The 57,119-nt window shown below is 69.4% G+C and carries 51 protein-coding genes and 1 riboswitch; of the genes, 29 read left to right on the forward strand and 22 right to left on the reverse strand.

The genetic code is table 11. The features are described 5' to 3' along the window. Positions 1–480 precede the first annotated feature (480 nt). The gene (locus tag DFR74_RS14340) at positions 481–2,430 is read right to left on the reverse strand and encodes an acyl-CoA dehydrogenase family protein (RefSeq protein WP_067503006.1); all 1,950 of its coding nucleotides are present in this window, start codon (positions 2,428–2,430) and stop codon (positions 481–483) included. A gap of 131 nt (positions 2,431–2,561) precedes the next feature. Then, positions 2,562–3,743, reverse strand: a complete 1,182-nt coding sequence (locus DFR74_RS14345; protein WP_067503003.1) for an ATP-binding protein — start codon at positions 3,741–3,743, stop codon at positions 2,562–2,564. Between the two features lie 137 nt (positions 3,744–3,880). Between DFR74_RS14345 and DFR74_RS14350 the strand changes: the two genes are divergently transcribed. From DFR74_RS14350 to DFR74_RS14370, 5 genes are all read left to right on the forward strand, one after another. Further along, positions 3,881–4,156: a hypothetical protein gene (locus DFR74_RS14350; protein ID WP_067503002.1), complete on the forward strand. Its 276-nt coding sequence runs from the start codon at positions 3,881–3,883 to the stop codon at positions 4,154–4,156. Positions 4,157–4,353: 197 nt separating this feature from the next. Beyond that, positions 4,354–4,523: riboswitch (cyclic di-AMP (ydaO/yuaA leader) on the forward strand. Between the two features lie 78 nt (positions 4,524–4,601). Then, positions 4,602–5,174 (forward strand): C40 family peptidase, encoded by a 573-nt coding sequence (locus DFR74_RS14355; RefSeq protein WP_084537311.1) that lies wholly within the window; start codon positions 4,602–4,604, stop codon positions 5,172–5,174. Between the two features lie 9 nt (positions 5,175–5,183). Next, the gene (locus DFR74_RS14360) at positions 5,184–5,579 is read left to right on the forward strand and encodes an RNA-binding S4 domain-containing protein (RefSeq protein WP_067503000.1); all 396 of its coding nucleotides are present in this window, start codon (positions 5,184–5,186) and stop codon (positions 5,577–5,579) included. Between the two features lie 460 nt (positions 5,580–6,039). Next, positions 6,040–7,005 carry an alpha/beta fold hydrolase gene (locus tag DFR74_RS14365; RefSeq protein WP_067502997.1) on the forward strand — a complete coding sequence of 322 codons (966 nt, stop codon included), beginning with the start codon at positions 6,040–6,042 and terminating at the stop codon, positions 7,003–7,005. Between the two features lie 192 nt (positions 7,006–7,197). Beyond that, positions 7,198–7,485: a hypothetical protein gene (locus tag DFR74_RS14370; RefSeq protein WP_067502995.1), complete on the forward strand. Its 288-nt coding sequence runs from the start codon at positions 7,198–7,200 to the stop codon at positions 7,483–7,485. An 89-nt stretch (positions 7,486–7,574) separates the two neighbouring features. Here DFR74_RS14370 and DFR74_RS14375 read toward each other — a convergent pair whose 3' ends face one another. Continuing rightward, positions 7,575–8,774 carry a thiolase family protein gene (locus DFR74_RS14375; protein WP_084537283.1) on the reverse strand — a complete coding sequence of 400 codons (1,200 nt, stop codon included), beginning with the start codon at positions 8,772–8,774 and terminating at the stop codon, positions 7,575–7,577. Positions 8,775–9,169: 395 nt separating this feature from the next. Here DFR74_RS14375 and DFR74_RS14380 point away from each other — a divergent pair, with 395 nt between their 5' ends. Genes DFR74_RS14380 through DFR74_RS14390 form a run of 3 tightly spaced genes read left to right on the forward strand, consistent with a single transcriptional unit; the run spans position 9,170 to position 12,718 of the window. Continuing rightward, the gene (locus DFR74_RS14380; RefSeq protein WP_067502992.1) at positions 9,170–9,997 is read left to right on the forward strand and encodes a hypothetical protein; all 828 of its coding nucleotides are present in this window, start codon (positions 9,170–9,172) and stop codon (positions 9,995–9,997) included. 31 nt (positions 9,998–10,028) lie between these two features. Further along, entirely contained in the window at positions 10,029–11,969 is a 1,941-nt protein-coding gene (locus DFR74_RS14385; RefSeq protein ID WP_067502986.1) for a fumarate reductase/succinate dehydrogenase flavoprotein subunit, read from the forward strand. 2 nt (positions 11,970–11,971) lie between these two features. After that, positions 11,972–12,718, forward strand: coding sequence for a succinate dehydrogenase/fumarate reductase iron-sulfur subunit (locus DFR74_RS14390; RefSeq protein WP_067502982.1), 747 nt, complete (start codon positions 11,972–11,974; stop codon positions 12,716–12,718). A 59-nt stretch (positions 12,719–12,777) separates the two neighbouring features. Here DFR74_RS14390 and DFR74_RS14395 read toward each other — a convergent pair whose 3' ends face one another. The 3 genes from DFR74_RS14395 to DFR74_RS14405 all read right to left on the reverse strand — a co-directional run bounded on the left by DFR74_RS14395 (position 12,778) and on the right by DFR74_RS14405 (position 14,260). After that, positions 12,778–12,975, reverse strand: coding sequence for a hypothetical protein (locus DFR74_RS14395; RefSeq protein WP_067502978.1), 198 nt, complete (start codon positions 12,973–12,975; stop codon positions 12,778–12,780). Positions 12,976–13,101: 126 nt separating this feature from the next. After that, positions 13,102–13,323 (reverse strand): DUF397 domain-containing protein, encoded by a 222-nt coding sequence (locus DFR74_RS14400; RefSeq protein WP_067502975.1) that lies wholly within the window; start codon positions 13,321–13,323, stop codon positions 13,102–13,104. Positions 13,324–13,372: 49 nt separating this feature from the next. Then, positions 13,373–14,260, reverse strand: a complete 888-nt coding sequence (locus DFR74_RS14405; RefSeq protein WP_067502972.1) for a helix-turn-helix domain-containing protein — start codon at positions 14,258–14,260, stop codon at positions 13,373–13,375. A 421-nt stretch (positions 14,261–14,681) separates the two neighbouring features. On the opposite strand from DFR74_RS14405, the gene DFR74_RS14410 reads away from it, so the two are divergent. Continuing rightward, positions 14,682–14,960: a hypothetical protein gene (locus tag DFR74_RS14410; RefSeq protein WP_324192166.1), complete on the forward strand. Its 279-nt coding sequence runs from the start codon at positions 14,682–14,684 to the stop codon at positions 14,958–14,960. Next, positions 14,960–15,166 carry a hypothetical protein gene (locus DFR74_RS14415; RefSeq protein ID WP_067502966.1) on the forward strand — a complete coding sequence of 69 codons (207 nt, stop codon included), beginning with the start codon at positions 14,960–14,962 and terminating at the stop codon, positions 15,164–15,166. Before DFR74_RS14410 ends, DFR74_RS14415 begins: the two co-directional genes overlap by 1 nt. Positions 15,167–15,336: 170 nt before the next feature. Here DFR74_RS14415 and DFR74_RS14420 read toward each other — a convergent pair whose 3' ends face one another. Further along, on the reverse strand, positions 15,337–16,269 hold the full coding sequence (locus tag DFR74_RS14420) for a DNA-3-methyladenine glycosylase family protein (protein WP_067502963.1): 933 nt from the start codon (positions 16,267–16,269) through the stop codon (positions 15,337–15,339). Positions 16,270–16,291: 22 nt separating this feature from the next. Beyond that, on the reverse strand, positions 16,292–16,945 hold the full coding sequence (locus DFR74_RS14425) for a TetR/AcrR family transcriptional regulator (RefSeq protein ID WP_067502958.1): 654 nt from the start codon (positions 16,943–16,945) through the stop codon (positions 16,292–16,294). A gap of 123 nt (positions 16,946–17,068) precedes the next feature. Between DFR74_RS14425 and DFR74_RS14430 the strand changes: the two genes are divergently transcribed. Then, positions 17,069–17,827, forward strand: coding sequence for a maleylpyruvate isomerase family mycothiol-dependent enzyme (locus DFR74_RS14430; RefSeq protein WP_113975108.1), 759 nt, complete (start codon positions 17,069–17,071; stop codon positions 17,825–17,827). Between the two features lie 322 nt (positions 17,828–18,149). On the opposite strand, the gene DFR74_RS14435 is transcribed toward DFR74_RS14430, so the two are convergent. Continuing rightward, a complete protein-coding gene (locus tag DFR74_RS14435) occupies positions 18,150–21,005 on the reverse strand; it encodes an FAD-binding and (Fe-S)-binding domain-containing protein (protein ID WP_067503364.1) in 2,856 nt (951 codons plus the stop codon). Between the two features lie 176 nt (positions 21,006–21,181). On the opposite strand from DFR74_RS14435, the gene DFR74_RS14440 reads away from it, so the two are divergent. Both DFR74_RS14440 and DFR74_RS14445 read left to right on the forward strand, forming a co-directional pair. Then, complete coding sequence (locus tag DFR74_RS14440; RefSeq protein ID WP_067502951.1) at positions 21,182–22,249, forward strand: DNA polymerase IV; 1,068 nt, start codon at positions 21,182–21,184, stop codon at positions 22,247–22,249. 224 nt (positions 22,250–22,473) lie between these two features. Beyond that, complete coding sequence (locus tag DFR74_RS14445) at positions 22,474–23,469, forward strand: oxidoreductase (RefSeq protein ID WP_067503361.1); 996 nt, start codon at positions 22,474–22,476, stop codon at positions 23,467–23,469. Between the two features lie 13 nt (positions 23,470–23,482). On the opposite strand, the gene DFR74_RS14450 is transcribed toward DFR74_RS14445, so the two are convergent. After that, positions 23,483–25,363 carry an ABC transporter ATP-binding protein gene (locus DFR74_RS14450; RefSeq protein ID WP_067502948.1) on the reverse strand — a complete coding sequence of 627 codons (1,881 nt, stop codon included), beginning with the start codon at positions 25,361–25,363 and terminating at the stop codon, positions 23,483–23,485. 260 nt (positions 25,364–25,623) lie between these two features. Here DFR74_RS14450 and DFR74_RS14455 point away from each other — a divergent pair, with 260 nt between their 5' ends. The 4 genes from DFR74_RS14455 to DFR74_RS14470 all read left to right on the forward strand — a co-directional run bounded on the left by DFR74_RS14455 (position 25,624) and on the right by DFR74_RS14470 (position 28,368). Further along, on the forward strand, positions 25,624–26,295 hold the full coding sequence (locus DFR74_RS14455) for a DUF1707 SHOCT-like domain-containing protein (protein WP_084537281.1): 672 nt from the start codon (positions 25,624–25,626) through the stop codon (positions 26,293–26,295). Between the two features lie 247 nt (positions 26,296–26,542). Continuing rightward, entirely contained in the window at positions 26,543–27,103 is a 561-nt protein-coding gene (locus tag DFR74_RS14460) for a TetR/AcrR family transcriptional regulator (protein WP_067502946.1), read from the forward strand. Further along, a complete protein-coding gene (locus DFR74_RS14465) occupies positions 27,100–27,531 on the forward strand; it encodes a PaaI family thioesterase (protein ID WP_067502943.1) in 432 nt (143 codons plus the stop codon). The genes DFR74_RS14460 and DFR74_RS14465 overlap by 4 nt, the downstream gene beginning before the upstream one ends. 54 nt (positions 27,532–27,585) lie before the next feature. Next, on the forward strand, positions 27,586–28,368 hold the full coding sequence (locus DFR74_RS14470) for an alpha/beta fold hydrolase (protein ID WP_198161661.1): 783 nt from the start codon (positions 27,586–27,588) through the stop codon (positions 28,366–28,368). Positions 28,369–28,484: 116 nt separating this feature from the next. On the opposite strand, the gene lon is transcribed toward DFR74_RS14470, so the two are convergent. Then, positions 28,485–30,851 carry an endopeptidase La gene (gene lon / locus DFR74_RS14475; protein ID WP_067503351.1) on the reverse strand — a complete coding sequence of 789 codons (2,367 nt, stop codon included), beginning with the start codon at positions 30,849–30,851 and terminating at the stop codon, positions 28,485–28,487. Positions 30,852–31,240: 389 nt separating this feature from the next. Here lon and DFR74_RS14480 point away from each other — a divergent pair, with 389 nt between their 5' ends. The 8 genes from DFR74_RS14480 to DFR74_RS14515 all read left to right on the forward strand — a co-directional run bounded on the left by DFR74_RS14480 (position 31,241) and on the right by DFR74_RS14515 (position 40,579). Next, positions 31,241–32,869 carry a peptide ABC transporter substrate-binding protein gene (locus tag DFR74_RS14480; protein WP_198161660.1) on the forward strand — a complete coding sequence of 543 codons (1,629 nt, stop codon included), beginning with the start codon at positions 31,241–31,243 and terminating at the stop codon, positions 32,867–32,869. Between the two features lie 114 nt (positions 32,870–32,983). After that, the gene (locus tag DFR74_RS14485; RefSeq protein ID WP_067502940.1) at positions 32,984–34,597 is read left to right on the forward strand and encodes an FAD-binding oxidoreductase; all 1,614 of its coding nucleotides are present in this window, start codon (positions 32,984–32,986) and stop codon (positions 34,595–34,597) included. Between the two features lie 134 nt (positions 34,598–34,731). Next, positions 34,732–36,087 carry a hypothetical protein gene (locus DFR74_RS14490; protein WP_067502937.1) on the forward strand — a complete coding sequence of 452 codons (1,356 nt, stop codon included), beginning with the start codon at positions 34,732–34,734 and terminating at the stop codon, positions 36,085–36,087. A 159-nt stretch (positions 36,088–36,246) separates the two neighbouring features. Next, the gene (locus DFR74_RS14495) at positions 36,247–37,038 is read left to right on the forward strand and encodes a TIGR03084 family metal-binding protein (protein WP_067502934.1); all 792 of its coding nucleotides are present in this window, start codon (positions 36,247–36,249) and stop codon (positions 37,036–37,038) included. 416 nt (positions 37,039–37,454) lie between these two features. Beyond that, on the forward strand, positions 37,455–38,174 hold the full coding sequence (locus DFR74_RS14500) for a hypothetical protein (protein WP_147265834.1): 720 nt from the start codon (positions 37,455–37,457) through the stop codon (positions 38,172–38,174). A gap of 32 nt (positions 38,175–38,206) precedes the next feature. Continuing rightward, positions 38,207–39,385, forward strand: a complete 1,179-nt coding sequence (lhgO, locus tag DFR74_RS14505) for an L-2-hydroxyglutarate oxidase (RefSeq protein ID WP_084537279.1) — start codon at positions 38,207–38,209, stop codon at positions 39,383–39,385. 134 nt (positions 39,386–39,519) lie between these two features. Continuing rightward, entirely contained in the window at positions 39,520–39,990 is a 471-nt protein-coding gene (locus DFR74_RS14510; protein WP_067502923.1) for an SRPBCC family protein, read from the forward strand. A gap of 10 nt (positions 39,991–40,000) precedes the next feature. Next, complete coding sequence (locus DFR74_RS14515; protein WP_067503344.1) at positions 40,001–40,579, forward strand: ribonuclease H family protein; 579 nt, start codon at positions 40,001–40,003, stop codon at positions 40,577–40,579. Between the two features lie 91 nt (positions 40,580–40,670). Here the strand turns inward: DFR74_RS14515 and DFR74_RS14520 are convergent, their stop codons facing one another. The 9 genes from DFR74_RS14520 to DFR74_RS14560 all read right to left on the reverse strand — a co-directional run bounded on the left by DFR74_RS14520 (position 40,671) and on the right by DFR74_RS14560 (position 50,178). Next, the gene (locus tag DFR74_RS14520; protein WP_067502919.1) at positions 40,671–41,462 is read right to left on the reverse strand and encodes a hypothetical protein; all 792 of its coding nucleotides are present in this window, start codon (positions 41,460–41,462) and stop codon (positions 40,671–40,673) included. Between the two features lie 128 nt (positions 41,463–41,590). After that, positions 41,591–42,757 carry an MlaD family protein gene (locus tag DFR74_RS14525; RefSeq protein ID WP_067502915.1) on the reverse strand — a complete coding sequence of 389 codons (1,167 nt, stop codon included), beginning with the start codon at positions 42,755–42,757 and terminating at the stop codon, positions 41,591–41,593. Continuing rightward, complete coding sequence (locus tag DFR74_RS14530; protein WP_084537309.1) at positions 42,754–43,845, reverse strand: MlaD family protein; 1,092 nt, start codon at positions 43,843–43,845, stop codon at positions 42,754–42,756. Before DFR74_RS14530 ends, DFR74_RS14525 begins: the two co-directional genes overlap by 4 nt. Positions 43,846–43,853: 8 nt before the next feature. Further along, positions 43,854–44,963: an MCE family protein gene (locus DFR74_RS14535; protein WP_067502908.1), complete on the reverse strand. Its 1,110-nt coding sequence runs from the start codon at positions 44,961–44,963 to the stop codon at positions 43,854–43,856. Next, positions 44,960–45,955 carry an MCE family protein gene (locus DFR74_RS14540; RefSeq protein WP_067502904.1) on the reverse strand — a complete coding sequence of 332 codons (996 nt, stop codon included), beginning with the start codon at positions 45,953–45,955 and terminating at the stop codon, positions 44,960–44,962. Before DFR74_RS14540 ends, DFR74_RS14535 begins: the two co-directional genes overlap by 4 nt. Continuing rightward, positions 45,955–46,998 (reverse strand): MCE family protein, encoded by a 1,044-nt coding sequence (locus DFR74_RS14545; protein WP_067502901.1) that lies wholly within the window; start codon positions 46,996–46,998, stop codon positions 45,955–45,957. The genes DFR74_RS14540 and DFR74_RS14545 overlap by 1 nt, the downstream gene beginning before the upstream one ends. Then, positions 46,995–48,485 (reverse strand): MCE family protein, encoded by a 1,491-nt coding sequence (locus DFR74_RS14550; RefSeq protein ID WP_067502899.1) that lies wholly within the window; start codon positions 48,483–48,485, stop codon positions 46,995–46,997. The genes DFR74_RS14545 and DFR74_RS14550 overlap by 4 nt, the downstream gene beginning before the upstream one ends. Positions 48,486–48,491: 6 nt before the next feature. After that, on the reverse strand, positions 48,492–49,355 hold the full coding sequence (locus DFR74_RS14555) for an ABC transporter permease (protein WP_067502895.1): 864 nt from the start codon (positions 49,353–49,355) through the stop codon (positions 48,492–48,494). Between the two features lie 4 nt (positions 49,356–49,359). After that, positions 49,360–50,178 (reverse strand): MlaE family ABC transporter permease, encoded by an 819-nt coding sequence (locus DFR74_RS14560; RefSeq protein WP_084537308.1) that lies wholly within the window; start codon positions 50,176–50,178, stop codon positions 49,360–49,362. A gap of 552 nt (positions 50,179–50,730) precedes the next feature. On the opposite strand from DFR74_RS14560, the gene DFR74_RS14565 reads away from it, so the two are divergent. After that, positions 50,731–51,405 (forward strand): S1 family peptidase, encoded by a 675-nt coding sequence (locus tag DFR74_RS14565; RefSeq protein WP_067502888.1) that lies wholly within the window; start codon positions 50,731–50,733, stop codon positions 51,403–51,405. A 265-nt stretch (positions 51,406–51,670) separates the two neighbouring features. Here DFR74_RS14565 and DFR74_RS14570 read toward each other — a convergent pair whose 3' ends face one another. After that, positions 51,671–53,119: an MFS transporter gene (locus tag DFR74_RS14570; protein WP_067502885.1), complete on the reverse strand. Its 1,449-nt coding sequence runs from the start codon at positions 53,117–53,119 to the stop codon at positions 51,671–51,673. 48 nt (positions 53,120–53,167) lie between these two features. Then, positions 53,168–53,776 carry an LppU family putative lipoprotein gene (lppU, locus tag DFR74_RS14575; protein WP_067503341.1) on the reverse strand — a complete coding sequence of 203 codons (609 nt, stop codon included), beginning with the start codon at positions 53,774–53,776 and terminating at the stop codon, positions 53,168–53,170. A gap of 208 nt (positions 53,777–53,984) precedes the next feature. Here lppU and DFR74_RS14580 point away from each other — a divergent pair, with 208 nt between their 5' ends. The 3 genes from DFR74_RS14580 (at position 53,985) to DFR74_RS14590 (ending at position 57,020) form a co-directional block, all read left to right on the forward strand. Then, the gene (locus DFR74_RS14580; protein WP_067502882.1) at positions 53,985–54,497 is read left to right on the forward strand and encodes a DUF6764 family protein; all 513 of its coding nucleotides are present in this window, start codon (positions 53,985–53,987) and stop codon (positions 54,495–54,497) included. Between the two features lie 40 nt (positions 54,498–54,537). Continuing rightward, entirely contained in the window at positions 54,538–55,866 is a 1,329-nt protein-coding gene (locus DFR74_RS14585) for a cytochrome P450 (protein ID WP_067502879.1), read from the forward strand. 251 nt (positions 55,867–56,117) lie between these two features. Then, the gene (locus DFR74_RS14590) at positions 56,118–57,020 is read left to right on the forward strand and encodes a L,D-transpeptidase (protein ID WP_232331612.1); all 903 of its coding nucleotides are present in this window, start codon (positions 56,118–56,120) and stop codon (positions 57,018–57,020) included. The last annotated feature ends 99 nt before the right edge of the window (positions 57,021–57,119 follow it).

The following is a 57,119-nucleotide window of genomic DNA, read 5'->3' on the forward strand; positions in this document are numbered from 1 at the left end:
CACCACTCCTCGCTACAGCATGAGCTAATTGCCATATCCTGCATCTGGGTTGTTCTTGGACAACGCATGAATCCCCCTACACACATAGACTTTTCGTGATCGTCTACCAGATCCCGCGCTGTGTCAACAACGAGTGGAACGGGCCGGGCCCGAGTAGTCGGTCGACACCACGTCCCGTACTTCGTAGGCAGACATGGGCACGTTGGCTCATAGGTCGCCGGGGATCAGGGCCATCTCCGGCGACGACACCTGTAGCGCGCCTCAACTCGAGCAAGCTACTTGAACGGCGAGTCCATGGCGTCCCCAGCAGTTCACAAGCTAAACCGGCGACGCGGTAATCAGCACGCCCACACGCCCACACGCCCACACGCCCACACGCCCACACGCCCAGGCTACTGCTCCCAGCGAAGTTCGTATGCTGCGATCGCGTCGATTCTCGCGTTGCTCGGGGCCGCCGGACGCTCCGGCGGCCCCGATCGTTCAGGCGTGCGTCCGCGTCGACGGGAGGAACGGCCGCAGCAGGTTCTCCTCGGTGGACGGCCCGATCTGCCACTCGGCGATCCACGGCCCGGTGCCCTCGCTGGGGTCGAAGACGCCGTCCTCCAGCCAGGTGTAGCGCCCGTCGAGGACGTTGCGGGTGACGGTGCGGTCCTCGTCGTCGGTGTTCTCCCACAGCGCGTCGAACAACTGCCGCACCCGGATGCGGGACTGCCGGCAGAACGTGTCGGCCAGCTCGGCCGCCGCGCGCCCTTCCGGCGCGCCGGCGTCCAGCAGCGCCTTCGCGCGCACGCAGGAGGCCGACATGGCGAACAGCTCCGCGCCGATGTCGACGATGCGGCCCAGGAAGTTCTGCCGGTACTCCAACCCGGCCTGCCACCGCGCCATGCCGTACATGAGCGAGCGGGCCTGCTTGCGCGACGTGCGCTCGACGAACCGCAGATGCCGTGCCAGCGTGCCGAATTCGCTGTAGGAGCCGGTCACCGTGCCCGCCCCGACGGCCAGTTGCGGGAACCATTTGGCGTAGAAACCCGTCGCGCCCACGGCGGCCTTGGCCTTGTCCTTCAACTCCGCCTTGCGGTCCACCAGTGCACCCGCCGCCGCCATGTGCGCGTCGGCCATCTCGCGCGCGATCAGCAGGCGCATGATCTCGCTCGACCCCTCGAAGATGCGGTTGATCCGCAGATCGCGCAGCAGTTGTTCGGCGGCGACCGCGCGTTCCCCGCGCGCCGCGAGCGAGGCGGCGGTCTCGTAGCCGCGCCCACCGCGGATCTGCACCAGCTCGTCGGCGATCTCGCAGCTCATCTCGCTGGCCCACAGTTTGGCCAGCGCGGCCTCGATGCGGATGTCGTTGCGGTCCTCGTCGCACATGGCCGCGGAGAGGTCCAGAGCCGCTTCCAGCGCGTAGGTGGTGGCGGCGATGAAGGAGATCTTCTCGCCCACCGCGGCGTGCTCGCCGACCGGCCTGCCCCACTGCACGCGCGCCGCGCACCATTCCCTGGCGATCTTCAGCGACCATTTCGCGGCCGCCGTGCACATCGCCGGGATCGCGAGGCGCCCCGCGTTCAGCGTGGTCAGCGCGATCTTGAGGCCGTCGCCTTCGCGGCCGATGAGGTTGCGTTTGGGCACCCGCACGTCGTGCAGCCGGGTCACGCCGTTCTCGATGCCGCGCAGTCCCATGAACGCGTTGCGCCGCTCCACGGTGATGCCCGGCGAATCGGCCTCCACCACGAACGCGGAGATGCCGCCCCGATGGCCCTCGCTCTTGGGCACCCGCGCCATCACGACCAGCAGTTCGGCCACCACGCCGTTGGTCGTCCACAGTTTCACGCCGTTGAGCAGGTACGCCTCGCCGTCCTCGGTCGGGGTGGCGGTGCTGGCCATCCGCGCCGGATCGGAGCCGACATCGGGTTCGGTGAGCAGGAACGCGCTCACCGCGCCCGCCGCGCAGCGCGGCAGGAACTCCGCCTTCTGTTCGGCGGTGCCCGCCAGCTTCAACGGTTCGGGCACGCCGATGGACTGGTGCGCCGAGAGCAGCACACCCAAGCTGGGGTGCGCCGAACCGACGAGCATCAGCGCGCGGTTGTAGCCGAACTGGGAGAGTCCCTGCCCCCCATGGGATTCGGGGATCTTCAAGCCGAAGCAGCCGAGTTCGGCCAGGCCCTTGACGTACTCGTCGGGAATGCGCCCCTGCTCCTCGATCACGCCGCCGTCGATGCTCTCGCAGAACGGGCGCAGCCTGGCGAGGAAGGCCTCGGTGCGCGCGGCGTCCTCGGGTCCGGGCGTCGGATAGGGGTGGATGAGGTCGAGCCGGAAGCGTCCGAGGAACATCTCTTTGGCGAACGACGGCTTGGCCCAGGTGGTTTCGCGGGACTCCTCGACCAGTGCCCTGGACTGTTCTTCGGTGGCGTCGACTTTCGCTGTGGTCGCCATAGCATGTCCTCCTCGGAGGTGATCGGCATCACATTCGAGTGTAGGAAAGATGGTTACCCGCCGGTAGGAGTTCGGCTGAGGGATTTCTATCGATTTCTAATGATCTTGATAGACAGGAGAATATCGAGCAATCACACGCTGCGCAGATAGCGCCCGAAATGCGGGACCGTGAACCCGATGGTGCCGCGCTCGGCCGAATAGATCAGCCCCTTCTTGATCAACCCGTCGCGCGCGGGCGAGAGCGAGGCGGGCTTACGCCCGAGCTCAGCCGCCACGGCGGCGGTGGCGACCGGGCCGTCATCGCCCGCGAGGTCGGCCATGGCGCGCATATACTCCCGCTCGGCGGGAGTTGCCCGCTCGTAACGAGATCCGAAGAATCCCACCGCCAGCTCCTCCTCGGCGGTGGGTGAGGCCACCTCGACGTCTTCGGCGGAGATCGGTGTTTCCGGCGCCTGATCCCACGCGGCTTTCCCGTAGGCCTGCACGAAATAGGGGTAACCGTCTGCCTTTTGGTAGAGCACGTCGAGCGCGTCTTCGGTGAATTTCACTCCTTCGCGCTCGGCGGGCGCGATCAGCGCCTGATCGGCCGACTCCCGATCCAGCCGGTCGATGCGGTGATAGCTGAAAAGGCGCTCCGAATAGCTCTTCGAGGCCGAGAGCACCGCGGGCAGGTGCGGCAGGCCCGCGCCGACCACGATCAGCGGCGCGGCGTCCTGGCTCAGCTCGTGGCACGCCCCGCAGATGGCCGAGACGTCGGCGGGCCCCAGATCCTGCATCTCATCGATGAAGATCGCCATGCCCACTCCGATGTCGCCGGCCAGGGCGGCCGCCTCCTTCAGCAACTCCACCAGGTCGATCTCGATATCGCCGGAATCGGCGCGGCCCGAGACCGCGGGCACGTCGATGCCCGGTTGCCAGCGCTCGCGCATGCCCTTGTCGGCGGTCGCGCGCAACGCGAAAGCCTTGAGGATGCCGAGGAAGTCGTCCACGCGCTCGGGATTGCGGTGCGCCATCGCGATCGCGCGGGTGGCCATATGCAGCGCGGAGGACAGCGGGCGGCGCAGATCCTGGTCGGGGCGCGCCTCGATCTTGCCGGTCCCCCAGCCGCGCGAGACCGCCGCCGAGCGAAGTTGGTTGAGCAGCACGGTCTTTCCGACGCCGCGCAGGCCCGTCAGCATCACGCTGCGCTCCGGCCTGCCCCGCGCGATCCGCTCCAGCACGATGTCGAAGGCGGTGAGTTGTTTGTCGCGCCCGGCGAGTTCGGGCGGGCGCTGGCCCGCTCCGGGTGCATACGGGTTGCGCACGGGGTCCATGCCCCGAAACCGTAGCGCGTTCCGGTAGAAGAATCTTGCTTTGTCTAGACGATGTCGTAGACATGTGTAGTCGGGCCTTGTCTTCCGGAGGGAAATCTCTACGCTGAGGGCGTCCGGGGGCGGCGGAGCGGAGGGTCATGTCGGAGGAGTTCATGGAACCGGAGGAGCCGGACGTGCCCGGCGGTGTCGCCGAAGTCGTCGAGTCCTGGACCGTTCCGGAGCGGGCCGTGCAGGCCAAGCTGATCCGGGCCAATATCCTCGCCGCCATCGAACAGGGCTTCGACGATCCCCAGCTGGTGGCCGACCTCGCGGTGGGCCCGCTGGTGATGGCGCTCGGCAAGCTCGAGGTGGGGCTGGCCGACGCGAACCGCCGCATCGCCGAGCTCGAGCGGGCGCTGCGCGAGCGATCTTGACGTGCCCGGTTCGTGACGCGCCCGCGGCGCCGAGACCCGGCCGTGACACTCGCGTGTCGCCGGTATTCGCCCTGCTTGTCCAGTGAGTTTTCACAAGCCCCCGAAATCCCTGGTCTGTGCGCTGGACAACACCGCTCCGGCGTCGTAATCTTCTCGTGACTTCGTGGAGGATGTCGTTTCGGCGGAGAAGCGGCGCCATGGAGTCACCGCCTAAACGGCTGTCGGGGCCAACGGATCTCGGCTGTCGTGCCGGGGACCCACAGGTTCGTCTGGGGTGAATCCGCGAAGGCCCCGTGTCTTCGTGGTAGGGCCGATCTTCCCGGCCCGAACCCGTCAGCTAACCCGGTCGGCGGGAGAGCAGGAAGATCGGAGACTCAGCTCGGTGGGTAAACACAGCTTGCAGCGGGAATCGCGACTGCCGAATTCCGTGAAGGGTGCACTCGTCATGGGTGCGGTGGCCGCGACGACGGGCGCGATGCCCGCGGTACCCGCGATGGCCGCCACGCTCAGCATCCCCGGTGTCGGTGATTTCGACGTCCCCGTGCCGCAGGAGTTCGAGCAGCCCGTGCAGCAGCTCAACGAACAGCTTCAGCAGGCGCTGAACTCGCCGCAGGCTCCGCTGGCCGCGCCGCAGCTGCCCAGCATCCAGTTCCAGAACCCCGTGCAGCAGGGTCCGGCCGAGATCGCCCTGGACGCCGCCAAGACCAAGGTCGGCGCGATGTACTCCTGGGGCGCCGCGGGCCCGTCGAGCTTCGACTGCTCCGGCCTGGTGAAGTGGGCCTACAAGCAGGCCGGAATCGAGCTGCCCCGCACCAGCTTCGAGCAGTCCCACGTCGGCGCGCCCGTCGCGTTCCGCGACCTGCGGCCCGGCGATATCGTCGTCACCAACGGCGGCGGCCACGTCGGCCTGTACGCCGGCGACGGCAAGCTGCTGAACGCGGTCCAGTCGGGTCAGCCGGTGTCCTACACCCCGCTGCGCCCCGACATGGTGGTGACCGCCCGCCGCATCGCGGCCTAATCTGGACGGGTGCCACCCGCAGGTTCCGCCACCCCCGGCCAAGCCAGGGTCGATTCCTGGACTTGGTCGGTTCGGCTGTTCAAGACCCGCTCCGCCGCCGCGGAAGCGTGTCGCGGTGGCCACGTCCGCGTCAACGGCAGCACCGCCAAACCCGCCCAGCCGGTCCGTCCCGGCGACGAGATCCGCATCCGGGTGGGCGGTGTCGAGCGCATCGTGATCGTCGAGCGTATCGTCACCAAACGCGTCGGCGCCCCCATCGCCGCCCAGTGCCTCATCGACCGCAGCCCGCAGCCGCCCCCGCGCGAACTCCTGGCCGCCATGCCCCGCCGAGACCGAGGCAGCGGACGGCCCACGAAACGTGAACGGCGCGAAACGGATCGACTGCTGGGGCGCACTGTCGACTGATCGCGTGACCCGGCTCGCGGCTGGTGACGCCTCCTCCGCCTACCGCACCGCCTGGTGGAACAGTCCGCCTGCGGCCGCGTTCGACCGACCTACACCTGAGGCACCGGATCGCCGTTCGAAGATATACATCAGTATTTGATTTCTCATATACAGGTATAGATACTCGCAGCGCCCCAACGAGGCGCATTGGTTGCCGAATCTAGCGGCGTCTAGCAGCTTTTACAGAATCGACGATACTCAGCCATCCACACCCGGTCAGTGAAATATTACTATGTGTATGAAATTTACTAGATATAAGTAGACATACCCAGACCTCGGGGCGACCCCCCCACCGGCACCTCGCCGGACTCGGTTGGACAACATGTGGATAACGCCCGGTATGGGCCGCTAACGGCGCGGAAATGGATATCGACACGCGGAGACAAGTACTCCGCACCCGGTGTCCCCGCCAGGAGGGCTCATGTCGACGACGATCGCCCGCCGCGCCGCCGATTTCGACGGCCATCGCGTCACCGTGTCGGCCGACGACGGCGTCCCGATCTCGGTCCGCACCTTCGGCGCCGACGACGCACCGCTGACCGTCGTGTTCGTGCACGGACACTGCCTACGCGTCGAATCGTGGTCGGACCTGCGCGACCAACTGCTGCGGCAGTGGGGACACGACACCAGGATGGTGTTCTACGACCACCGCGGCCACGGTGAATCCGGCGCGGCCGACCCGGCCACCTACACCATCGACCAGCTCGGCCGCGATCTCGACACCGTGCTGCGCACCATGGCCCCCGCCGGGCCGGTCGTGCTCGTCGGACACTCCATGGGCGCGATGGTGCTGCTGGCCTACGCCCGGATGTTCCCCGAGTCCATCGGCACCCGCGTGGTGGGCCTCGGCCTGATCGCGGGCGCGGCCAACGGCCTCACCGAAGTGGGTCTCGGCCGGTTCCTGCACCGGTACGCGGTGAACTCGCTGCGGGTGGCGGTATTGCGCGCGCCGCGGGTGATGCAGGCGTCGAAACGGTTCTCGCGCCGCCTCTTCGAACCGATCCTGCGCGAGGCGATGTTCGGGGCGCGCAAGATCAACCCGCGCGTGGTCGCGGTGGCCACCGCCATGCTGAACGAGACTCCACTGCCGACCATGGCGGGCTTCCTCGGCTCGCTCATCAGCTTCGACGAGACGGCCTCGCTGCACCGCCTCGGCGGCATCCCGGCGCTGGTGCTCGCCGGCTCGGCCGACATCGTGGTGCCGTTCGCGCATTCGGTGGTGCTGGCCTCGCAGTTGACCGGCTCCGAGCTGGTGCGGGTGGAGGGCGCGGGTCACAGCGTCATCCTGGAGCGGGCCGAGGAGGTGGCGTCCTCGATCGTCGCGCTGGTGAATCGCGCCGTCGCCGCCATGACCGACACCGGGCCCGGCTACGCCGCCGCCGGCTGACCTCGCAACCACCGGGCAAACCTGAGAATCCGCTCGCCGACGAGCCGAACTCCGTAACTTTCTGTACTGTGTTGTAGATCACGTTGTGTGGTGGGTCACACGACTCGGTGGCTCGCGGTCACGGACGGAGTCCGGCGCCGCGATCCGCGTAGCCGGGGTCGCAGAGTCCACCGAGGAACCCAGGAGGTCACGATGACACGCAGCGATATCGAGCAGCTCCGCTACGCGGTCAACCAGCTCCGGCAGTCCATCGGCGCACTGCGGTCCCACTACGGCGACGCGGGCGTGGTGCGCCGCCTGGAGAACGATCTGGAACGGCTCCTGATCGACACCGAGGAGTTCGAGAGCGCACCGCCACCCGAAGTGGTGCGCGGCAGGCAGGACAAGATCTACGTCCCGGACAGTAAATCCGACGAAGCCGCGTGGATGGGGGCCCAGGACGAAGGCCTGGGGTTCCACTCCCGCCCGCGCACCAAGTAGACCCGCCCCGGCGCGGTGCTCGTCCGTCGCAGGGCGAGCACCGCCACGGCGCCGAGCGCACCGCATCCGGCGCGGCGCCCGAATCGACCTCAGGCGGCGCGGTGCCGCCCGGCCCGGCGCGATTTGCGCGCGCCGTGGAAGCGCGCGCCCCTGGGGACTTCCACCTCCGGCTCCAGCCCCGCCGATTCGAACAGCGCGGCGATGCCGTGATCGCGGCCCAGCGCGATCGCCTCGAGCCCGAAGCGCCCGCCGGAGCGGCCCAGTTCGTGCAGCATCGTGGTCATGATCCGCAGTCCGGTCGCGCCGACGGGGTGGCCGAGCGCGATGGACGAGCCGTTCACGTTGAGCCGCTCACCCGGGTCGAGGTCCCACTCCCTGGCCAGCGCCAGCACCTCCACGGCAAACCCTTCGTCGACCTCGAGCAGATCGATGTCGTCGAGACCGAAACCGGTGCGCCCGAGCAGTTTCGAGACCGCGGGCGCCGCGCCCAGGGTGACCGCGCCCGCGTCGCAGCCCGCCGCCGCCCAGCCCACCAGATAGGCCAGCGGGGTGAGGCCGAACTCGTCGAGCCGGTCCTCAGCCACCACCAGGCAGGCCGAGGCGCCGTGCCGGTGGGCGCTCATATTGCCCGCGGTCACGACGCCGTCGGAGATCAGCGGACGCAGGGTGGCCAGCGTGCGGGCGGTGACGTCGTCGCGCACGCCCTCGTCGCGCAGGATGCGGTGGCCGCCGGTGTCCTCGTCGGGCATCTCGTCGGCGAGCACGCCGACCGGGATGACCTCGGCGCCGAAGGTGCCCTGCCGCCACGCCCGCGCGGCCTTGCGGTGACTGGCGACGGCGAACTCGTCGGCCTCCGCGCGCCGGATGCCGTAATACCTGGCCAGTTCCTCGGCGTTGGCTACATCGCCCGGCCTGGGTCGCAGCGGTTCGGCGGCGGCCTCGACACCGCCGGCGACCACCACGTCGACGGCGCCGGTCTGCACCATCATCGCGGCGGTGATGACGGCTTGCAGTCCGCTGCCGCCACTGCGGTCGGTGAGGAAACCCGGCACCGCGAACGGCAGTCCGGCCCCGCGCGCGGCGAGCCTGCTCAGGTCCGGCGCGGCGGTCAGTCCGCCGTCGGCACAGGCCATCGCGACGTCCTCGATCCGCCACGGGTCGATGCCGGACCGTGCGATGACGGCGTCGAGCACCGTCGCGGCCAGCCAGTGCGGCGACATTCCCGACAGCGCGCCGCCCTCGACCCCACTCGGGGTTCGGACTGGCGCGACGATCGCGGCACGTCTCATCTCGGTGGCTCCTTCCCCCGGCCGAGTCCGGGCGCGCGACGGCGCAAACGCGCACGTCAGCGGGTGAATCTCTGAGGAAAGGGGAACACAGGATTGTTGCCTGCGTGTGACGCCCCGGGGGAGTTATGCGCACCCCATTTCGCGGCCTCCGGAGATCGATCGCGAATGTCGTTCTGTATCTCCGCAGTTCGCCCGGCGGGGGCGTTTACGCGAGGGCGCGGCGGGAACGCGCGCGCGAGGCGAGTGTGGCGCAAATCATAGTCTGAGCAGGTGTCCGGAATTGGCGGGACCCCGCTCGCGCCATAGCTACGGTGCCGTATGGTGGCCAGCATCACACCGGATCGCGAACGGTATCGATGCCGTCCGCCGAAGCGAACCAAGCGAGGCGTCCTCCTGTGAGTGCCGCACCGACCGCCACACCCGCCACGGGCACCGGCGTTTTCAGCAAGACCAGGGCCAGGATCTCCGACCGCACACTGCGCACCGACCGCTGGTGGTTACCGCCGCTGCTCACGGTGCTCGGCCTGGGCACCTTCGTGGTGTACGCGACCGTCAGATCGTTTGCGCGAAAGGCGTATTGGGTCCCGGACTACCACTACCTCACCCCCTTCTACTCCCCGTGCCTGAGCGCGTCCTGCGTTCCGGGCTCCAGCCATTTCGGGCAGCCGTTCGGCGAACTGCCGATGTGGATTCCGCTCGGCTTCGTGGTGCTGCCGCTGCTGCTCGGCTTCCGCCTGACCTGCTACTACTACCGCAAGGCCTACTACCGCGCGGTGTGGTTCTCCCCGCCGGCCTGCGCGGTCGCCGAACCGCACGCGAAGTACACCGGCGAGACCCGGCTGCCGCTGATCATCCAGAACGCGCACCGCTACTTCTTCTACGCGGCCGCGCTCATCTCCGTGATCAACACCTACGACGCGCTGGCCGCGTTCAACACCGCCGACGGGTTCGGCATCGGGCTGGGCAATCTGATCCTGCTGGGCAACGTCACGCTGCTGTGGGCCTACACGCTGTCGTGCCATTCGTGCAGGCACATCGCGGGCGGCAGGCTCAAGCACTTCTCCGCGCACCCGGTCCGGTACTGGTTCTGGACCCAGGTGTCCAAGCTCAACACCCGGCACATGCAGCTGGCCTGGGTGACGCTGGGCACCCTCATGCTCACCGACTTCTACGTGATGTTGGTGGCCAGCGACACCATCTCGGACCTGCGGTTCGTCAACTGATCCGCCTCGACTTCAGGAGTATTCGCTCACCATGCCAGAAGTGGAACGGCACAACTACGACGTCGTCGTCATCGGTGCCGGGGGCGCCGGGCTCCGCGCGGTCATCGAGGCGCGCGAACACGGACTCTCGGTCGCGGTGGTGTGCAAATCGCTGTTCGGCAAGGCACATACGGTCATGGCCGAGGGCGGTTGCGCCGCGTCCATGGGCAACGCCAACGAAAAGGACAGCTGGCAAACACATTTCAAGGACACCATGCGCGGGGGGAAATTCCTCAACAACTGGCGCATGGCCGAATTGCACGCCCAGGAAGCACCGGAACGCGTCTGGGAACTGGAAAGCTATGGGGCACTGTTCGATCGGACGCCCGACGGCCGAATCAGCCAGCGCAACTTCGGCGGTCACACCTATCCGCGCCTGGCGCACGTGGGCGACCGCACCGGACTCGAGATCATCCGCACCATGCAGCAGAAGATCGTCTCGCTGCAACAGGAGGATTTCGCCGAGACGGGCGATTACGAGTCGCGCATCAAGGTTTTCGCCGAATGCACCATCACCGAACTGCTCAAGGACGGCGACCGCATCGCGGGCGCGTTCGGCTACTGGCGCGAATCGGGCAAGTTCATCCTGTTCGACACACCCGCGGTGGTGCTCGCGACCGGCGGCATCGGCAAGTCCTACAAGGTGACCTCGAATTCCTGGGAGTACACCGGCGACGGACACGCGCTGGCCCTGCGCGCGGGCGCCACGCTGATCAATATGGAGTTCCTGCAATTCCATCCGACCGGCATGGTGTGGCCGCCGAGTGTGAAGGGCATCCTGGTCACCGAGGGCGTGCGCGGCGACGGCGGCGTGCTGAAGAACACCGACGGCAAGCGGTTCATGTTCGACTACATCCCCTCGGTGTTCAAGGGCCAGTACGCCGAGAGCGAGGCCGAGGCCGATCAGTGGCTGAAGGACAACGACTCCGCCCGCCGCACCCCCGACCTGCTGCCCCGCGACGAGGTGGCGCGCGCCATCAACGCCGAGGTCAAGGAGGGGCGCGGCACCGAGCACGGCGGGGTGTACCTCGACATCGCCTCGCGCCTGCCCGCCGAGGAGATCCGGCGGCGGCTGCCCTCGATGTACCACCAGTTCAAGGAACTCGCCGACGTCGACATCACCGCCGAGCCCATGGAGGTGGGTCCCACCTGCCACTACGTGATGGGCGGCATCGAGGTCGACCCCGACACGGGCGCGGCCGTGGTGCCCGGCTTGTTCGCGGCGGGCGAGTGTTCCGGCGGTATGCACGGCTCCAACCGGCTCGGCGGCAATTCGCTCTCGGACCTGCTGGTCTTCGGCCGCCGTGCCGGGCTGGGCGCCTCGACCTACGTGCTGCACATCGGCGAGCGGCCCCGGGTGTCCGACGCCGACGTGGCCGCGGCGGCGCGGGCGGCGCTCGCGCCGTTCGACCCGCCGGCCGACGGCGCGGGCGAGAACCCCTACACCCTGCACACCGATCTCCAGCAGGCGATGAACGACCTGGTGGGCATCATCCGCCGGGAGCGCGAACTCGAGCAGGCCATCGAGCGGCTCGACGCGCTGCGGGCGCGTTTCGCGCACGTGGTGGTGGAGGGGCACCGGCAGTTCAACCCCGGCTGGCACCTGGCGCTGGATCTGCGCAACATGCTGCTGGTCAGCGAATGCGTGGCGCAGGCCGCGCTGCTGCGCACCGAGAGCCGCGGCGGGCACACCCGCGACGACCACCCGGCCATGGATCCGGTGTGGCGCGGCACGCTGCTGGTGTGCTCGGCCGACCCCGCCGACGCGGGCGCGGCGGTGCCGGGGGTGCGCGTCACGCGGGCGCCGCAGAAACCGATGCGCGAGGACCTGCTGGCGCTGTTCGACATCTCCGAACTCGAGAAGTACTACAAGCCGGCCGAACTCGCCGCCCATCCGGCGAGCTCGGTATCGGCCACGGAAGGTGAGGCGTAGCAATGGGTTACGACGCCGAATTCCGCGTGTGGCGCGGCGATCAGGACGGTGGGGCGCTGGAGGACTTCACCGTCGAGGTGAACGAGGGCGAGGTGGTGCTCGACATCATCCACCGCCTCCAGGCCACCCAGGCGCCCGATCTGGCGGTGCGCTGGAACTGCAAGGCGGGCAAGTGCGGCTCGTGCTCGGCGGAGGTGAACGGACGGCCGCGGCTGCTGTGCATGACCCGCATGTCGACGTTCCGGCCCGACGAAGTGGTGACCGTGACGCCGATGCGCACCTTCCCGGTGATCCGGGACCTGGTGACCGACGTCTCGTTCAACTACGAGAAGGCCAGGCAGATCCCGTCGTTCACCCCGCCCGCCGACCTCAAGCCCGGTGACTACCGGATGCGGCAGGTGGACGTGGAGCGCTCGCAGGAGTTCCGCAAGTGCATCGAGTGCTTCCTGTGTCAGAACACCTGTCACGTGGTGCGCGACCACGAGGAGAACAAGGAAGCCTTCGCCGGGCCGCGCTTCCTGATGCGGATCGCGGAACTGGAGATGCACCCGCTCGACACCGCCGACCGGCGGGAGCTGGCCCAGGACGAACAGGGCCTGGGATTCTGCAATATCACCAAATGCTGCACCGAGGTGTGCCCGGAGCACATCAAGATCACCGACAATGCCCTGATCCCGCTGAAGGAACGGGTGGCGGATCGGAAATACGATCCGCTGGTCTGGCTCGGAAACAAACTGTTCCGGCGCTGAATCCGCGCCGGGCGCGAATCGTCCGCCGGTCGGGTATCACCCGGCCGGCGAGACGCCGATCACAGCATCGCGACGACGCCCACGGCGACCAGCCACACCAGCACGCCGACGAACAGCGCCGACAGCAATGAGCCGGTCAATACGAATACCCCCACCGAGGACACCGCGAAGAGCAAACCGACGATCAGCCATTCGACCCAATCGCCGGGGCGCAACTTCCTGTACCGGGGTGGGGCGTTCTTCAACCCTCGGTCCACAAGAAGTGGGCTACCCGGCGCCGGGAATCGTAAACACGATTCCGTTGTCGAATGTGCGTCGTTTCGTGATCTTCCCCGGCGCGATTCGACGCGGGTCCGATGCGTCACACCGGACCCGCGGGCCGGTCACCGAGGCCGGTCGAATTCGCCGTCGTCGACGCCGGCGGTGAAAGCGGTCCACTCGCCGGGGGTGAACACGAGCACCGTGCCCTCCGGATCGGCGGCGTTGCGCAGCGCGACGTGTCCCTCGGCCAGCAGGGCCACCTCGACCGCGCCCTCGCCCGCGTCGGGCGCCCGGCGCCACTGCGCGCCCGCCAGATCGACGTCCACGCCCTCGTTGATGCTCATGCCTCGATATCCTTTCTCGTGAATCGGGCCCCGGCCACACCGGCGGGGGTCAGGCGGCGCACTCTTTGGCCAGCTGCCGCAGCAGCAGCCTGCTCTGCTGGGGTTCCAGGGCGGCGGCCCGCAATCTCTCGTGTGCCAGGTGGTAGCGGTGGATGTCGTCGGCGCTCTCCAGGTACAGGTCGCCGGTCAGCGCGGGCACGTACACGATGGGCGGGTCCAGCTGTCGTCCGCGGCCGTCGGTGCCGAAGTCGAGCATGGTGTAGGACCCCGGCGGATGGCCCAGCGGGACACCCGCCGAGTGCGGCAGAACGCGCAGCGCCACAGTGGGTCTGGTGCTCCAGTCGGCCAGTTGGCGCAGCTGGGCGGCCATCGCCTTGGGCCCGATCACCAAGTGGCGCAACGCCGATTCGTGCAGCACCGCGTCGAGAGTGGCGGGCTGGACCTTGCGCAGGATCAGCGCCTGCCGCTGCACCCGCGCCTGCACCCGCTGCTCGACCGCGTCGTCGGTGTCACCGGGGTGGCGTAGTCGCAGCAGGGCGCGCGTGTAGTCGGGGGTCTGCAACAGGCTCGGCACGATCTCGCCGTGGTAGAGGTGCACCTCGCGGGCCGCGGCCTCCAAACCCGTGTACACGTCGAAGGATTCGGGGATCGGATTGCCGTGCGCGTGCCACCAGCCCTGCGTCGCGACCTGCTGCGCCAGGCCGACGAGCGCATCGCGCAGCTCGTCGGGAATGCCGTAGAGGCGGCACAGCGCCCGGACGTCGACGGTGCGGATGCGGTCGGCCTGGCCCTTCTCCAGCCGTTGCAGGGTGGTGGCGCCCCATTCCATCAGGCGGGCCGCCTCGGCGATGGTGAGACCGGCCTGGGTGCGCCAGTCCCGCAGGTACCGGCCCAACTGGCGGCGCGGGAGGGTGGAGGACGCTGAATTAGCTGACACGCCTACGCTCCGTTCTGTTCTCGGACTCCCACCCGAGACGATCACGCGGGCATACCCTCCAGCTCGGTTTCCCCACGACTTCGCTTGGGTAGTAAGGGCAATGGGCTCGGCGACCCCGACTTCGGCCACCACTGCCGTCATCCAGTATGGAGAATCTCGCGCTCCGTCGTGGATGTATTGCTGGGAAATCGCGCGAAATCTTCCGGATATCGGAAAAGGTCCCGTCACGCGGGGGTTGCGGATGGTGTGCTGGGAGTCTGCCCGGGGCGTATCGGACCGGACCCCTCCCCGGCCGAGAGGCCCCGGGCACCCAGTGTTCACGTCGGCGCTCGCTCGACTGCGGAACCACCCGAGCGCCGCACCCGGGATTCGCACGCAGGAACGAGGAGTCATGGCTGTACACGTCATAGGGTCGTCGTTGATGACCAGCGATCTGACCCCGCACCGCGCGCGCAGCGTCGGGCAGAACGGGTGGGTGGTCTCCTACCTACCCGGCCGCACACTCACCTGCGCTCAAGCGGTGGCGGCGCTGCGGGTTGCCGAAGTGGTGCCGAGTTTGCTGGACACCGTCGCGGAGCTGGCCGACGAAGTGGGCCTCACCGCACTCGAGGCCGTCGGGATGGCGGTGCACCAGGCGCCGTGGGACGAGGTCCCCGCGCCCGGCCGGCCCCGCCTGCGCGAGCGGGTCGGGGTGGCCTGATGCAACTCACCAATCTGCACATGCACGTCGCGGGGCTGCTGGTCTGCGGATCCGATCCGGGGGTGATGACCGACGAACAAGCCCACGCCGCAATGCAATTGCACATCGACTGCACGGTGGACCGGTGTCTGGTGCGCCGTCGGGCCCGCACCACGCTGGTGGAATCCGGCAAGTGCGTGCTCGACCAGCGGGCCCAGCGCATTTGAGGCAGCGCCGCGCGCGACGACCGATATCTGCTGACCGTGAGGTGGGCGAGGCGCGGGCGACCGAGTCGCCGCCCCTCCATACCCGGCAACTGCGCCGCTGCCGACAGCGAGGTGGGCGTTGCGCTCAGCGACCGTGTCGCGCTGCCGACAGTGGAGGAGGCGCCGCGCGGTCAGTGCCAGGTGTGATCGACCAGCGGGGTGCGGGGGCCGAACTTGGGGCGGTGCGCGAGGCCGCTTATCTCGAGCAGGCGGATGGCCCGATAGCGGTGTGGGCGAAGGGGTTCCAGGTACTCGACCATCGCGTCGTCGTCCATCGGCTCGCCCAGCAGGGTCCAGCCGACCGTGGCGGCGAGGTGGTAGTCGCCCACCGAGAGGGCGTCGGCGTCGCCGTACGCGCGCTGGGCGATCTCGGCGGCCGTCCACACGCCGATACCGAGCATCGACTGGAGGCGGCGCGAAGCCTCGGCGGGGTCCACACCGGCCGTGCGTTCCAGCGCGTCGGCGACCCGGGCCGCGCGCACGATGGTGCGTGACCGTTGCGGATCGACGTTGGCCCGGTGGTAGACCCACGACGGGATGCGCCGCCAGGTCTCCGCGTCGGGCGGCAGCGTCAAGCCGTCCGGCGCCGGGCCGGGTGCGGGTTCGCCGAAGCGCCGCACCAGCTTTCGCCACGACGCGGTGGCGGAGACGGTGTGCACACGCTGCTCCAGCACGGCGGGGACCAGCGCCTCGAACACCAACCCGGTGCGCAGCATGCGCAGGCCGGGGAAGCGGCGGTGCGCCTCGCGGACCTTCGGATGGGCGGGGGCGAAATCGTCCACGTCCTCGTCCAGGCACAGCATGTGGTCGAGGCGGTCCAGGAACTCCTCGGCGCCCGGACCCCACGCGCGGGCGTGCACCGTGCGCGGGTCACCCTGGGCGAGCCGGTAGGTGACGGGCCCGCTCGACATCCGGGACGCGCGCCAGTGCGCGCCGTCGGGGGTCACGCGGTGGCAGGGATCGCCGACGCCGCGGCGCAGGGGCGAGAGGGTGTGCGCGAGATCGATGGGGCGCGCCGACGTCACCGTCCGGGACGAGGCGTCTGTAGCTGAAGGTTCGCGCACCGGTCCATTGTGCTCGCCTCGGCTAGCCGCGATCCCGGCGGCCGGGCTCCGCGGGCGGCATTCGCTGCGCGGGGCGCCCGAAATCGGCCGCACTCGCGAGCACCGTCATCACAAGATCGGGGATCTCGGCGCCCGCGGGCGCGTCGCCCCTGGCGACGTAGGACTGGACCATCAACCCGTCGACCAACGCGATCACCAGTGAGGAGATTCCGCGTACGGAGTCGACCGGGGTCTGCGCGGGCAGCAGGTCTCGGACCGACTCGGCGACGCGATCACGTTGGCGGTTGTAGTGCTCGGCCAGCTGCCGCTCGAGCTCCGGCGAGTGCGCGCTACGCGCCAGCGCCGCAATGAAGGCCTGGTAGAAGGGCCGCACACCGTCCTGGTTGTCGAGAATCCGCCGCACGGCGTTGATCAGGGCCGTCGGCCCGTCGTCGGCGGTGTCGCGACCCGCGTCGATCGCCGCTTCGCTCCACTCCTCCAGCGCGAGCCCGATCGCGGCGTTGAGCAGCGCCTCCTTGGACCCGAAGTGATATCCGATCGAGCCGAGATTGGTTCGGGACGCGCTCACCAGGTCCCTGGCGGTGATCGTTCCGTAGTCCCGCTCCCGCAGCAGTGCGCGTGCCGCGCTCAACAGCCGTTCCCGGTGCGAATCCCTGGCTTCGGTAGACGCGTCCATCTCGGCAGCATATCGTTATACAACGTCTTAGACATTGTATAAGTCACTTGATGGGAGACGAGAATGCAGACGTCCGGACGAACGCGGGATTCGACAGACGCCCGGATCGATGCGCTGTCGATCATGGCCGCGCGATTCGCCGAGTTGACCGCCGACGCATCCGACCTCGATCGCGAAGTCACGGCTACCCCGGGGTGGTCGGTCTCCGATGTGCTCGGCCACGTGGCGATGGAGCCATCGCGCTACAACCAGCTGGCTCTCGGCGGAGGCACCTGGCCTCGACGGGTGACCGACCTGCCCGCGTTCAACGCCGAGCAGATCCGCACCCTACCGACCCGCGATCCCGCCGCGCTGGCGGCCAAGCTCCGCGCGGATACCGACGAACTCGGCCGCACCGTACGCGGTTTCGGCGGCGCCGTGCCGCTGATGAACTTCGACGGCGATCAGCGGATCCGACCGGACCGGGCGCTGGGCACTCTGCTCGGCGAGTTCACCGTCCACGGATACGACATAGCCCGCACCCTGCGCAGGCCCTGGCCGATCGACCCAGCCTTCGTACCTCTCATCATGGACGGGCTTCATCAGGTGCTGCCCGGCTGGCTCGACCCGGCCCGGGCGGCCGGGCACACCGCCACCTACGCGATCCGGCTGCGTGGCCTGGGTACGGAATACGTCTATCGATTCGACGACGGCCGGCTCGTCGTGGACCCGCCCGGACCCACCCGTCCCGACGTGCGTTTCAACGCCGAGCCGATCACCTGGCTGCTGCTGGCGTACGGACGGCTCTCGCCGCTGGTGCCGGCGCTGACCGGGCGTGTGCTGGCGACGGGCCGCAAGCCGTGGCTCGCGCCGAGGTTCGCCCGGCTCTTCCACGCCGCGTGACAGTCGCGCAGTGGTGCGCCCCAGGGTGACGCGGCGGTTCGTCGCCGCCGACTCGCGCGCATGCCGGGCTCGAGTGCCGCCGCCGAGACCTTTTCGTAACGAAACCGTGGCGGGTGGCGATTATCGGGATCGAGTGACAGATGTTGCCGGGTCGGGTCGACGGAGGAATTCATGATCACCAATGCGCTCAACTGGTTGCTCGATGTGTGGGGCAGCATTTTCGCGGGCAGCTCCGGCTACCACATCCCGCCGGGCCGGTTGCCGTTCGGCAGCTGACGTTTTCGCGCCCGCCGCGGTCCGCCCCGCGGCGAGCACGAAAAGTTCAGTCCGGCAACAGAAGTCGCACCAGGTGTTGAGCGCGGCGATCCGCCAGCTGCGCGGCCTGCGTGCGGCACGAGAAACCGTCGGCCACGACCACCGCGTCGTCGGGAGCGGCGCGCAACGCCGGTAACAAACCGTTCTCCGCCACCGCTACGGAAATGTCGTAGTGGCCTTTCTGCATTCCGAAATTCCCCGCGAGGCCGCAGCACCCCGCGACCTCGGTCACCTCGACGCCCATTGTCGCCAGTAGCGCGCGATCGGCGTCGAAGCCGAGGACGGCGTGCTGGTGGCAATGCGGCTGCACGACCGCCGTGCGCCCGGAGCGGCGCGGCGGCTGCCAGTCCGGCCGGTCGGCCAGGAACTCGGCCAGCGTGCGCACCGCCGCCGCGGTCGGCGCGGCGCGGCGGTCGTCGGGGAGGAGTTCGGGCAGGTCGCCGCGCAGGGCGGCGGTGCACGAGGGTTCCAGTCCCACCACCAGCCCGCCCCGGCGGACATGGTCGTCGAGGGCGTCGAGGGTGGAGCGGAGCCGCTTGCGCGCGCCGTCCAGCTGGCCGGTGCTGATCCAGGTCAACCCGCAGCACACCCGCTTACCCGGGATCCGCACCCGGTAGCCGAGCGATTCCAGCAGGTCGACGGCGGCGTGCGCGATATCGGGATCGAACGCGTCGGTGAACGTGTCGACCCACAGCATCACCTCGCGCGCGGTGCCGGCTGCCCGATCCCGCGAGACATCGCGGGCCGGGCCGGGTACGCACCGTGGCTCGCTGCCGGTTTCGTCGGCATCACCGACTTCGGGCGGGTCCGATGGCGCGAGGAGTTGCCGAGCGCGTGCCGAGCGCCGGAATGGGGTCGGGGCGAATTCGGGAATCTCGCGGCGCGGGTCGATTCCACTGGCGCGCATGCCGATTCGCCGGAGCGCTCCGGCGCGGGAGAGGGCGTTGGCGACACGTGGGGCGCGGCCCGCCAGGGCGAGCCAGCGGGGGAGCCAGCCGAGGGCGTAGTGGTCGGCGGGGCGGGGCCGGCCCCGGTAGCGGCGGTAGAGGGCTTCGGATTTGTAGGTGGCCATGTCGACGCCGGCCGGGCAGTCCGAGCCGCAGGCCTTGCAGGATAGGCACAGGTCGAGGGATTCGGCGACGGCCGGGTCGGACCAGGGCAGCGCGCCCCGCACCACCTCTTGCAGGACTCGGGCGCGGCCGCGGGTGCTGTCCTTCTCGTCGGCGGTCGCCAAGTAGGACGGGCACATGAATCCGCCCGCCGCGGAATCGTCGGCGCGGCATTTGCCCACACCCACGCACCGGTGGACCGCGGTGGCGATATCGCCGTTGTCGTGTGGAAAGGCGAAGCCCGCCTTGGGGATCGGGGCAAGACCTGCGACGCGCAGGTCGTCGTCTACGGGACGTGGGTCGACCAGCACGCCGGGGTTGAGCACGTTCTCGGGGTCGAAAAGCGCTTTGTACCCGGCGAATACGTCGAGTACGGCCTTCGAGTACATGACGGGCAGCAGTTCCGAGCGCGCCCGCCCGTCACCGTGTTCACCGGAGAGCGAACCACCATGGCGCACAACCAGTTCGGCGGCGTCGAAGAGGAAGGCGCGAAAGCGCTTCGGCGCGTCGGTGATCGGCAGGTCGAGGCGCACGTGGATGCAGCCGTCACCGATGTGGCCGTAGAGCAGGCCGTCCACGTCGTGCGCGCGGGTGAGGTCGGCGAAGTCGCGCAGGTAGGAGCCGAGGCGCTCCGGCGGGACGGCCGCGTCTTCCCATCCGGGCCAAGCCGGTTCGCCCGCCGTCGTGCGGCCGGCCAGTCCCGCCCCGTCGGCGCGAATTCGCCAGAGCGCGGCGGCTTCGGCGGGGGCGGCGACTATCCGGGAATCCAGCGCATGCGCTGTGCGGCAGAGGGATTCGGCGGCCGCGATCGCTTCCTCCCGGCTCGCGCCCGCCGTCTCGACGAAGAGCCAGCCGCCACCGCGCGGCAGCTCGGGGACGGTGCCGCGATGGGCGCGGACCACCTCGACCAGGCGGGCATCGATGCCCTCGACGGCGATCGGCGCGCACGCCAGCACGGCGGCGACATCGTCGGCGGCCGTGGCGATATCGGGGTAGCCGAGCACCGTGAGGATCGTGGCGCGCGGCAGCTCGACCAGCTCTACCTCGGCCTCGAGCAACAGCCCGCAGGTGCCCTCCGTGCCGACGAACGATTTCGCGACCGACGAATGCCGTTCGGGCAGTAGATGTTCCAGCCCGTAGCCGGAGGCCTGCCGGTCGAAGCGACCGAGGTCGGTGCGCAGCACGGCGAGGTGGGCGCGGGTGAACTCGGGCAGGCCCGGCAGGACGCCGAGGTCGTTCGCGAGCGTGCGCTCGGTGCCCGTTCCGTCGAGAACGCGCAGGGTGCGGACCGTATCCGAGGTGCGCCCCCACGCCACGGCGTGCGGCCCGCACGCGTTATTGCCGATCATCCCGCCCAGCGTGCAGCGGTTCTGCGTGGACGGGTCCGGCCCGAACCGCAGCCCGTGCGGGCGCGCCAGCCGCTGCAATTCCGACAGCACCACACCGGGCTGCACCCGGGCCGACCGCCCCTCCGGATCCACCGACAGCACCCGGTTCATATGCCGACTGAAATCCAGCACCAACCCGGTGCCGATCGCATTGCCCGCGACCGACGTGCCCGCACCCCGCGCCGTCACCGCCAGCCCGTTCTCCCGCGCGAACGCCAACGCCCGCGCCACGTCCTCGTCCCCCCGCGGAAACACCACCGCGTCCGGCACCACCCGATAATTCGACGCGTCCGAGGAGTACTCCGCCCGCCGCCGCACCGACGCATCGACCTCCCCATCGATCCGCCCACGCAGCGCCGCCACCATCCGCTCCTGGACCACGTGGCCAGCCTAGGCGCGGTTGTCGGATGGGCGCGGATGACATACCCCGACCCGGAAACAACCAGCTGAACCGGTCTCGTTCGCGCACCATTTCCGGTGCTCGAGCGCACCATTCCGCGGATATACCTGGTCACGACACCCCCGTGCGGTAAGACGGAGGTGTGCCCAGGTGGCTGCTGCACGTCGATCTCGACCAGTTCCAGGCGGCGGTGGAATTCCGCCGTCACCCCGAGCTGCGCGGCAAGCCGGTCATCGTCGGCGGAAACGGCGATCCGAATGAGCCCCGCAAAGTGGTGACCTGCGCGTCCTATCCGGCGCGGGCATACGGCGTGCGTGCCGGCATCGCATTGCGCACCGCGCTGCGGAAGTGTCCCGACGGTATTTTCCTTCCGCTCGACATGGCGGCCTACGAGGACGCTTCCGACGAGGTCATGGACGTCCTGCGCAGCTTCCCCGGACAGGTCGAGGTGTGGGGTTGGGACGAAGCATTCCTCGCCGCCGACACCGACGACCCGGAAGCCCTCGCCCGCGAAATCCGCGCCGCCATAGCCGAATTGGACCTGACCTGCTCGATCGGCATCGGCGACAACAAACTCACCGCGAAGCTCGCGACAGGTTTCGCGAAATCGGCGGGTAAATCGTCCGACGCGCCGGGGGCGGGTGCCGCCGACGGAATGTTCCGCTTGACCGCCGCGAACTGGCGCGACGTAATGGCCGACCTGCCCACGAACGCCCTCTGGGGCGTCGGCAATCGCATAGCCGCGCGGCTCGCCGAACTGGACATCCACACCATCGCCGACCTCATGGCCTCTGATCGCCAAAGGCTCGCCTCCGCCTTCGGCCCCACAACAGGCCCCTACCTCTGGGTCCTCGCCCACGGCAAGGGCGACACCGAGGTCACCACCGAACCCCGAATCCCCTTGGGCCGCAGCAAATCCGAAACATTTCCCCACGACCTCACCGATCCCGACGAGATCCGCGCCCAGGTCGCCCGCATCGCCACCGAAGTCGCCGAAGAGATGGCCGAGGCCGGCCGCATCACCCTGCGCGTCTCCGTCACCGTCCGCACCAACACCTTCTACACCCGCAGCAAACAGTCCAAACTCCCCCACCCCACCGCCGACATCCCCACCATCACCGCCGCCGCCCTCGACATCATCGATCGCTTCGACCTCACCCGCCCCACCCGCCTGCTCGGCGTCCGCCTCGAACTCGCCCCCCAGGAGTGAGCGGCTCGCCCGCGCTCATCGATCGGCCCCGAGACAATGCGAAAGCCGGGTGCCTGATTCCATCAGGAGGCCCGGCTTCACTTCCGCACCCCAGGAACGCGGCAATCCCAGTATCGCTTCGTCCCCCGACAAGCGCCGAATCGCTCACTCGGTGCCCCAGGTGGAGTCAGGCGTGACTGTGCACTTCCTCCCGCGCGGGCGTTCGGGCTCGTATGCTCGAGCGCATGGAGTTCTGGGCGATGGTCGCACACGAGTCGGACGGCGGGGTCGTGCTCACCCGGCAGGAGGTGAACGAGGAGTTCCTCGCACCGGGCGCGGTGACGATCAAGGTGCACTACTCCAGTGCGAACTACAAGGACGGCCTGGCGATCACGCCCGGTGGCGGTGTGGTGCGCAAATACCCGATCGTGCCGGGCATCGATATCACCGGTGAGGTGGTCGCCTCCGACACCGACGAGTTCGCCCCGGGCGACCAGGTGGTGGCGCACGGCTACGAGATCGGCGTCTCCCAGAACGGCGGGTTCGCCGAGTACGCGCGCGTGCCCGCGGAGTGGGTCGTCAAGCTCGAGGGGCTCAGCACCCGCGACGCCGCCGCCCTCGGCACGGCCGGTTTCACCGCCGCGCTGAGCGTGCGCGCCCTGCTCGACCACGGCCTCACCCCCGACGACGGCGCCATCCTGGTGACCGGCGCGACCGGCGGTGTCGGCAGCGTCGCCGTCGACATCCTGTCCGGTCTGGGTTTCGAGGTGATCGCCTCCACCGGCAAGACCGACTCGGCCGACCTGCTCTCCGAGATCGGCGCCAACGAGATCATCGGCCGCCTCCCCGAGGATCCCGACGCCAAACCGCGCCCGCTGTCCAAGGCGCGCTGGGCGGGCGCGGTCGACAGCGTCGGCGGCAAATCCCTCGCCTACATCCTGAGCTCCATCGGCTACGGCGGCGCGGTCGCCGCGAGTGGCCTCACCGGCGGCCACGACCTGCCCACCACCGTGATGCCGTTCATCCTGCGCGGCGTCTGCCTGCTCGGCATCGACTCGGTCAACCATCCGATCGAGAAGCGCCGCGACACCTGGGCCCGCCTCGCCGGCGACTTCCGCCCCCGCCACCTCACCACCCTGGAGAACTTCGCACCGATCACCGACGTGGAGAAGGTGCTGCACTCCATCAAGAACGGAACCCATTCGGGGCGTACGGTTCTCGGCGTCGCGGGGGAGTTCTGAACCGGCGCGCCCCCTACGCCGCGATCCGCACCGGTTCCTCGGCGAACTGCGTGCGGTACAGCTCGGCGTAACGTCCACCCGCCGCGAGCAATTCGGTGTGGGTGCCGCGTTCGACGACGCGTCCCTGCTCCAGGACCAGGATCTGATCGGCGGCGCGGATCGTGGACAGGCGGTGGGCGATCACCAGGGCCGTCCGTCCTTCGAGCGCTTCGGAAAGGGCTTCCTGCACAGCGGCTTCCGAGGTGGAGTCCAGGGACGCCGTCGCCTCGTCGAGGATGACGACGCGCGGTTGCTTGAGCAGCAGGCGGGCGATGGTGAGGCGCTGGCGTTCACCGCCGGAGAGGCGGTAGCCGCGTTCGCCGACCACGGTGTCCAGCCCGTCGGGCAGTGAGGAGATCAGCTCGTGCAGCCGGGCGCGGCGCAGCGCGTCCCACAGTTCGTCCTCGTGCGCCTCGGGTCGGGCCAGCAGCAGATTCGCGCGGATGGTGTCGTGGAACAGGTGCCCGTCCTGGGTGACCAGGCCCACCGTCTCGCGCAGCGCTCGCGCGCTCACCTCGCGTACATCGGTGCCGTTCAATCGCACCGCGCCGGAGTCCACGTCGTACAGGCGCGAAACCAGTTGCGCGATGGTCGATTTGCCCGCGCCGGAGGAGCCGACGAGTGCGACCAGCTGACCGGGCTCGGCGCGCAGCGACACATCGTGCAGCACGTCCACACCGCCGCGCGTGTCCAGCGTCGCCACCTCCTCGAGCGAGGCCAGCGACACCTTGTCGGCCGACGGGTACCCGAACGTCACGCCGTCCAGCTCGACCGAGACCGGGCCCTCCGGCACCGGCTTCGCGTCGGGCGCGTCCTCGATCAACGGCGTCAGATCCAGCACCTCGAACACCCGCTCGAAGCTCACCAATGCCGCCATGATCTCCATGCGCGCGTTGGCCAGCGCGGTCAGCGGCGCGTACAACCTGGCCAGCAGCAGCGAGAGCGCGACCACCGCGCCCGCGTCCAGCAGCCCGCGCAGCGCGTACCAGCCGCCCAGCCCGTACACCAGCGCCACGGCCAGCGCCGACACCAGCGTGAGTGAAGTGACGAACACCGTCTGCAGCATGGCGGTGCGCACCCCGATGTCGCGGACACGGCGGGCGCGCAGCGCGAACTCGTCGGACTCCTGCTCGGGCCTGCCGAACAGCTTCACCAGGGTCGCGCCGGGCGCGGAGAACCGCTCGGTCATCTGGGTGCTCATGGCGGCGTTGAGGCGCGCGGCCTCGCGTTGCAGGTCGGTGAGGCGGTTGCCCATGCGCCGCGCCGGGATCACGAACACCGGCAGCAGGACCAGCGCGAGCAGGGTGATCTGCCAGGAGATGCTCATCATCACGGCGAGGGTGAGCAGCAAGGTCACCAGGTTCGCCACCACGCCCGACAGCGTGTCGCTGAACGCCCGCTGCGCGCCGATCACGTCATTGTTCAGCCGGCTCACCAGCGCGCCGGTGCGGGTCCTGGTGAAGAACGCGACCGGCATCCGCTGCACGTGGTCGAACACCGCGCGCCGCAGGTCCAGGATCAGACCCTCGCCGATCCGCGCCGACAACCACCGGATCACCAGGCCGAACGCCGCGTCCAGCACGGCCAGCACCGCGATCGCCGACGCCAGCAGCACCACCACGCGCGCGGCGGCCCCGCCGACGATCCCGTCCACGATCCGCCCCGCCAGCACCGGCGTCGCGACCGCCAGCAGCGCCGACACCACACTGAACGCGAGGAACACCCCGATCCGCGCGCGATGCGGTGCCGCGAACCGCGCGATGCGCCGCGCCGTCGCCATCCGGAAGGCCCGCTTCTCCTCCGGCGCGTTCATGCGCCGATACATCTGGCTCCACGCCACCGACTCGATACTCACAACCGTTTCCTCTCGCCGCGGCTGATTAAACGCCGCACCGCCGACACTAAAACCTCAACGATGGTTAGGGTCAACGATCTTCCGAGAGAGATTCACCTGCCAGCGAAAAGGGGCCGGGATCGGCGCGAGCACGGCGGCTCTCCTCGCGAAGACGTGCGCGTCCGTGGTTGGAGCGGGCAAGGTGGGGGTTATGACGGAGAGGGCGAACCTGTGCGGCGGTGGTTGCGGCTCGAGCACACGGAGCCGAGGAGGGCTCGCGGATGAGCGGCGGTGATGCGTCGAAGCGGATATCCGGAGGGCGGGCGGGGGATCTTCCGGACTCGCACGTCGGCGCCGACGCGCCGGCGAACCTGCCTGCGCCGCTTCCGGACTCGCTGCCCGATGTGCGGGCGGGGGATGCGGAGCGGGAGGTGGCGGCGCGGCGGTTGCATATCGCGCTGGAGGAGGGGCGGCTGGATCTCATGGAGCTCGACCGCAGGTTGATCGCGGTGTACGCGGCGAAGACCCGCGCCGAGCTGGCCACCGTGACCGCCGACCTGCCCGATATCGGGGCGGCCGAACCGATCGAACTGCGCACCAAGAGCGGCAGTCTCGACAAGCGCGGGCCGTGGACGGTGCCGACCGAGATCACGGCGGAATGCCGGTCGGGCACGATCAAGATCGACTTCACCAGCGCGTGGTGTCCGCATCGGGAGGTGCGGGTGCACGCGGACGTCGGGTCGGGGAACCTGGTGCTGATCGTGCCCAACGGGTGGCAGGTGGATCTGGACGCGGTGCGGGTGGGCAGCGGCTCGGCGCGGAGCAAGGTGCGCGGACTGCCGGTCGCGGGGACGCCGCGGATCAGGGTGGACGGGCGCGTGGGATCGGGTACGGTCAAGGCGCGCTCGCCGCGGCGCGGGTTCTGGTCCTGGGTGCGCGGACGACCGATGTGAGTTCCGGAGGGGGTGACGCCGCATCCCCATCGCGTGCGATTCCGTAGCCGTGAGCATCTCTCGTCAGGGCCGAGTGCCCTCACTATGGCGGTGGTACGCGCGTTCGCCCGACCAGCTGCTCCCGCCCGGAATCGGGTAGGCGCGCGCCCGGTCCGCGCTCGATCGACGCCCAGGAGCGGATCGCTCGGCTCGTTCGCGCCGGGAACGGGGGTTGCGCCCGCCCTCGAAACAGAATTTAATTCTGGTTGTGAAGATTCGGGATCGGTTGCTGCTCGCGGCCGAACGCCAGTTCGCCGAGGTGGGCGCGCTGGAGACCACGCTCGCGCAGATCCGCGAGGCGGCCGGGGCCAGCGTGGGGGCGCTCTATCACCACTTCCCCGACAAGGCGGATCTGTACCGGCAGGTGTGGGCGCACGCGCTGGAGGACTACCAGCAGCACTTCTGGGTCGCCGTCAGCGCGAGTTCCGATGCGCGCGAAGGGGTTACCGGCGGAGTTCGTGAGCATCTGCGCTGGGTGACCGAGAATCAGTACCGCGCAAAGGTTCTCATGTCCGCGCGCCCACCCGGCGTGCGCGAGAGCGAAACCAATCGGCGCTTCCTGACCGATATCTCGCGGTGGTGGCGGACTCACGCGAACTACGGGGCGGTGCGCGATCTGAGCCTGGATCTGGTCTACGCACTGTGGCTCGGTCCCGCGCAAGAGTATTCGCGACAGTGGGTGGACGGCGCCGTGCGCGCCGCGCCCATCGAGGTCGGCAGCGAACTGGCGGACGCCGCGTGGCTCACGCTGGGGACGGAGGGACGATGAACGCCATCGACATCGAGTTGGCCAGGAAGGTCCTCGCGGCCCAGGCCTTCGCGGGACTGGTCGGCACCGAGATCGCCGAATTCGGCGGTGGCACCGCCACTTTGGTGATCCCGATCCGCCCCGAACTGGCACAGCAATTCGGCTTCGTGCACGGCGGGGTGCTCGCCTACGCCGCCGACAACGCGCTCACCTTCGCCGCGGGCACGGTGCTCGGCGCGAACGTGCTGACCGGCGGATTCAGCATCACCTACCTGCGCCCCGCCGCGGGCGACCGCCTGCGCGCCACCGCGACCGTCACCGGCGCCACCCGCCGCCAAGCGGTCGTGAGCTGCGAGATCTACGCCGAGCGGGCCGGGGAGGACCCGGTGCTGTGCGCCGTCGCGCAGGGCACCACCCGCGCCGTGGAGCGCGCGCTCGCCGACACCTGAACCGATGAATTCCGCCGCCCCGCACCGTCCACATCAGGGAAGGAAGGAGTCGAAGTGACGGAGTTCGTGAGTTCGGCCGACGGCACCCGTATCGCGTTCGACCGCGTGGGCTCGGGGCCGCCGTTGGTGCTGGTGAGCGGCATATTCTGCGCGCGTCCGACGACCGCGGGCTTGGCGGAGGCGCTGGCCGGGCGGTACACGGTGATCAACTATGACCGGCGCGGGCGCGGCGAGAGCGGGAACACTGCGCCCTACGAGGTCCGGCGCGAAGTGGAGGATCTGGCGGCGTTGATCGAGGCGGCGGGCGGCTCGGCCGCGGTCTACGGGCACTCGTCGGGCGCGGGACTGGTGGTGCGCGCGCTGGCGGCCGGGTTGCCGATCACGCGCGCCGTGCTGCACGAACCGCCCTACAGCGAGAACGACGAACGCGGCAGGGCCGAGGCCCGCGCGCTCGCCGAACAGGTGCGCGCCGCGCTTGCCGACGACCGGCGCGGCGACGCGGTGAAACTCTTTCTCGCCGAGGCGGGTATGCCGCCGGAGATGGTCGAGGGCGCCGCGCACGATCCCGGCATGCTCGCCGTCGCGCCGACGATGCTGCACGACCACCTGGTGATGGACGACTTCGACTCCGGTGGCGCGCTTCCGGACGACCTGGTGCGCACCATCACCACCCCCACTCTGGTCCTGCTGGGCGGGGCGAGTCCCGAGTTCTTCGCGAGCGCGGCGAGGCGATTGGCGGCGCTGCTGCCGGACGCCCGGCTGCGGGTGCTCGACGGGCAGGACCACGGCGCGCCCGCTGAGCACGTCGCGCCCGCGGTGCGCGAATTCCTGTCCTGACTCTGTCGGCTTCTGGCGCGATGGGCCACACACCACCCGCTCCCTCCGGGGGCGGGTTCACCTTTTCCCGACAACGCCGAGAGCCGGGCACATTCCGTGCCCGGCTCCCGTCCTGATCAGGCCGTAGCCGCGAACGGCCGCGAGTCCAGCGCCGGTTCGGCGACCGGTTCGATGGCGTAGGCCAGGATGTCCGCGACGTCGGCGACGGGTCGCACGTCCAGGGCCTCGAGGACCTCGGCCGGGACCTCGTCCAGGTCGGGCTCGTTGCGGGCCGGGATGAAGACGGTCTTCAGTCCGGCGCGCTGGGCGGCGAGCAGCTTCTGCTTGACGCCGCCAATGGGCAGGACCCGGCCGTTGAGGGTGACCTCGCCGGTCATGCCGACATCCGCGCGCACCTGGCGGCCCAGTGCCAGCGACACCAGGGCGGTGACCATGGTGACGCCGGCCGAGGGGCCGTCCTTGGGCACCGCGCCCGCCGGGAAATGGATGTGGATGTCGCGGTCGAGCACCTTCGGCTCGATCCCGATCTCCTCCAGGTGCGAGCGCACGTAGGTGAGGGCGATCTGCGCCGACTCCTTCATGACATCGCCCAGCTGACCGGTGAGGGTGAGTCCGCGCTCGCCCTCGGCGGCGTTGGCCTCGATGTAGAGGACGTCGCCACCCGCGCCCGTCACGGCCAGTCCGGTCGCCACACCGGGAACCGCGGTGCGTTCCACCGAATCCGGGGTGAAGCGGGGGCGGCCCAGGTAGTCCTTCAGATCGCCCAGACCGATGGTCAGGGTATCCGAAGGGCTTGCGGCCACGGACTTTTCGAGGACGTCGTCGTAGCCGAGTTCCGGGTCGTAGCCGAGTGTCGCCGCGCCCGAGGCATTCTCACCCTCGGAGAGCCGAGTCGCCGCCTTGCGCAACGCCTTCGCGATCAGGCGCTCCATCTGTCGGACGCCGGCCTCCCTGGTGTAATTGGCCGCGATCTCGCGCAGCGCCTCCTCGGTGATGGTCACCTCGTCGGCGGTCAGCGCGTTGCGCTCCAGCTGCCTGGGCACCAGGAAGTCGCGGGCGATGGCGACCTTGTCGGCCTCGGTGTAGCCGTCCACGGTGATCAGTTCCATGCGGTCCAGCAGCGGGCCGGGGATGGTCTCCATGACGTTGGCCGTGGCGATGAACAGCACGTCGGACAGGTCCAGATCCAGGTCCAGGTAGTGGTCGCGGAACGTGTGGTTCTGCGCCGGGTCCAGCACCTCGAGCAGGGCCGCCGCGGGATCGCCGCGGAAGTCGGAGCCGACCTTGTCGATCTCGTCCAGCAGGACGACGGGATTCATCGACCCCGCCTCCTTCATGGCGCGCACGATGCGGCCGGGCAGCGCGCCGACGTAGGTGCGCCGGTGCCCGCGGATCTCCGCCTCGTCGCGCACGCCGCCCAGGGCGACGCGAACGAACTTGCGGCCCAACGCCCGTGCCACGGACTCGCCCAGCGAGGTCTTGCCGACACCGGGCGGGCCCACCAGCACCAGCACCGCGCCGGACCCGCGGCCGCCCACGACCTCGAGGCCACGCTGGGCGCGCCGGGCCCGCACGGCCAGGTACTCGACCATGCGATCCTTGACCTCGTCCAGGCCGTGGTGGTCGGCGTCCAGCACCGCACGGGCGCCCGGAACATCGGTGGAGTCGGTGGTCTTCACCGTCCACGGCAGTTCCAGGACGGTGTCGAGCCAGGTGCGGATCCAGCCGGATTCCGGGCTCTGATCGCTGGCCCGTTCCAGCCTGCCGACCTCGCGCAACGCGGCTTCGCGCACCGATTCGGGCAGGTCGGCCTGCTCGACGCGGGTGCGGTAGTCGTCGGCGCCGTCGGGCTCGTCCTCGCCCAGTTCCTTGCGGATGGCGTTGAGCTGCTGGCGCAGCAGGAATTCCCGCTGGCCGCGCTCCATGTTCTCCCGGACCTCGTCACTGATCTTCTCGGTGACCTCGGCCTCGGCGATGTGGGATTTGGTCCACTCGATGAGGGTGGTGAGCCGCTTGGCGACGTCGGGAGTGTCGAGCAGTTCGCGCTTCTGATCGGGGGTCAGGTACGGCGCGTAACCGGCGGTGTCGGCGATGGCGGACGGGTCGGTGAGCTGATTGACCGCGTCGATGATCTGCCACGCCTCGCGGCGCTGCAACACCGAGACGACGAGCTTCTTGTATTCGGCGGCAAGCTCTTTGGTGCGGCCATCAGGGGCGGGAATCTCGACCGGTTCGGCCTCGACCCACAGCGCGGCGCCCGGCCCGGTGACGCCGTGGCCGATCTTGGCGCGGCGCTCGGCCTTGAGCACCGCGGCCGCCCCGCCGCCGCGCATGCGGCCGACCTGCTCGATGCTCGCGACCACACCATAGGAGGCGTACCCCTCGGTCAGTCGCGGAGCGAGCAGCACGGCCTCGGTCTTGCCGGCCCGCGCGGCGTCGATGGCCGCCTGCGCCGATTCGTCCAGTTCGATGGGCACGACCATGCCCGGCAGCACGATCGGATCGGTCAGGAACAGCACCGGCAGATTCTGAGGTGTAGTCACGTCTTCGACCCTTCCAAAAGTTGAGCGATGCCTACTCAACCCCGAGCCCCGGAGGTTTGTTCCGGCGATGTAGTCGAGTTCACTCAGAGCGAAGTCCGGGCCCGCGCGACAGCCCTGTGCCGGGGAATTGACGGTCGGTTCTCCGGGGCGGTGGTGATCAATGGTGCTCGGGTCCGCCACGGGTACCCGCGACCCTGGACGGTTGACCGGGTTTGATTGTCCTGCCGGACGACCCATGTCGGTCATCGTCCGGCGCTGCTGCACTGGGTGTGGGCCGCGCCGGGCCACTGCCGGAGCGTGCCTTGCGTCACGCACGAAAGGCAGTACCGATGCGAACATCTCGACTCGCGCTCAGTGTCGCCTCCCTCTGTATCGCGACCGCCCTGGTCGCCACGGTGGGCGGATGCGGCAGCGAGACCACCGCACCCACGGCCATGACACCGACGGCGGCGGACACCCTCACCCTCAACACCACCGAGCCCGAGAACGCGCTCGTCCCGGGGAACACCACCGACGCGGGCGGCTCCAAGATCCTGCGCACGCTGTTCAAGGGTCTGGTGGACTACGACCCGAAGACGGCGGCGCCGCGCAACGCCGTGGCCGAGTCCATCGAGACGACGGACTCGCGGATCTTCACCATCACGCTGCGGCCCGACTGGACATTCCACGACGGCACCCCGGTCACCGCGCGCAGTTTCGTGGACGCGTGGAATCACACCGCGTACCGCCCGAACGAACAGCTGGGCGCCGGATTCCTCTCCGTCATCGACGGATTCGACGCCGTGCACCCGCTCGACCCGGCGATCGAGCCGAGCGCGCGGGAACTGCGCGGGCTGCGCCTCCTCGACGACCACCGATTCGTCGTCACCCTGGCCGCACCGCTGCCGAGCTTCGCGACCCGCCTGGGCCACCTCGCCTACGCGCCGCTGCCCGCGAAGTTCTTCGACGACCGCGCGGGCTACCTGGCGCGTCCGGTGGGCAACGGTCCGTTCGAGTTCGTCTCCCACACAAAGGGTTCCAGCATCGTCGTGGCCCGGCACGACGGGTATCCCGGCGCGGCGCGCCCCTCGATCGAGCGCGCCGAGTTCCGATTCAACGCGACGCTGGAGGCCGCCTACGCCGACGTGGTGGCCAACCGGCTCGACTTCCTGGAGGTCCTGCCCGGTGACGCGCTGGTGGGCGGGCGCTACAAGCGGGACCTGGCGGGGCGTCACTTCACCAGGGAGGGCACCGGCCTGCAATCGCTGACCTTCCCGCTCTACGATCCGCGCTTCGCCGATCCTCGGGTACGCCAGGCGATTTCGATGGCGATCGACCGGCAGGGTGTGATCGACGCGGTGTTCACCGGTGATCGACTGCCCGCCGACGGACTCGCGCCGGCCAGCGTGCGCGGCGGCACCACCGGCCAATGCGGCGACCTGTGCGCGCACCGTCCCCGAGAAGCGCGAGAGTTGTTCGACAGCACCGGATTCCAGGGCCCGATCGACATCATGTCGAATATCGACTCGGCCAACGAGAAATGGCTGACCGCGGTGTGCGATTCGATCACCGCCGCGCTGGATCGCGAGTGCCGGTTCCTGCCGGTACCGACGCTGAGCGAGTTCCGCAGGCAGATCAACGGGCAGCAGATGACCACGCTCTACCGCACCGGCTGGGTGGCCGACTATCCGTCGATCGAGAACTTCCTCAATCCGCTCTACCGCACCGGCGGGTCGTCCAACACCGGGGCCTACAGCAACCCTGCCGTGGACGAGCTGCTGGCCCGCGCCGATTCCGCGGTCACCGACGAGCAGGCGTGGCCGCTGTACCAGGAGGCCGAGCGGCTGATCCTGCGCGATATGCCCGCGATTCCGCTGGTGGTGCCCGGCGTGCAGACAGGCTGGTCGGACCGATTGCGTGACGTGGTGGTGACGCCGTTCCGTGACCTCGACCTGGAAACGGTGACGCTGGCATCCTGAGCGGGCGCGCCACGGCCCCCGGCGGACGCCGTCGGGGGCCGTGCGCACCCTTGCCAGTTGAATTTGAGGTAATTTACCCTCTAGTCAATTCGCATCCGGTGGAGAGGACGTGGCATGACGACGAGGTCGTGGTGGGGTTGGGGGACCGTGGAAGGGGCGGTCACCGGGAGCGAGCGGGAGGAGTTGACCCGGCGGGTCGGGGCGATGCTGCCGGGCGCGGATCTCGCACCGCACGAGCCGCCGGACGTGACAGCGCTCGGCGTGGGAGAGGGCCGGGCGCGCGCGCCGGAGTCGTTGGCGCGGTTGGCATCCGGGGATCTCACCGATCGGGTGGCGCACGCGCACGGACAGGCGTTCCGCGATGTGGTGCGGTGCCTGCTGGGGCAGGTGACGAACGTGCCGGACCTGGTGATCCGTCCGGAGAACGACCAAGACGTGGTGGACGTGCTCGACTGGTGTACCCGCGCCCGGGTGGCGGTGGTGCCGTTCGGCGGCGGCACGTCGGTGGTCGGCGGGGTGGAACTGCGCGAGGCCGATGCGTACGCGGGCAGCGTCGCGCTGGACATGGGCCGGATGAACCGGGTGCTGGAGGTGGACCGGACCAGCCGTGCGGCCCGCATCCAGGCGGGCATGCTGGGCCCCGACATCGAGGCCGCGCTGCGCCCGGACGGGCTGACGCTGCGCCACTTCCCGCAGAGTTTCGAGTTCTCCACGCTCGGCGGCTGGCTGGCGACGCGGGCGGGCGGGCACTTCGCCACCGTCTACACCCACATCGATGACCTGCTGGAATCCCTGCGCGTGGTGACGCCGCTGGGCACGGGCGAATCGCAGCGGCTCCCGGGATCGGGCGCGGGCCCCTCCCCGGACCGGATGTTCCTGGGCTCGGAAGGCATCCTCGGCGTCATCACCGAGGCGTGGATGCGCGTCCAGGAACGGCCGCGGTGGCGCGCGGGGGCGTCGGTGGTGTTCGACGACTACGACAAGGCCGTCGCCGCCACCCGCGCGATCGCGCAGTCCGGGCTGTTCCCGGCCAACTGCCGCCTGCTCGATCCGGCCGAGGCGTTCCTCAACGCGGGCACCGCCACCTCCGGCGGCGTCCTGGTGCTCGGTTTCGAATCGGCCGACCACCCGGTGGAGGCGTCCATGCGCCGCGCGGTGGAGATCTGCCGCGAGCACGGCGGCACGATGCCCGACGGCGTGCGCGTCACCGACTCCGCCGAGTCGAGCGCGCGGGCGGGCGCGGCCGACACCTGGCGCTCGTCGTTCCTGCGGATGCCCTACCAGCGCGACGCGCTCGCCGCGCGGTCGATGATCGTGGAGACCTTCGAAACCGCCTGCACCTGGGACAGATTCGACGCGCTGCGCGCCGCCGTGCTCGCCGCGGCGAACGACGCCTTCCGCGCGACCGGCGTGACCGGCGTGGTGACCTGCCGCTTCACCCACGTCTACCCCGACGGCCCGGCCCCGTACTTCGGCATCTATGCCGCGGGCACCTGGGGACGCACGGTCGAGCAGTGGGACGAGATCAAAGCCGCCGTCTCCGAGGCGCTCGCCGCCTCCGGCGGGACCATCACCCATCACCACGCCGTCGGCCGCGACCATCGGCCCTGGTACGACCGCCAGCGGCCGGACCCGTTCGCCGCGGCCCTGCGCGCGGCCAAGGCGACGCTGGATCCGGCGGGGATCCTGAATCCCGGCGTCCTCGTCGACCCGGTGGGCCCCGCCTGAACCACCCCCGCGACCTCGCGATTCCGCACCGTCTGTGACGGTGCGGCCGCGGCGTTGACACCCTCGCGAGCGCAATGAGAATGTGGGGTGCTCCGACACGCGCTCCGCACCCACGGCACTAGGGGGACCCCAGGATGACCACACTCGCCTCCGGAGTGTTCATCGACTGGGAGGAGCTGACAGGGCTGTCGAAATTCACCGTCGAACTGATCAGCTTCCCGATCTTCGCGGCGGCCGCAGGCTGGCTCACCAACTGGACCGGCGTGCTGATGCTGTTCTGGCCGGTACAGTTCCGCGGCTTCCGCGTGCCGGGGCTGTCCATCCTGTACCCGTATCTGCCGCGCCGCGTGCAGGTGCTGCCCACGTTCTCCGGTGACGGGCGCCAACTCGGCTTCCAGGGCTTCATCCCGGCGCGCGCGGAGAAGATGGCCAGCATCTGCGTCGACAAAGCGCTCATGCGGATCGGCAACCCGAAGGACTTCATCCACGAGCTGGACCTCGACGTCATCGCCGACTACATCGCCGAACTGGCGCGCCCGCAGGTACAGCAGGTCGTGGACGAGATGATGCACCGGGAGAACCCGGACCTGTGGCGCAGCATGCCGCGCCAGATGCGCCAGGTGATCTACCAGCGGGTGGAGCGGCAGCTGCCCTCGCTGTGCCGGCGCGCGTTCGAATCCCTCGGCGACAATATCGACCAGCTCATCGACGTGAAGAGCTTCGTCATCCGCTACCTGCGGGACAACCCGAACATCCTCAAGGACCTCACCACCACCATCGCCGAGCCGGAACTGAAGTTCATGGTGCGCATCGGCCTGCTCGGCGCGCCGTTCGGCCTGCTGCTCGCGCTCTACCTGCACGTGCACAACGACATCCCGGTGCTGGGCTGGGTGCCCGCCTGGGTGATCGTGCTGCTGGCCTCGGCGGCGATCGGCGTGATCGTGAACGTGATCGCGGTGAAGATGGTGTTCGAGCCGGGCGATCCGCAGCCGCGCTACAAGTACCTGTGGCGCCAGGCCCTGCTGGCCAAGCGCCAGCCGCAGGCCGCGACCGATCTCGCGCACCTGCTGGCCTACCAGGTCCTCACGCTGCCGAACCTGTCGGCCGAACTGCTGGAGGGCCCCAACGGCGACAAGACCCGTCAGCTCATCGAACGGCTCATCGCCGAGGAGATCCACCGCCAGCTCGGGCCGACCCACTCGATGGTGCGCGCGGCCTTCGGCAAACGGCAGTTCGACAACCTGACCGTCGGCGCGGCGGGTGTGGCGGTGAGCCTGGCGCCGAGCATGGTGCAGGACGAGGAGTTCGCGCGCGAGCAGGCGAAGAAGATCGACGAGTTCGCGGCGCGCAAGCTGCAGGAGCTGAGTCCCGGCGAGTTCATGGAGATGTTCTACGCGTCGGTGGAGCAGGACGCGTGGTTGTTGTATCTGCACGGGGCGGTGCTGGGGTTGGTGGTGGGGGCGCTGCATTTGGTGTTGTTCGGGTGGTGAGAGGGGGCGTTCGGGTTCGGGGGTAGGCATTCACCCTCTCGTTCGAGAGGGTTCGAATCCCTTAAAAAAGCACGCACGCTTGCATTTTTTCTACGGCGCTGCGATCCTGGGTCACACCTGGCACACACGGGGGTGTGCCGTGATCGGCAAGGGATTCTGATGGCTGACCTCGAGACGTTGCTCGCCGATTTCGCGGGCGAGTGCGCGGACCTGGAACGGCTCGTCGCGCCGCTGCCCGCGGCCCAGTGGGCCCGGTCCACACCGGCGCCCGGCTGGACCATCGCGCACCAGATCGCCCATCTGACCTGGACCGACGAGGTGTCGGCGATCGCCGCCTCGGATGCGGAGAAATTCGGCGTGCTGGTCGCCGAGGCCGCCCCCAAGGCCCTGACCTTCGTCGACGAGGCGGCCGAGGAGATGGCCGCCATCCCGCCCGCCGACCTCCTGGAACGCTGGCGCGCCGGGCGCGCGCGGCTCATCGAGACGCTGCGCGCGGTGCCCGCGGGCGTCAAGCTGCCCTGGTTCGGCCCGCCGATGAGCCCGGCCTCGATGATCACCGCCCGCATCATGGAGAACTGGGCGCACGGGCAGGACGTCGCCGACGCGCTCGGCATGCGGCGCGAGCCCACCCACCGGCTGCGGAACGTGGCCCACATCGGCGTGCGGACCAGGAACTTCGCGTATTCGGTGCGCGGGAAGACGCCGCCCGCCGAGGAGTTCCGGGTGGAGCTCACCGCGCCCGACGGCAGCGTGTGGACCTGGGGGCCGGAGGACGCGGCGCAGCGGGTGAGCGGGCCGGCGCTGGACTTCTGCCTGCTCGTCACGCAGCGCAGGCACCCTGACGACCTGGCGCTGGACGTGGTGGGCGCCGACGCGGCGGAGTGGTTGAGCATCGCCCAGGCGTTCGCCGGGCCGACGGGCGCCGGACGCACCGCGGGCCAATTCGCCTGAATATTGGGCGCGGCCTGAAGGTGAGCGACACCTGAATGTTCAGCACCCGGCCAGAGCAACGAATACCCGCCCCGAACAGCGAGCACCCGGCCGGACGAGACGCCCGGCCGGGTTCACCCGACCCGATTCGGTAGCTTCGGGAGCGGGCGAGCGCCACACTTGGGTGCGCCGTTCGTGTCGACGGCCGGACGCCGTTGGCCGGGTGTCTCATGGTGGCAGTCGAGAATGACGCTCGCCAGCTACATGCGTTTTACCCGTTCGTCAGCGCGCGGAAACATCCACCGGCCGGTGGAATGTGATCCTGCTCCCAGCGAGGGGGCGCGTTCCGGGGCCGCGACCTAAACTGGACAAGCGTACGGCTTCCATCGGTGCGGGCCGTCGCCGTGCAGGCAGCTACGCGGAGGAAGGAACGCATCGTGACAGCACACAACCCGGCTCAGGTCGTGCGCCTCGGCGCGGTGGTGTTCGCCGGAGCGGCCAGTCTCAGTCTCACGGTCGCCGCCGGTGCCTACGTGGTCAATCAGATGGCGAGCACCGCGGGTTCCGGTACCCATGTCGCGGCGCCGCCGCAGTCTCCCGGACCGGTTCTGGACAACTTCGCGCCGAATCCCGGCCCGCGCGCGGGCTCGCCCGTGCTGGTCGCCAACGGTGACCGTTCGCCCGCCGTCTACCAGGCCGCCGTGTACCCGGCGACGCCGGAAGTCGCTGTACCGCAGACGGATTCGGTGGTCGAGCCGTCGCGTCCCGCAGGTGTGGGCGGCCGGTTCGGCCTCGGCACCACCTATGTCGGCGCGCGCGTCGCCCCGGTGCATACGAACACCGTGGCGTTCACCGTCGACACCAACGCTTTCTCGGCACTCACCGACATCCTGCTCTCCGAACCCGTGCAGGAGCGCCTCGGCGTGCACATCGACCCGGCCGGGATCACCCAGGTCCGCACCGAACTCGACACCCGCAGCGGCGAGATCACCTTCGTGCTGTCCGACGCCAACCTCGGCGAACACGAGGTGCAGTTGCAGCGCAAGCCCGCCCCGGCCGACGTGCCCGCGCACGCGACGGACCCGTCCGCCGCGCAGCCGCAGGCCGACGCACAATCGCAGGCCACCGCACCCGACGCGGGCACCGTCACCCTCTGAGTCCGCCCGCGCCGGGCAGTAGGGTCGGCGTCGTGTACGACTACTGCGTGATCGGCGGCGGCATCGTCGGCGTGGCGACGGCGCGACGGCTGCTCGAACGGCACCCAGGTGCGCGTGTGGTGCTGATCGAGAAGGCCGCCGGCCTCGCCGAACACCAGACCGGTCACAACAGCGGTGTGATCCACTCCGGAATCTATTACGAGCCGGGCAGTCTCAAGGCCGAGCTGTGCCGCCGCGGCGCCGCGTGGACGAAGGAATTCGCTGCCGCGCAAGGGATTCCGTTTCAAGTATGCGGAAAGCTGTTGGTAGCTACCGACTCCGGTGAGTACGTGCGGATGCTGGCGCTGCACGAGCGGTCGGTCACCAACGGGGTGGCGGTGGAACTGCTCGACGCCGCCGAGCTGGCGCGCCGCGAACCGCGCGTCACCGGCGTCGGCGCGCTGTTCGTCCCCGGAACCGGCATCATCGACTATCGGAAGGTGACGGCGGCACTGGCTGCGCGGGTACGCGAGGACGGCGGGGAGATCGTGCTCGGCGCGGAGATCACCGCGATCGACGAGTCCGACGCGTCGGTCACCGTGTCGGGACCGGCGGGTTCCTGGACCGCGCGCACCCTGGTGGTGTGCGCCGGACTCCAGGCCGACCGGATGGCACGCCTGGCCGGGCTGGACATCGACTTCCGGATCGTGCCGTTCCGCGGCGAGTACTACCGCCTGCCGCGCGCCCGCGCCGGACTGGTGCGCACACTCATCTATCCGGTGCCGGATCCGAGCCTGCCGTTCCTCGGCGTGCACCTGAGCCCGACCATCGACGGTGATCTGACCGTGGGCCCCAACGCGGTGCTCGGCCTGTCCCGCGAGGGCTACCGCAAGGGCAGCGTCGACCTGCGCGACGCACGGGACGCGCTGGGCTTCCCCGGTCTGCACCGGGTCGCGCGCACCCACCTGCGCACCGGCGTGCGGGAACTGCGCAATTCGCTGTTCAAGCGCGGCTACCTGGCCGAGTGCCGCAAATACTGCCCGGAGCTGACCGCGGCGGACCTGCTGCCGCAACCGGCGGGCATCCGGGCGCAGGCGGTGCTGCGCGACGGCACGCTGGTGCACGACTTCCTCATCGAGCGCACCCCGCGCTCGGTGCACGTGCTCAACGCGCCCTCCCCGGCGGCGACCTCGGCCGTGCCGATCGCGGAGTACCTCGTCGACCGGATCTGACCGGACCTCGCAGACACCACCAAGCAACCGCCCGGTCGCGATCTGGCAATCGCCGTATCCGAAATCCTGCCAACCCCTCGAATAAAGAGGAGAGCTGTAGTACTTTTGTCGCAGCCGTGGAGCAGGGAGGGCCGATGGGCCACATCAAGTACGCGAGTGACGTCGGCGCGCCCGTCGAGGTGGCGTTCACCTACACGGACAACCACCTCTTCGTGCCCGACTGGATGTTCGGCGTCGCGGCCTTCGAACCGGCCGGGGATCTGGACCGCGGACTCGGCGCGACCTTCGCCGCGACGCCGCGCCTGGCACTGTGGCATCCCGAAATCGCTTGCGAGATCACCGAGTACCGCCGCAACGTGGTGATCGGGTATACGCTGCGTGGGCGGTTGTCGGGAACCCTGACACTGCGCTTCGACCCGCTGGGCTACGGCCGTTCGGTCCTGACCTCCGAGGCGGATTACGCCGCCCCGCGCGGCGTGCTCGGCCGCCTGTGCGCCGGCGCGGTCGACGCCGCCGTGCGCTCGGCGCTACGTCGCACCGAGGCTCAATTGCGAAGGGAGATAGAGGAATTCCACGGAACCGATCTTGTCGGTCGGATTGCGTAAGGTGCGTGCCATGATCATCGTGAGCACCGACGGATCCTGCCTGCGCAATCCCGGCGGCGCCATCGGCTGGGCCTGGGTCGACCACCAAGGCGGTGGCGCCCGCAGCGGCGGCGCCGCGGCGGGGACGAACCAGATCGCCGAGCTGCGCGCGATCCTCGAGGCCGTGCTCGACCACCCCGGCCCCGAACCCCTACTCATCGAAAGCGATTCGCTCTACGCCATCAAATGCGCGTCGGAGTGGATCGCGGGCTGGCGGATCAACGGCTGGCGTACGTCCTCGGGCGGCGCGGTGAAGAACGTCGAGCTCATCAAGCAGATCGACCACGCCATCGCGAGCCGCCCCGGCCCCGTCCGCTTCCGCTGGGTGCGCGGGCACGTGGGCAACTACTTCAACGAACAGGCCGACGCGCTGGCCGGCGAGGCCGCGCGCAAGGCCGCCGCGGGCGCGGTGGGCGGCGTCGAGACCACCGAACCCGTCGCCGAGGCCGCACCCGAAGCGGCGGCGACCACCGCGCCATCCACAGCCACCGGGCCGCGGGCCTCGGGGAAGGCGGTCGCGTCGGCGTCTCAGAGCCTGACCTTGTTCTGAGCGCCGCGCGCGAGCGCAGGTAGGACCGCCCGAAGAAGAGACCTCCGGCGGTGGGACTGGGCCCACCGCCGGAGGTCTTTCGGAACGAACGTCAGTTACCGGGCTGCTGCTGCGGCTGCTCGGTCGGCGCGGGCTGCTCGCCCGGCGCCGGGGTCTCGGCCGGCGCACCCGGCAGGCCCGTGCCCATCCCGCGCAGCATCGGCGAATCCAGCTTCGCGACCTTCCAGCGGCCGTTCTCGTGGCGCATGTCCGCGATGATCACCACGAACTGCCGGTCCGGCTGCGGCTGGCTGAAGTTGGTGCGGAACTGCGTCAGGGTGACCAGCACCTTCGCCTCCGACGTGTCGCCGGACTGGTAGCCGCACTGCACGTCGTCGACCCAGGACTTGACCTGGGCCTGGTTCATGGCGTCGGCCAGCGCGGTGGTGGCGTCACCGAACTCCTGCAGGAACTCGCCGGTGGAATCGTTCTTGACCTTGTCGAAGTAGGCCTGCAGGTTGTTCGCGTAGTCGTACTCCGACACGGTGCGACCGAACGCGCAGCCGGCAGCCGTGGCCTCGCGCACCGCCGCCAGCTCGTCCTTCTTCTGCTGGGCCTGCATATAGAACGCCACGACGGCGGTCACGGCCGCTACGAGCAGGATTCCGGCCACGAACGCCGCGATCACCGGCAGCAGGTTCGACCTGCCCTCGTTCGCGCTCGGCGCGGGCGCCGCGGCGGGCTGCCCGGTCTTCTTCTTCGAGTCGTCGCCGGACTTCGCCGACTCGCCCCCGGTCTTCGCGGCCTCGTCGGTCTTCGCCTCGGCCGCGGCGGGCGCCTTGTCGAGTTCGATCTTCTCGGTGGCTTCGGCGTCCTTCTTGGCGTCGGCGTCGTCGGTGGACATCGATAAATCCTGCACTTTCCCGGCGCGCGAGCGCGCCGAATCGGCTGTCCGGCCCGGGCGTGCGGGCCGTCACATGTTCCGTGGGCGAGTATGCCGGGCCGAGGTGAACCACCTCGGCCCGGGTGCGCTCACCGAACCGGCGGAAGGGTCCGCTCGTTGGGGTCCACACCCGGCGGCATCTGCGCGCCGTTGTTCGGCACATCCGGGCGCGGAGCGTTCGCCGCGCCGCGGATCAACTGTCCCGGAGGCGGATTCACGCAGTAGTTCCAGCGCGGCAGCGTGCCGTCCTGCACGACCTCGTTGCGGATCATCGGGGTCTCGAAGGTGCAGTAGGGCCGCGGCCAGATGTCGATCACGGCGTGGAACTCGTTGTCGTGCGCCGGTACGCCGAGCGCCTCGGCGCCCACGGCCAGCGAGGGGAACAGCGCCCGCAGCGCGGGCAAGCGCAGCTGCGCGGCCCGGGTGATCACCACGAAGTTGGTGGCCAGGCTGGTGATCGGATCGCTGGTGGTGTCGAGCACCGCGCCCAGGCTGGCCAGCTGGCCCGGCGCCGCGTCGAGCACGCTCTGCAGCTCGGCGTTGGCGGCGTTGAACTGCTCGAACAACACACCGGAGTTGCTGGTCAGGGTGGCCAGATCCGGCTGGGCCATGGACGTGGTGTTGGTGATGGTCTGCAGGTTCGTGATCAGGCTGGTCGTCTGCGGCAGCAGCGAATGCAGGCCGGCCGTGGCCAGGCTGATGCCGTTGACCAGGCCGCGCAGCTGATCCGGGCCGCCGCTGAGCGCGATGTCCAGCTCGTCCAGGATGACGGCGAACTTGTCCGGGTCCACCTGGTCGAACAGGGCGCTGGTGTTGTCCAGCACCGACCACACCGGCGTCGGCGTCTTGACGACCTCGGGGTCGAACTCGATCACCGCGCCGTCGGACAGGTAGGGCCCGTCCTCGGTGCCGGGACGGAAGTCCATGTACTGCTCACCGGCGGCCGACAGCGCCTGCACCGCGACCGCGGTCTGGACCGGGATCCGGTAGGTGCTGTCGATCTCGGCCTTGGCCGCGATGGACTGGCCGCGGTCGACCAGCTCGATCGCGGTGACCTTGCCGACGCGGTAGCCGCGCAACGTCACGTCGTTGCCCGGCTGCAAACCGCCGGACCGGTCCAGGTTCACCGTCACCGTGTAGGTCGAGCGCAGCGGATTCACCCGCATCACGCTGACCAGCAGGTAGGACGCGCCCAGGATCAGGATGAGCACCAGGCCGATCCCCGACAGCACCAACTTGTTGCGCAGGATGCTCATCGGTGGCCGCCTTCCACTCGCTGCTGCACGAGTTGCAGCACCTGAATGAGGCTGCCCGCCATGTCCTGAAGGTCTTCCAGGTTCTGGAGCCTGCCGTGCCGCGGATCGGTCAGCGCGCTCAGATCCAGGTGGGTCGCCGTCGCGAAGACCGCGAAGCTGCGGCCGCGGAAGGTGGCGTCGACCTTCGGGCGGATCGTGTGCAGGCGGTCCAGCAGCACGCCGAACTGATCACCGGTCTGGGCGATGGCATTCATCAGCTGATGGGTGTTCTCCAGCAGCGCGGCCAGATCCTCGGTCGAGGTGTTGGCGTAGTCGCCCAGCGCCGCGCTGGTGGTGGACAGTCTGGTCAGCAGATCGCCGATGGCCCGGTTGTTCTCGGCGATCGCGCCGATCATCTGCGGCAGCGTGTCGGCCACCTGGCCGAGTTCGCCGCGGCGCGACTCCAGCGTGTCGGCCAGCGTGCCGAACTGCGAGAGCACGCTGTCGACCCGGGCGGAATTGTCGTTGAGGCTGCCGATCACCCCGGTCATCTGGGAGAGCAGGTGCCCGACCTGTTCGCCGCGACCGCCCACGATCGAGTCCAGCTCGGAGGTGAGCTGGGTCAGCGAGGCGATACCGCCGCCGTTGAACAGCATCGACACCGAGATGAGCAACTGCTCGACGGTGGCGCCCGCCGAGGTCTCGTCGATGGTGAGGGTGTCGCCGTTCTCCAGAATCGACGCGTCGGTCGGCTGCTGCGGTTTGGACAGCGCGATGAACACGTCGCCGAGGGGAGTGGCCTGGCGCAGTTCGGCCGTGCTGCCTCGGGGCAACTCGATGCTGGTGCTGATGCTCATATCGACGATGGCCTGGAAGTTCTCGGTCCTGATGTCGGTGACCACACCGACATCGGAGCCGCCGATCTTCACCTTGGCCTGGTCGGGCAGGTTCAGCGCGTTGTCGAAGACGGCGTGCAACGTGTACGTCTCACCCGACTGCCCCGGCTTGGGCAGCGGCAGATCCTCCACGGTGAAGCCACATCCGGAGGTGAGGGCGAGCCCGGCCACCGCGGCGGTGGCCACCAGCGCCCTGCGTGCCTTGATCGTCATGCGGTCCGTCATTTCGTCAGTCCGAGCAGTGCGGCGGTGAGCCCGTAGTCGGGGCCGAAGTCCTGCATGTTCCCGGTGCGGCAGCCGTCGGCGCGCATCTGGATGCGCTCGCAGAACAGGCTCACCAGCTCGCCGTTGAGCGCGGTGCCGATGAGCGCGTGCAGGCGCACGTACCGGCCTTCGCGGTTCATCATCCGGTCGATGTTCTGCATCAGCAGCGGCGCCACATCGGCCACCTCGGTGAGCCCGGCCGCGTGGTCGCGCAGCTGACTGGTGACGTTGGTGAGACCGGCCAGCGTGCTCGCCAGCTCGCCCTCGTACTGGCCGAGGGTGCCGCTGGTGTTGGCGAGGAAGTCGTTGAGCTGGTCCAGGGTGGCCTGCAGACCCGGCGCCTGCTCGGCCAGCAGGCCGGAGAGCTGGGTCATCCGGTTGCTGAAATCGCGCACCGACTGGTCGTTCTCGGCCAGCATCGTGGTGAGCTCGTTGAGCTTGATGATGATGTTCGAGATGGCGTCCTTGTTGTCCACGCCGACCTTCAGCGCGCCCGACAACGCATTGAGGGTGTCGCGCAGCTTCTCGCCGTTGCCGTCGAGCATCGGGTACAGCACCCGGCCCGACAGCGGGCCGATGCCCTCGAATTCCTCCGACGGCGCCAGCGCCGCCGAGAACTGGTCGATGGTCTTGATCATCGTGTCCAGCTCGACGGGAGTCCTGGTGCGCGCCTTGGGCAGATGCGTGCCGCTGGGCATCGTCTCGCCCTCGGTGTAGACCGGGGTGAGTTCGATGTGCCGGTCGGTGACGATGGACGGCGAGATGATCGCCGCCTCCGCCTCCCGCGGGATCTTCACGCCCGAGTCGACCGTCATGTGGACCTCGACCAGCGTGCCCTTCGGCACGATCTTGTCGACCTTGCCCACCTGCAGGCCGAGCACGGTGATCGGATTGCCCTCGTAGATACCCGCGATGTTCTCGAAATCGGCCGTGATCTTCGTGGCGCCGCCGAACGCGTTCTCCACCGAGGAGGGCAGCAGCGAGCAGCTGCCCACGGCGAGCGCGGCCGCGCCGAGGACGCACGCCTTCGCGACGGTACGGATCCGGGCGGTTACGGAATTCGTCACTGGCACCCCTCGATGACTTGGGCGAAGCACAACCAGTTGTCCGGGAACAGCCACGGCAGGCCGACCGAGCCGTAGGGTCCGCTGCCGCCGTAGGCGTTGGACAGGTACCGCACCGTCGGCGGAAGCAGCGACAGCATCCGGTCCAGGTTGTCCTTGTTCTTCTGCAGGCCCTCGGCCATGGTGTTGAGCTGCTGGATGGTCGGGCCGAGCTGGTTGTCGTTCTGGGCGCCGATCTCCTGCAGCTGCCTGGTCAGGGTCGCGACATTGTCCAGCAGCTGGCGGATCAGGCCCTGCCGTTCCATCACCCGGTTGGCGATGGCCTCGCCCTGGGTGATCACCAGCAGCACGCTGTTGCGGTTGTCGCCCAGGATCTGGGTGACCCGGTCCAGATCCTTGAGCAGCTGGTCGACCTCGCCGCGGCGCTGGTCGATGACCTTGGCCAGCGCGCCGACGCTGTCGAGCGCCTGGGCGGTGAGCTCGGGCGAGCCGCCGATCTCGACATTGATGACGTTGAGCGCCTCGGCCAGCTTCGCGGTGTCGAGCGCCTCGAACTTCGGGGTGCCGATCTGCACCACGTCGGCCAGGTTGTACGGGACGGCGGTGTTGGACAGCGGGATCCGCCCGCCGGCCAAACCGGAACCGTCACCGGGGATCAGATCGACGTAGCGCGCGCCGAGCAGCGTCGCCATCTTGATGGAGGCGCGGGCGTCGGGTCCGAGCTCGACGCCGCGGTCCACGTTCATCGTGATGAGCACGTGGCCGTCCTCGAGTTCGGCGCCCGACACGGTACCCACCGGCACGCCCGCCGCGTTCACCTTGTCGCCGACCTTGATGCCCGCCGCCTGCGCGAACTCGGCTTTGACGGTCTGGTCACCGACGCCGAGCATCGTGTACACGCCGGAGATGAGCAGCAGCACCAGGATCAGCGCCGCGCCCAGCACACCGAGCCAGAAATTGCGGTTGCTCTCGAAACGACTTCTCAGCTTGGCCATCATGGGCGGCACACCGCCGAGTTCGAAGTTCCGCCGATCTGCGAGAACAGGCCGCGCGGGAAGAGGACGCCGTAGAGCGAGACGTCCAGCCCGCAGAGGTAGGCGTTGGCGTACGCGCCCTCCGAGACGTGCCTGCCCGCCGAGGACAGCACGTTGGGCAGGTCGATCGCAGCCTGGTCGAGCTTGGCGCCGTTGGCCAGCAGCAGCGACAGCGCCGCGCTGGTGGAGTTCTGCGCCACCTCCAGACCGGGCTGGATGCGGTCCACCATGCCGACCAGGGCGGTCGTGGCATCGGCGATCTGGACCGTGGACGCCTGCAGCGACTGGCCCTGTTCGTAGAGCCCGCCGATCAAGGCGCGGGTCTGGGTCACCAGTGTCTCCAATTCATCACCTCGTTTGGCCAACCCCTGCATCACGCCGGACAAGTTGACGATCACGTCGGACAGGATGGCGTCGCGGCGCTGGAAGTCCGAGGCCAGCTGCGCGGCCTGCACGATGAACGAACTCAGCGAGACGTTGTCGCCCTGCAGCGCCTGGATGAAGGTCTCCGACAGCCGGTTGACCTGCTCGGGCTGAAGCACCTGGAACAGTGGCTGGAATCCGTTGAGGAGACCGGACACGTCGAACGACGGTTCGGTGCGCGCCAGCGGGATCTTCGCCTTGTTCTCCAGCGGCGCCGGGCTGTCGGCGTCGCCGGGCTGCAGCGCGACGTAGCGCTGGCCGATCAGGTTCTGGTAGCGGACCAGCGCCTTGGTGTCGTCGTAGATGGTCTGATCACGCTGCACGATGAAGGTGACGTTGGCGACCGAGGCCGCGGTCTCCTCGTCGCGGCCCAGCTCGATCTTCTCCACCTTGCCGACTCGCACACCCGCCATGCGCACGTCGTCGCCCTCGCGCAGGCCGAGCACGTCGGTGAACGTGGCCGTGTAGGTGTTGGTGGCACCCGTCACCGTCCTGGCCAGCGTGTTCCAGACGACCACGGTCACCAGGATGGACACGATCGCGAAGATGCCGAATCCGATCAGCGGTTTGCGAATGCTCATCGGCCTGCACCGCTTTCGGAGACTTCCATGGTGGCGCCCTTCATGATCGGACTCAGCAGCAGGTACTCCGCGGCGGTCGGCTTGCGGCCGAGCAGCGCGGCGATCGCGTCGTCACCGTGGTAGGCGATCGGCCCGGCGGACGGCGTGTTCTCGCCGTCGGCGGCGGGCGCGACCGGCGCGGGCGGCGGCGGCGCGAACAGACCCGGGAGGCCGGGCAGCATCGGGAACACGCTCTCCAGCGGCGTGCCCTGGAACGGGTTGGGCAGGTCCTGCGTCGCGTCGGCGGCGATGCGGGCCGGATCGGGCATGGTCACGCCCGGGATGAGCGGCAGGCCCGGCATCGGCACCACGGGCGGCAGCCCGGCCGCCGAGTCCAGCGCGCGGGGGCGCAGGTTCTCCGGCAGCGGCGGCAGCTCGTTCACCGCGGGCGCGGTGGCGCAGCTGGGACCTGCCATCTCGTCGTAGCGCGGGCAGTCGGCGACGGTGTACGGCTTGTACGGCGTGAGCGTGATGCCGGCGTTCCAAATCTGCTGCTGCTGCGGACCCCAGCGGAACGTGGTGTCCAGCTTCGCGACGGTCTCGCTCAGGTTCAGCAGCGCCCGGGTGATCGAGGACGGGTCGGCGGCCAGCGCGCCGAACATGTCGGCGGTGCCGCCGGTGACCTGCTTTCCCACATCGGGGTTGCGGGCGAACAGCGCGTTGATCCGGTCGGCGGTGGCCGAGGTGCCGGTGATCAGCGCGACCAGCTCCGCGCGCCGCGAGGCGATGGTGCTCGCGGTCTGCACCGAGCTGCCGAGCACGTCGAGCAGTTCGGGGGCGGACTGATTGAGCGCGCGGGCCGAGCCGGCGAAGTCGTCGAGCAGCGTGCCCAGGTCCGGGATGGACTGGTCGACGGCCAGGATCCACTCGTCAAGGCGCTCGACGGTGGAGCCGGGCATCCGGCCGCTGCCGTCCAGCGCCTGCGACAGCGTGCCGAGCACGCGGCCGAACTGGACCGGGTCGATCTTCTCCAGGATGTCGCGGACCGTGGTCAGCGTGTCCTGCAGCGCGATGGTGCCCTGGCTGCGGTCCTCCTCGATGACCGCGCCTTCCTCGAGGTAGGTGTCGGCCGGGCCGTTGAAGACCAGTTCGATGGACGTGACGGCGAACAGGTTGCTGGGCACCACGCGTGCCGTGACGTTCGACGGGATGCTGCCCGCGTACTCCGGCTTCAGCTCGATGTTGACCTGCTGCTGCGCGCCGCCGTCGGCCACGTCGACGTCGTCCACGACGCCGACCAGGATGCCGCGGAACTTCACGTCCGCTTCCGAGGGCAGGCCGTCACCGGTGGTGCCGAGCTCGGCGACCACGTTCACCTTCGGGACGAAGTAGCCGGTGTAGCGGGCCATCAGGAAGCCGAGCACGAGCGCGAAGACGACCAGACCGCACGCGCCCGCGATCAGCAGCTGCCGCATGGTGGGTCCGCGCCCACTGGGATCGATGATCATGTGTCCCTACCCCGAGATCCGGATGCCGGGGTTGACGCCCCAGATCGCCAACGTCATGAACAGGTCCGCGAAAACGACCAGGATGATGCACATCTTGATCGCCCGGCCGGCCGCGACACCCACGCCCTCCGGGCCGCCCGAGGCGAAGAACCCGTAGTAGCACTGGATGAACGTGGTGATCGCGACGAACACGATGACCTTGAGCAGGGAATAGAGCACATCGGTCGGTATCAGGAATTGGTAGAAGTAGTGCGAATAGGTGCCGCTGGCGGTGCCGCCGATCATCTGCACGGTGAGCGCGCAGGAGATGTAGGCGACGGCCAGGCCCACGCAGTACAGCGGGACGATCGCCAGGATCGCCGCGAACATCCGGGTGCTGACCAGGTAGGGCAGCGGGCGGATGGCCACCGACTCGAGCGCGTCGATCTCCTCGGAGATGCGCATCGCGCCCAGCTGCGCGGTGAAGCGGCAGCCCGCCTGGGCGGCGAACGCCAGTGAGGCCAGCAGCGGGCCGAGCTCACGGGTGGTCGCGAACGCGGAGATCGCGCCGGTGATCGGGCTCAGGCCGAGCAGGTTGAGCGAGGTGTAGCCCTGGATGCCGACGGTCATGCCGCCGAATGCGCTCAGGATGATGATGACGCCGATGGTGCCGCCACCGACGATGAGGTTGCCGTTGCCCCAGGTGACGTCGGAGAGCAGCCGCCACACTTCCTTCGGGTACTGCTTGAGCGCGAGCGGAATGGACCCGATCGAGCGCAGGAAGAAGAAGACCTGGTGGCCCAGGCGCGCGAGCAGGTCGACCGGCGCCTGCGCGGAGCGCCTGAGCGACTGGAGCGGCCGAAGCAGCGGGGGTACATAAGTTGAGGACACCGGCTCAGACCACCTGTGGGGGGAAGAGGGCTGTGTACACCTGGGTGATGATCAGGTTCACGCCGAAGAGCATGAGCGCGGAGCTGACCACCGCCGAGTTCACCGAGTTCGCGACGCCGCCGGGGCCACCCCGGGTGTTGAGGCCGGTGTCGCAGGCGATGATCGCGGCGAGCAGGCCGAAGATCAGCGACTTCAACAGGGCCACGAACAGGTCGAGGGTGACCGCGAAGGACGAGAAGGTCCCGACGTAGGAACCCGGCGTACCGCCCTGGGCGAAGATATTGAAGATGTAGCCGGTCAGGAAGCCGACGAAGACGACGAACCCACACAGCAAAACGCTGACCAGCATGGCCGCGCCGAGGCGGGGGGCCACCAGCCTGCGCATCGGGTCGACGCCCATCACTTTCATGGCGTCGATCTCCTCGCGGATGGTGCGCGAGCCGAGGTCGGCGCAGATGGCCGAACCGACCGCGCCCGCGATCATGATCGAGGTGACCAGCGGTGCGCCCTGCTGGATGATGCCGAGGCCGTTGGCGGCGCCGATGAACGAGGTCGCGCCGACCTGGCCTGCGACGGCGCCGACCTGAATCGAGACGATCACGCCGATGGGCACGGCGACCAGCAGCGTCGGCGCCGCGGCCACATTGGCCATGAACGCGCACTGCCGGACGAACTCACCGAACGGGAATCGCCGCCGGAAGATCGCGATGAACAGCTCGGCGACGGCCGCGATCCCCATGGTGATCTGCCGTCCCAGCGTCTCCAGCGACCGCTTCGGATGGTCTTCCCAGTAAGACCGTGTCCAATCGACCGCTTCGCTTATCCGTGATCCCGCGGGAGGACTCTTGGTCGACACTGGCTAACCCCTCTCGACGCCGGTTGCTCACCCCGGCGACTTGTTTGCTTGACGCACCTTACTACGGAGTAGTGCAGAACACACCACCGACATGTGATCGCAGTCATAGATGAGAGTCACTACCTTCCGAATGCCCCGAGAGGGTCACCGGACATTTGTCGTCGCTCCCATAATTGCGCGCGCGAAGTCTGGAACAAGTTACAGGCGAAGCCCGCCCACCTGGGCGGCCTCGAGCACCCGCGGAAAATTAACCGGATACCAATCAGGCAAAACCGGCGGCGCGGAATAGCTTCGCGCAATCCGAACGCGGCCGACTGAAACATCCCGGGCGCGACGGCCGATCAACTATTCGATAGGACATCGCTATAACCGCGCGTGTCCTCGGCCGCCCGCACACCACGATCCGCGCCGCGGCCACCACCCGGCGCGTCCCGCGATCTGAGACGCGCCCGAGACCGAATACTGACACGATGAGTGCGACAGATTGATATCGTGCGTGCTTCCGACGTCTGGAGGGACATGTTCAGCAAACTCGCGAAGGCGGCCCGTGCCGCCTGCGCCGTCGCCCTCGGCGCGGCGCTGCTGGGGACGGGCGCTGGCGCCGTGAGCGCCGCTCCCGGGCCGCCCGCGATCGGCGGCGGTTCCGGGATCATCATCAACGACACCTTCGAGTGCACGCTCACCGCGGTCGGGTACGACAACGCGGGCAGACTCGTCGGACTCACGGCCGGACACTGTGGCGACCCGGGCAACGAGGTGTTCGCCGAGGTGGACCGCGGGGCGGGCGTGATCGGCCGCTTCGCCTACTCCAACCCCGATCTGGACTACGCGGTGATCCAGTTCCAGCCGGGCGCGATCATCCCGGTCAACCGGGTCGGCAACGTGACCATCACGGGGATCGGCGCGCCGCCGCAGTTCCCGATGATCGTCTGCAAGGAAGGCCGCACCACCGGCAACACCTGCGGGGTCACCTGGGGCGACGTGTTCCGCACCAACGTCGAGACCTGGACGCAGATGTGCGTGGTGGAGGGCGACTCCGGCGCCCCGGTCGTGGTGGGCACCACCTTGGTCGGCATGGTGAACGCCTACCTGGCCGTCGCCTGCTTCGGCCCCGAGGTCGGCACCAATATGGACGCCATCATGAACGATCTGAACGGGCGCGGCGGCGTCGGCGCCGGCTTCCGGCCCATCTGATCGAGAGAAACCTCCCGGGGAGCGGTGTTCGCGCACCGCTCCCCGTTTCTGTTTCCCCAGCTTGTGTGAACACCGGTCGAAACGATGTGGACAACTACGTATCCACTCCGTTTTCCGAGGACCGCGCGACCGCCGCCGGTATCTGTTACTCGCGTGCGAAAAGCTGAGATCAGACCGCATTCGAGTAGTAAGCGGGGCAACCGTATGATCACGGCCTTATATACGTCTTAATACCGGACCCGGCGCCGGGAAAATCCCCGAGGGGTCAGGACACGCGCTTGGGGGCCAGTGCCGGGCCCGCCACCGCGCATTGCGGTAGGCACTCCACACTGTCCAGGTCGGGGGCGCGGCGGACGGGGCGCAGCAACAGTCCGGCGATCAACGCGCCCGCGAGCAACAGGCCGACGCACAGCCACATCGCGGTGGCGAAACCCGCGTCGAAGGACACCGGATCGTCCAGCGCGCCGGACAGTCCCGCCAGGCCGGGCAGCGCCGCCACCGCGAGCAGTTGCGCCGTCCTGGCCACCGCGTTGTTCACCCCCGACGCGATGCCGGCCTCGGACGCGGGCACCGCGCCGAGCACCGCCCCGGTGAGCGGCGCGACGAGCACCGCCAGCCCGAGGCCGAACACCACCACGCCGGGCAGCACATCGGGCAGGTACGCCGAGTCCGGGCCGATCCGCAGCATCAGCACCAGGCCGGCGGCGGCCAGCACCGGGCCCACCGTCATCGGGATGCGCGGCCCGTTGACCTGCGCCCACCGGCCCGCGGGCGCGGAGAGCACCAGCATGATCACCGTGATGGGCACCGTCGCCACACCCGAGGCCAGCGGCGAATAGCCCGCCACCAGTTGTAGTTGCAGCACCAGCAGGAAGAACACCCCGCCCAGCGCCGCGTACACCGCCAGCGTCACGAGATTGGCCGCCGTGAAGACCCGCGACGCGAACAAGGACGGCGGCACCAGCGGATGGTCGCTGCGCAGTTCGATCACGACGAACAGCGCGAGCAGCAGCACACCGGCCACCGTCAGCAGCGGCACACCGTCGATCAGGCCGAAGGTCAGCGTGCCGAGCGCCAGGGCCACCAGCAGCGCGCCCGGCACGTCGAGCTTCGCGGCGGCGGCCGGGTCGACGCTCTCCGGCACGTGCCGCAGCGCGACGTACACGACCACCGCGACCAGCGGCACGTTGAGGAAGAAGATGGACTGCCACCCGGCGACATCGATGAGCCACCCGCCGAGAAACGGGCCCAATGCGCCCGCGATCCCGCCGAAGCCCGACCACAATCCGATCGCCGCGCCCTGGTCGCGCTCATCTATCGACGACGAGATCAGCGCCAGGCTGCCCGGCGTGAGCATCGCGCCCGCCACACCTTGCAGCACGCGGGCCGCGACCAGCATCTCGATATCGACCGCCAGTCCACACAGGACCGAGGCCACACCGAAACCGACCGCGCCCCAGACGAATACCTTGCGCCGCCCCAGTTTGTCGCCGAGCGAGCCGCCCAGCAGGATGAACGAGGCCAGCGTGAGGGTGTAGCCGTTGAGAGTCCACTGCAGGCCGGCCACGTCGGTGCCGAGCGATTCACCGATCCGGGGCAGCGCGATATTGACGACGGTGGCGTCCAGCGACGCCACCGACGAACCGAGGATCGTGGTCAGCAGCAGCCACCGGCCCGCCGCCGACCGCAGCCGGGGTGGCCCGTCGGTGCTCACCGCTCCACGGTAGCCGCGCGGTGGGCACCCGGCGCCCGCGACGCGGGATCAGACCTCTTCGACGCAGACGACGAAATTGCGCTCGCTGTACTCGAAGCCGAGGCCGCTGTCGCACGCGCCCGCGTCGCTCACGCCCTCCTGGATATCGGTCACCCGGACCACATCGGTGCCGGGCTCGGTGCACTCGACGCGCTGCGGATCGTCACCGCCCACATCCATGCAGCCGTTCATCACCCAGTCGATGTCCAGACACAGCGCGCCCTGCTGGACGCCGTTGAGCGTTTCGGCGTAGTAGTTGTCGCGGTCGGCGGGGCAACCGGAGCTGTTGGGCGCCTTGGCGATCACCTTGTAGTTGGACGCCCGGCTGCCGCAGGAAGCCTTCTCGATGGTGGCGTTGGTCATGGTGCCGCCGAGGGTGACGCAGTCACCGATCGAGGCGTCGAACTTGACGTCGCCGCCCTGCGGGCGCGTGCTGGTGGGCCTGCTGCTGGAGCTGGGCGCCGAACTCTTCGGCGTGCTGGTGGACACGGCGTCCACCGTGCCGCCCATGGCGGGTTGGGCGGTGCCCTCGACGCTGCGCGTACACGCGGCGAGCGTCAGCACCGTCGCCACGGTCACCACCGCGAACGTGAGACCGGTCAGCAGTTGACGAGACACGTACAGTCCTCCCGAGCTGTAGCGCTCCGAACTCACACCCCCGTAAGAATCCGAAGTACTGGTACACCTTGAAATATCACGCCATGCATACACGATGGCGCGACGGCCGTCGAGTCGTACACCCACCGGGGGCGGCACCGACGTGAGTACCCCCGCCCAGCAACCATCGTGGGTATGGTGGGAAGCACGGTGTGAAAGGGGTCTTCCCGTGAAGCTGATCAGCGCAATCCTGTGCTCGACCGCCGCGGTCGGCGCCTCGTTCGCACTCCCCGCCCTCGCTTCGGCTAACGATGTGCATTGCGTCGCCGAGCGGGGGGCCGACGTCACTGTCCTCTCCGGTACCACCGGCTGCCGCGCGGCGAGCGACACCTTCGGCCACGCCCGGGCGGCCGGGGTGAGCGGGGTCGGTTACGCGCGCGCCACCGAGGGCGCCACCGCGTACGGCATCGGGCTGGCGGGCGGCATCGGCGCCAGCGAAGGGGTGGGCGGTTTCCCCCTCGCGATCGGGCACGGCCGCGACGCCGTCGCGCTCACCTCCGTCACCGATCCGGGCGGCTCGGCCGTCGCGGTCACGATCGCCTTCGAAGGGTCGCGGGCGCAGGTGGTCACCGCCGACGGCACGGTGGTGTGCCTCGGCGCGGCCGCGCTGGCCTGGGACGCGCGCACCGGCGCGTCGTGCCTGGCCACGCCGTTCGGGCGCTGGGTGGTCTCACCGGCCTGAGGCGATCGAACCGCGCGGGCGCGTCGACCGTGACAACGCCATGGTGAACACCACGGCACCGGAGCCGAAGTGGACGCCGCTGCACGCGCTCGCGGCGGGCCTCGATTTCGAAGGCTACTTTCGCCTGCGACGCTCCCGCGACGGTGATCCGTTCCGCGTGCGCTTCCCGGGCCTGGGGTCGGTGCTGTTCACCGGCACGCCCGAGGGCGCGCGGGAGGTGTTCCGCGCGCCCGCCGCGCTGCTGGAGCCGCCCCGGCCGAATCCGATCGAGCCGATGGTGGGCCCTACCTCGCTCATCCTGACCTCCGGTGGGCGGCACCGGCGCGACCGCGCGCTGCTCGCGCCCGCCTTCCACGGCGCCCGGGTGCGCGAGTACGCCGAGGTGATGCGGTCCGCGACGCTCGACGAGATCGCGCGGGCCGGGTGGCGGCCCGGCGCGCGGGTGGACTCGCGCGCCGCCGCGCGGGCGATCACGCTGCGGGTGGTGATGACCGCGATCTTCGGCGCGGCCGGCGTCGAACGGCGCGCGGAGTATCGCGCCGCGATCACCGAATTCCTGACCGCGTTCACCGGTCCGCTGCTCCTGGTGCCCGCGCTGCGCCACGGTGCGTTCGGCCGCGCGCCGTGGGACCGGTTCGCCGCCGCCCGCGCGCGCCTGGACCGGCTGGTGCTCGCCGACATCGCGGCCCGGCGCGCCGCGCCCCCGTCGGACGCCGATCTGCTCGGCCTGCTGCTGAGCACCCGCTACGACGACTGCTCGGCCCCGACCGACGCCGACCTGGCCGACCAACTGCGCACCTTGCTGGTCGCCGGACACGAGACCACGGCGACCACACTGGTCTGGCTGCTGTTCCACCTGCATCGCGCGCCCGGCGCGCTGCAAGCGATCCGCGACGAACTCGCGACGGCGGGCTCCGAGGCCGCCGACCTGGTCGGCCTCCCTTATCTGGACGCGGCCTGCCAGGAGACGTTGCGCCTGCACCCGCCCGTGCCGATCGTGCTGCGCCGCGTCACCGAGCCGTTCACGCTGCGCGGCGCGGCGCTGGCGGCCGGCGACACCATGGGCATCGTGGTACCGCTGCTGCACTCCGACCCGGCGGTGTGGCCCGACGCCGACCGGTTCCGGCCCGAACGGTTCCTGGAGCGCAGATACAGCCCGTTCGAGTTCGCGCCGTTCGGCGGCGGCCACCGGCGGTGCGTGGGCGCGACGCTGGCCGAGTACGAACTGCGGATCGTGGCGGCCACCCTGCTCACCCACGTGCGGTTGCGGCTGCCCGACCGCTGGGCGCGGGGCAGGCCGCCGCGCGCGGTGCCGCACAACATCGCCGCCGGGCCGCGCCGAGCGATCCCCTTCGACGTCATCGAGTGATTTGCATCACGAAAGTGTTTGATCTCGCCCAAAACCGGACGGACGGCAGGTTGGCCCGCGAAACCCGGACTCGCCGGGCCGACCGGCACGTTTCCCGGACGGCGACGGTCCGGACGAGTCGGTGTGACGACATGCACAATTGACCGACCGGACGAATCACACTGCGGGACGGCTGGATTCCCGTCGTACCCGGACGGTAGGAAGGACGACAGGTCGGGCCGTCACTACCATCCGGAATGGACGAGAAACGTATGCATGCCGCTTCGAACACCAGGTCGCTGCCGACTTCCCCGAGGGAAGCACGGGCGACCCGCCGCCTACGGCAGGGCGTCCTGCTGTCCGCGGCGATCGCGGCGGCGGGTGCCATGATCGTCGCCCCCGCCCAGGCCGACCCCGCCCTGCCGGGCCTCGGCGCCGGATCGGCCGCCGTCGGCGTCGAGCCGGAACCGCAGCCGAACTTCGCGCCGCCGAACATCAACATCGCCGACGGTGAGACCGTGGGCGTCGCGCAGCCGATCATCATTACTTTCAAGGAGCCGATCGCCGATCGCGCGCTGGCCGAGAAGGTCATCAAGGTGACCTCCTCCAAGGAGGCGCCGGGCCACTTCTACTGGTTCAGCGACCGGCAGGTGCGCTGGCGGCCGAACGAGTTCTGGCCGGACAACACCGACGTGCGCGTCGAGGCGGGCGGCACCAGCAGCTCCTTCCGCATCGGCGACGCGATCGTCACCACCGCCGACGACGCCACCAAGACCATCACGGTCACCCGCAACGGCGAGGTGGTCAAGACCATGCCGACCTCGCTGGGCAAGCCGAAGTACGAGACGCCCAACGGCACCTACATCGTGGGCGAGCGGCACCGCGAGATGGTGATGGACTCCTCCACCTACGGCGTGCCGATCGACGCGCCCGAGGGCTACAAGCTCGACGTGGAGTACGCCACCCGGCTGTCCAACAGCGGCATCTTCCTGCACGCCGCGCCGTGGTCGGTGGGGTCGCAGGGTGTGGCCAATGTGAGCCACGGCTGCCTGAACGTGAGCACCGAGGACGCGCGCTGGTTCTTCGAGAACGTGCAGAAGGGCGATCCGGTCATCGTGCAGAACACCGCGGGCGGGACGCTGAACTCGCGCGACGGTCTGGGCGACTGGAACTGATCACCCGCTGACAACGCCGGCCGTGCACTCGCACGGCCGGCGTTCTCGTTGCGGAGGGCCCATTTTCGGCCATCGGCGCTTCGGTGACACGCGATCTCG

Origin of the sequence: Nocardia puris, assembly GCF_003315035.1 — a bacterium.
Classification (GTDB): Bacteria; Actinomycetota; Actinomycetes; order Mycobacteriales; family Mycobacteriaceae; genus Nocardia; species Nocardia puris.

What these genes read in the sequence shown, in the direction of transcription:
- DFR74_RS14340 (WP_067503006.1), bottom strand. Translation starts at nt 2,430, where the DNA reads ATGGCGACCACAGCGAAAGTCGACGCCACCGAAGAACAGTCCAGGGCA.
- DFR74_RS14345 (WP_067503003.1), bottom strand. Translation starts at nt 3,743, where the DNA reads ATGGACCCCGTGCGCAACCCGTATGCACCCGGAGCGGGCCAGCGCCCG.
- DFR74_RS14350 (WP_067503002.1), top strand. Translation starts at nt 3,881, where the DNA reads ATGTCGGAGGAGTTCATGGAACCGGAGGAGCCGGACGTGCCCGGCGGT.
- DFR74_RS14355 (WP_084537311.1), top strand. Translation starts at nt 4,602, where the DNA reads ATGGGTGCGGTGGCCGCGACGACGGGCGCGATGCCCGCGGTACCCGCG.
- DFR74_RS14365 (WP_067502997.1), top strand. Translation starts at nt 6,040, where the DNA reads ATGTCGACGACGATCGCCCGCCGCGCCGCCGATTTCGACGGCCATCGC.
- DFR74_RS14370 (WP_067502995.1), top strand. Translation starts at nt 7,198, where the DNA reads ATGACACGCAGCGATATCGAGCAGCTCCGCTACGCGGTCAACCAGCTC.
- DFR74_RS14375 (WP_084537283.1), bottom strand. Translation starts at nt 8,774, where the DNA reads ATGAGACGTGCCGCGATCGTCGCGCCAGTCCGAACCCCGAGTGGGGTC.
- DFR74_RS14385 (WP_067502986.1), top strand. Translation starts at nt 10,029, where the DNA reads ATGCCAGAAGTGGAACGGCACAACTACGACGTCGTCGTCATCGGTGCC.
- DFR74_RS14390 (WP_067502982.1), top strand. Translation starts at nt 11,972, where the DNA reads ATGGGTTACGACGCCGAATTCCGCGTGTGGCGCGGCGATCAGGACGGT.
- DFR74_RS14400 (WP_067502975.1), bottom strand. Translation starts at nt 13,323, where the DNA reads ATGAGCATCAACGAGGGCGTGGACGTCGATCTGGCGGGCGCGCAGTGG.
- DFR74_RS14410 (WP_324192166.1), top strand. Translation starts at nt 14,682, where the DNA reads ATGACCAGCGATCTGACCCCGCACCGCGCGCGCAGCGTCGGGCAGAAC.
- DFR74_RS14415 (WP_067502966.1), top strand. Translation starts at nt 14,960, where the DNA reads ATGCAACTCACCAATCTGCACATGCACGTCGCGGGGCTGCTGGTCTGC.
- DFR74_RS14425 (WP_067502958.1), bottom strand. Translation starts at nt 16,945, where the DNA reads ATGGACGCGTCTACCGAAGCCAGGGATTCGCACCGGGAACGGCTGTTG.
- DFR74_RS14430 (WP_113975108.1), top strand. Translation starts at nt 17,069, where the DNA reads ATGGCCGCGCGATTCGCCGAGTTGACCGCCGACGCATCCGACCTCGAT.
- DFR74_RS14435 (WP_067503364.1), bottom strand. Translation starts at nt 21,005, where the DNA reads ATGGTGGCGGCGCTGCGTGGGCGGATCGATGGGGAGGTCGATGCGTCG.
- DFR74_RS14445 (WP_067503361.1), top strand. Translation starts at nt 22,474, where the DNA reads ATGGAGTTCTGGGCGATGGTCGCACACGAGTCGGACGGCGGGGTCGTG.
- DFR74_RS14455 (WP_084537281.1), top strand. Translation starts at nt 25,624, where the DNA reads ATGAGCGGCGGTGATGCGTCGAAGCGGATATCCGGAGGGCGGGCGGGG.
- DFR74_RS14465 (WP_067502943.1), top strand. Translation starts at nt 27,100, where the DNA reads ATGAACGCCATCGACATCGAGTTGGCCAGGAAGGTCCTCGCGGCCCAG.
- lon (WP_067503351.1), bottom strand. Translation starts at nt 30,851, where the DNA reads ATGGTCGTGCCCATCGAACTGGACGAATCGGCGCAGGCGGCCATCGAC.
- DFR74_RS14480 (WP_198161660.1), top strand. Translation starts at nt 31,241, where the DNA reads ATGCGAACATCTCGACTCGCGCTCAGTGTCGCCTCCCTCTGTATCGCG.
- DFR74_RS14485 (WP_067502940.1), top strand. Translation starts at nt 32,984, where the DNA reads ATGACGACGAGGTCGTGGTGGGGTTGGGGGACCGTGGAAGGGGCGGTC.
- DFR74_RS14490 (WP_067502937.1), top strand. Translation starts at nt 34,732, where the DNA reads ATGACCACACTCGCCTCCGGAGTGTTCATCGACTGGGAGGAGCTGACA.
- DFR74_RS14495 (WP_067502934.1), top strand. Translation starts at nt 36,247, where the DNA reads ATGGCTGACCTCGAGACGTTGCTCGCCGATTTCGCGGGCGAGTGCGCG.
- DFR74_RS14510 (WP_067502923.1), top strand. Translation starts at nt 39,520, where the DNA reads ATGGGCCACATCAAGTACGCGAGTGACGTCGGCGCGCCCGTCGAGGTG.
- DFR74_RS14515 (WP_067503344.1), top strand. Translation starts at nt 40,001, where the DNA reads ATGATCATCGTGAGCACCGACGGATCCTGCCTGCGCAATCCCGGCGGC.
- DFR74_RS14520 (WP_067502919.1), bottom strand. Translation starts at nt 41,462, where the DNA reads ATGTCCACCGACGACGCCGACGCCAAGAAGGACGCCGAAGCCACCGAG.
- DFR74_RS14525 (WP_067502915.1), bottom strand. Translation starts at nt 42,757, where the DNA reads ATGAGCATCCTGCGCAACAAGTTGGTGCTGTCGGGGATCGGCCTGGTG.
- DFR74_RS14530 (WP_084537309.1), bottom strand. Translation starts at nt 43,845, where the DNA reads ATGACGATCAAGGCACGCAGGGCGCTGGTGGCCACCGCCGCGGTGGCC.
- DFR74_RS14540 (WP_067502904.1), bottom strand. Translation starts at nt 45,955, where the DNA reads ATGGCCAAGCTGAGAAGTCGTTTCGAGAGCAACCGCAATTTCTGGCTC.
- DFR74_RS14545 (WP_067502901.1), bottom strand. Translation starts at nt 46,998, where the DNA reads ATGAGCATTCGCAAACCGCTGATCGGATTCGGCATCTTCGCGATCGTG.
- DFR74_RS14550 (WP_067502899.1), bottom strand. Translation starts at nt 48,485, where the DNA reads ATGATCATCGATCCCAGTGGGCGCGGACCCACCATGCGGCAGCTGCTG.
- DFR74_RS14565 (WP_067502888.1), top strand. Translation starts at nt 50,731, where the DNA reads ATGTTCAGCAAACTCGCGAAGGCGGCCCGTGCCGCCTGCGCCGTCGCC.
- DFR74_RS14585 (WP_067502879.1), top strand. Translation starts at nt 54,538, where the DNA reads ATGGTGAACACCACGGCACCGGAGCCGAAGTGGACGCCGCTGCACGCG.
- DFR74_RS14590 (WP_232331612.1), top strand. Translation starts at nt 56,118, where the DNA reads ATGCATGCCGCTTCGAACACCAGGTCGCTGCCGACTTCCCCGAGGGAA.